60 protein-coding genes, 1 tRNA gene and 1 riboswitch (2 of these 62 running past the window's edge) are annotated in these 55,254 nt (G+C 69.1%); of the genes, 19 read left to right on the top strand and 42 right to left on the bottom strand.

Annotation, left to right across the window (positions count from 1 at the left end):
* Positions 1–807: the 5' portion of a branched-chain amino acid ABC transporter substrate-binding protein gene (locus ACFMRZ_RS35255; RefSeq protein WP_400182502.1), read on the bottom strand. The gene continues 432 nt to the left of window position 1, outside the view; the window shows 807 of its 1,239 coding nt (coding positions 1–807); it begins with the start codon at positions 805–807; its stop codon lies off the left edge, out of view.
* 231 nt (positions 808–1,038) lie between these two features.
* Positions 1,039–1,665 (bottom strand): ANTAR domain-containing response regulator, encoded by a 627-nt coding sequence (locus tag ACFMRZ_RS35250; protein WP_280276148.1) that lies wholly within the window; start codon positions 1,663–1,665, stop codon positions 1,039–1,041.
* A 205-nt stretch (positions 1,666–1,870) separates the two neighbouring features.
* Between ACFMRZ_RS35250 and ACFMRZ_RS35245 the strand changes: the two genes are divergently transcribed.
* Positions 1,871–1,957, top strand: a tRNA-Leu gene (locus tag ACFMRZ_RS35245).
* 501 nt (positions 1,958–2,458) lie between these two features.
* Here the strand turns inward: ACFMRZ_RS35245 and ACFMRZ_RS35240 are convergent.
* Positions 2,459–3,292 carry a hypothetical protein gene (locus ACFMRZ_RS35240; RefSeq protein WP_400182501.1) on the bottom strand — a complete coding sequence of 278 codons (834 nt, stop codon included), beginning with the start codon at positions 3,290–3,292 and terminating at the stop codon, positions 2,459–2,461.
* 419 nt (positions 3,293–3,711) lie between these two features.
* The gene (locus tag ACFMRZ_RS35235; protein WP_400182500.1) at positions 3,712–4,026 is read right to left on the bottom strand and encodes a hypothetical protein; all 315 of its coding nucleotides are present in this window, start codon (positions 4,024–4,026) and stop codon (positions 3,712–3,714) included.
* A gap of 242 nt (positions 4,027–4,268) precedes the next feature.
* Between ACFMRZ_RS35235 and ACFMRZ_RS35230 the strand changes: the two genes are divergently transcribed.
* The 5 genes from ACFMRZ_RS35230 (at position 4,269) to ACFMRZ_RS35210 (ending at position 7,883) form a co-directional block, all read left to right on the top strand.
* Positions 4,269–5,198 (top strand): hypothetical protein, encoded by a 930-nt coding sequence (locus ACFMRZ_RS35230; RefSeq protein ID WP_400182498.1) that lies wholly within the window; start codon positions 4,269–4,271, stop codon positions 5,196–5,198.
* 881 nt (positions 5,199–6,079) lie between these two features.
* Complete coding sequence (locus ACFMRZ_RS35225; protein ID WP_400182496.1) at positions 6,080–6,445, top strand: monooxygenase family protein; 366 nt, start codon at positions 6,080–6,082, stop codon at positions 6,443–6,445.
* Entirely contained in the window at positions 6,352–6,591 is a 240-nt protein-coding gene (locus tag ACFMRZ_RS35220) for a hypothetical protein (RefSeq protein ID WP_400183074.1), read from the top strand. The genes ACFMRZ_RS35225 and ACFMRZ_RS35220 overlap by 94 nt, the downstream gene beginning before the upstream one ends.
* A gap of 146 nt (positions 6,592–6,737) precedes the next feature.
* Positions 6,738–7,364, top strand: coding sequence for a low molecular weight phosphatase family protein (locus ACFMRZ_RS35215; protein WP_400182494.1), 627 nt, complete (start codon positions 6,738–6,740; stop codon positions 7,362–7,364).
* Between the two features lie 156 nt (positions 7,365–7,520).
* Positions 7,521–7,883, top strand: coding sequence for a hypothetical protein (locus ACFMRZ_RS35210; protein ID WP_280276142.1), 363 nt, complete (start codon positions 7,521–7,523; stop codon positions 7,881–7,883).
* Between the two features lie 9 nt (positions 7,884–7,892).
* Here the strand turns inward: ACFMRZ_RS35210 and ACFMRZ_RS35205 are convergent, their stop codons facing one another.
* From ACFMRZ_RS35205 to ACFMRZ_RS35155, 11 genes are all read right to left on the bottom strand, one after another.
* Positions 7,893–8,798: an acyl-CoA thioesterase gene (locus ACFMRZ_RS35205; RefSeq protein ID WP_400183049.1), complete on the bottom strand. Its 906-nt coding sequence runs from the start codon at positions 8,796–8,798 to the stop codon at positions 7,893–7,895.
* Positions 8,791–10,212: a pyruvate kinase gene (pyk, locus tag ACFMRZ_RS35200; RefSeq protein WP_280371767.1), complete on the bottom strand. Its 1,422-nt coding sequence runs from the start codon at positions 10,210–10,212 to the stop codon at positions 8,791–8,793. The genes ACFMRZ_RS35205 and pyk overlap by 8 nt, the downstream gene beginning before the upstream one ends.
* An 80-nt stretch (positions 10,213–10,292) precedes the next feature.
* Positions 10,293–10,961: an amino acid ABC transporter permease gene (locus ACFMRZ_RS35195; protein ID WP_400182492.1), complete on the bottom strand. Its 669-nt coding sequence runs from the start codon at positions 10,959–10,961 to the stop codon at positions 10,293–10,295.
* 3 nt (positions 10,962–10,964) lie between these two features.
* Entirely contained in the window at positions 10,965–11,720 is a 756-nt protein-coding gene (locus tag ACFMRZ_RS35190) for a transporter substrate-binding domain-containing protein (protein WP_400182491.1), read from the bottom strand.
* Between the two features lie 303 nt (positions 11,721–12,023).
* Positions 12,024–12,494 (bottom strand): TM2 domain-containing protein, encoded by a 471-nt coding sequence (locus tag ACFMRZ_RS35185; protein WP_280276137.1) that lies wholly within the window; start codon positions 12,492–12,494, stop codon positions 12,024–12,026.
* 79 nt (positions 12,495–12,573) lie between these two features.
* On the bottom strand, positions 12,574–14,070 hold the full coding sequence (lgt, locus tag ACFMRZ_RS35180; protein ID WP_400182490.1) for a prolipoprotein diacylglyceryl transferase: 1,497 nt from the start codon (positions 14,068–14,070) through the stop codon (positions 12,574–12,576).
* A 70-nt stretch (positions 14,071–14,140) separates the two neighbouring features.
* Positions 14,141–14,962, bottom strand: a complete 822-nt coding sequence (gene trpA / locus ACFMRZ_RS35175; RefSeq protein ID WP_400182489.1) for a tryptophan synthase subunit alpha — start codon at positions 14,960–14,962, stop codon at positions 14,141–14,143.
* On the bottom strand, positions 14,929–16,197 hold the full coding sequence (gene trpB / locus ACFMRZ_RS35170; RefSeq protein WP_400182488.1) for a tryptophan synthase subunit beta: 1,269 nt from the start codon (positions 16,195–16,197) through the stop codon (positions 14,929–14,931). The genes trpA and trpB overlap by 34 nt, the downstream gene beginning before the upstream one ends.
* A complete protein-coding gene (gene trpC, locus ACFMRZ_RS35165) occupies positions 16,194–17,018 on the bottom strand; it encodes an indole-3-glycerol phosphate synthase TrpC (RefSeq protein WP_400182487.1) in 825 nt (274 codons plus the stop codon). The genes trpB and trpC overlap by 4 nt, the downstream gene beginning before the upstream one ends.
* Before the next feature lie 150 nt (positions 17,019–17,168).
* A complete protein-coding gene (locus ACFMRZ_RS35160) occupies positions 17,169–17,885 on the bottom strand; it encodes a TIGR02234 family membrane protein (protein ID WP_280276132.1) in 717 nt (238 codons plus the stop codon).
* Positions 17,882–19,450, bottom strand: coding sequence for an anthranilate synthase component I (locus ACFMRZ_RS35155; protein ID WP_400182486.1), 1,569 nt, complete (start codon positions 19,448–19,450; stop codon positions 17,882–17,884). The genes ACFMRZ_RS35160 and ACFMRZ_RS35155 overlap by 4 nt, the downstream gene beginning before the upstream one ends.
* 223 nt (positions 19,451–19,673) lie before the next feature.
* Here ACFMRZ_RS35155 and ACFMRZ_RS35150 point away from each other — a divergent pair, with 223 nt between their 5' ends.
* The 4 genes from ACFMRZ_RS35150 (at position 19,674) to ACFMRZ_RS35135 (ending at position 21,792) form a co-directional block, all read left to right on the top strand.
* Complete coding sequence (locus tag ACFMRZ_RS35150) at positions 19,674–19,943, top strand: hypothetical protein (protein ID WP_280276130.1); 270 nt, start codon at positions 19,674–19,676, stop codon at positions 19,941–19,943.
* A gap of 54 nt (positions 19,944–19,997) precedes the next feature.
* Positions 19,998–20,459, top strand: a complete 462-nt coding sequence (locus tag ACFMRZ_RS35145; protein ID WP_280362714.1) for a peroxiredoxin — start codon at positions 19,998–20,000, stop codon at positions 20,457–20,459.
* A gap of 58 nt (positions 20,460–20,517) precedes the next feature.
* A complete protein-coding gene (locus ACFMRZ_RS35140; RefSeq protein ID WP_280276128.1) occupies positions 20,518–21,132 on the top strand; it encodes a permease in 615 nt (204 codons plus the stop codon).
* A 156-nt stretch (positions 21,133–21,288) separates the two neighbouring features.
* On the top strand, positions 21,289–21,792 hold the full coding sequence (locus tag ACFMRZ_RS35135; RefSeq protein WP_400182485.1) for a MarR family winged helix-turn-helix transcriptional regulator: 504 nt from the start codon (positions 21,289–21,291) through the stop codon (positions 21,790–21,792).
* Positions 21,793–21,799: 7 nt separating this feature from the next.
* Here the strand turns inward: ACFMRZ_RS35135 and hisI are convergent, their stop codons facing one another.
* The 4 genes from hisI to priA are packed head-to-tail and all read right to left on the bottom strand — an operon-like array spanning position 21,800 to position 24,546.
* Complete coding sequence (gene hisI, locus ACFMRZ_RS35130) at positions 21,800–22,147, bottom strand: phosphoribosyl-AMP cyclohydrolase (RefSeq protein ID WP_280276126.1); 348 nt, start codon at positions 22,145–22,147, stop codon at positions 21,800–21,802.
* 53 nt (positions 22,148–22,200) lie between these two features.
* Entirely contained in the window at positions 22,201–22,974 is a 774-nt protein-coding gene (gene hisF, locus ACFMRZ_RS35125) for an imidazole glycerol phosphate synthase subunit HisF (RefSeq protein ID WP_400182484.1), read from the bottom strand.
* Entirely contained in the window at positions 22,971–23,810 is an 840-nt protein-coding gene (locus ACFMRZ_RS35120) for an inositol monophosphatase family protein (RefSeq protein ID WP_280276124.1), read from the bottom strand. Before ACFMRZ_RS35120 ends, hisF begins: the two co-directional genes overlap by 4 nt.
* Positions 23,811–23,814: 4 nt before the next feature.
* Positions 23,815–24,546 (bottom strand): bifunctional 1-(5-phosphoribosyl)-5-((5-phosphoribosylamino)methylideneamino)imidazole-4-carboxamide isomerase/phosphoribosylanthranilate isomerase PriA, encoded by a 732-nt coding sequence (gene priA / locus ACFMRZ_RS35115; RefSeq protein ID WP_400182483.1) that lies wholly within the window; start codon positions 24,544–24,546, stop codon positions 23,815–23,817.
* 233 nt (positions 24,547–24,779) lie between these two features.
* Between priA and ACFMRZ_RS35110 the strand changes: the two genes are divergently transcribed.
* Complete coding sequence (locus ACFMRZ_RS35110; RefSeq protein WP_280276122.1) at positions 24,780–25,259, top strand: hypothetical protein; 480 nt, start codon at positions 24,780–24,782, stop codon at positions 25,257–25,259.
* Positions 25,260–25,478: 219 nt separating this feature from the next.
* On the opposite strand, the gene hisH is transcribed toward ACFMRZ_RS35110, so the two are convergent.
* From hisH to ACFMRZ_RS35055, 11 genes are all read right to left on the bottom strand, one after another.
* Positions 25,479–26,111, bottom strand: a complete 633-nt coding sequence (gene hisH / locus ACFMRZ_RS35105; RefSeq protein WP_400182481.1) for an imidazole glycerol phosphate synthase subunit HisH — start codon at positions 26,109–26,111, stop codon at positions 25,479–25,481.
* Positions 26,108–26,734 carry an imidazoleglycerol-phosphate dehydratase HisB gene (hisB, locus tag ACFMRZ_RS35100; protein ID WP_280276120.1) on the bottom strand — a complete coding sequence of 209 codons (627 nt, stop codon included), beginning with the start codon at positions 26,732–26,734 and terminating at the stop codon, positions 26,108–26,110. The genes hisH and hisB overlap by 4 nt, the downstream gene beginning before the upstream one ends.
* On the bottom strand, positions 26,731–27,870 hold the full coding sequence (locus ACFMRZ_RS35095; protein ID WP_400182480.1) for a histidinol-phosphate transaminase: 1,140 nt from the start codon (positions 27,868–27,870) through the stop codon (positions 26,731–26,733). The genes hisB and ACFMRZ_RS35095 overlap by 4 nt, the downstream gene beginning before the upstream one ends.
* 142 nt (positions 27,871–28,012) lie before the next feature.
* Positions 28,013–29,350 (bottom strand): histidinol dehydrogenase, encoded by a 1,338-nt coding sequence (gene hisD, locus ACFMRZ_RS35090; protein ID WP_400182479.1) that lies wholly within the window; start codon positions 29,348–29,350, stop codon positions 28,013–28,015.
* A 134-nt stretch (positions 29,351–29,484) separates the two neighbouring features.
* Positions 29,485–30,069 carry a maleylpyruvate isomerase family mycothiol-dependent enzyme gene (locus ACFMRZ_RS35085; RefSeq protein ID WP_400183048.1) on the bottom strand — a complete coding sequence of 195 codons (585 nt, stop codon included), beginning with the start codon at positions 30,067–30,069 and terminating at the stop codon, positions 29,485–29,487.
* A 59-nt stretch (positions 30,070–30,128) separates the two neighbouring features.
* Entirely contained in the window at positions 30,129–31,688 is a 1,560-nt protein-coding gene (locus ACFMRZ_RS35080; protein ID WP_400182477.1) for a serine/threonine-protein kinase, read from the bottom strand.
* Positions 31,689–31,930: 242 nt separating this feature from the next.
* The gene (locus ACFMRZ_RS35075; protein ID WP_400183047.1) at positions 31,931–33,691 is read right to left on the bottom strand and encodes a penicillin-binding transpeptidase domain-containing protein; all 1,761 of its coding nucleotides are present in this window, start codon (positions 33,689–33,691) and stop codon (positions 31,931–31,933) included.
* An 80-nt stretch (positions 33,692–33,771) separates the two neighbouring features.
* The gene (locus ACFMRZ_RS35070) at positions 33,772–34,638 is read right to left on the bottom strand and encodes an arylamine N-acetyltransferase (RefSeq protein WP_400182475.1); all 867 of its coding nucleotides are present in this window, start codon (positions 34,636–34,638) and stop codon (positions 33,772–33,774) included.
* 198 nt (positions 34,639–34,836) lie between these two features.
* A complete protein-coding gene (locus ACFMRZ_RS35065) occupies positions 34,837–35,838 on the bottom strand; it encodes an alpha/beta hydrolase family protein (RefSeq protein ID WP_400182473.1) in 1,002 nt (333 codons plus the stop codon).
* Positions 35,839–35,969: 131 nt separating this feature from the next.
* Positions 35,970–36,695 carry a VOC family protein gene (locus tag ACFMRZ_RS35060; protein WP_400182471.1) on the bottom strand — a complete coding sequence of 242 codons (726 nt, stop codon included), beginning with the start codon at positions 36,693–36,695 and terminating at the stop codon, positions 35,970–35,972.
* A 47-nt stretch (positions 36,696–36,742) separates the two neighbouring features.
* Positions 36,743–37,345, bottom strand: a complete 603-nt coding sequence (locus ACFMRZ_RS35055) for a PadR family transcriptional regulator (protein WP_400182469.1) — start codon at positions 37,343–37,345, stop codon at positions 36,743–36,745.
* Positions 37,346–37,559: 214 nt separating this feature from the next.
* On the opposite strand from ACFMRZ_RS35055, the gene ACFMRZ_RS35050 reads away from it, so the two are divergent.
* The gene (locus tag ACFMRZ_RS35050; RefSeq protein ID WP_400182467.1) at positions 37,560–38,642 is read left to right on the top strand and encodes a winged helix DNA-binding domain-containing protein; all 1,083 of its coding nucleotides are present in this window, start codon (positions 37,560–37,562) and stop codon (positions 38,640–38,642) included.
* A 108-nt stretch (positions 38,643–38,750) separates the two neighbouring features.
* Positions 38,751–39,170 carry a TerB family tellurite resistance protein gene (locus ACFMRZ_RS35045; protein WP_280276110.1) on the top strand — a complete coding sequence of 140 codons (420 nt, stop codon included), beginning with the start codon at positions 38,751–38,753 and terminating at the stop codon, positions 39,168–39,170.
* 6 nt (positions 39,171–39,176) lie between these two features.
* On the opposite strand, the gene nadC is transcribed toward ACFMRZ_RS35045, so the two are convergent.
* The 3 genes from nadC to nadA all read right to left on the bottom strand — a co-directional run bounded on the left by nadC (position 39,177) and on the right by nadA (position 42,990).
* The gene (nadC, locus tag ACFMRZ_RS35040; protein ID WP_400182465.1) at positions 39,177–40,037 is read right to left on the bottom strand and encodes a carboxylating nicotinate-nucleotide diphosphorylase; all 861 of its coding nucleotides are present in this window, start codon (positions 40,035–40,037) and stop codon (positions 39,177–39,179) included.
* A 227-nt stretch (positions 40,038–40,264) separates the two neighbouring features.
* Positions 40,265–41,968: an L-aspartate oxidase gene (locus tag ACFMRZ_RS35035; protein ID WP_400182463.1), complete on the bottom strand. Its 1,704-nt coding sequence runs from the start codon at positions 41,966–41,968 to the stop codon at positions 40,265–40,267.
* Positions 41,965–42,990, bottom strand: coding sequence for a quinolinate synthase NadA (gene nadA, locus ACFMRZ_RS35030; protein WP_280276107.1), 1,026 nt, complete (start codon positions 42,988–42,990; stop codon positions 41,965–41,967). Before nadA ends, ACFMRZ_RS35035 begins: the two co-directional genes overlap by 4 nt.
* A gap of 76 nt (positions 42,991–43,066) precedes the next feature.
* Between nadA and ACFMRZ_RS35025 the strand changes: the two genes are divergently transcribed.
* Positions 43,067–43,825, top strand: a complete 759-nt coding sequence (locus tag ACFMRZ_RS35025) for an NrtR DNA-binding winged helix domain-containing protein (RefSeq protein WP_400182461.1) — start codon at positions 43,067–43,069, stop codon at positions 43,823–43,825.
* A gap of 114 nt (positions 43,826–43,939) precedes the next feature.
* On the top strand, positions 43,940–44,692 hold the full coding sequence (locus ACFMRZ_RS35020; RefSeq protein WP_400182459.1) for a hypothetical protein: 753 nt from the start codon (positions 43,940–43,942) through the stop codon (positions 44,690–44,692).
* Between the two features lie 117 nt (positions 44,693–44,809).
* Here ACFMRZ_RS35020 and ACFMRZ_RS35015 read toward each other — a convergent pair whose 3' ends face one another.
* The 5 genes from ACFMRZ_RS35015 to bioB form a co-directional block, all read right to left on the bottom strand.
* The gene (locus ACFMRZ_RS35015; protein ID WP_400182458.1) at positions 44,810–44,980 is read right to left on the bottom strand and encodes a hypothetical protein; all 171 of its coding nucleotides are present in this window, start codon (positions 44,978–44,980) and stop codon (positions 44,810–44,812) included.
* A gap of 86 nt (positions 44,981–45,066) precedes the next feature.
* Positions 45,067–45,603: a DUF1353 domain-containing protein gene (locus tag ACFMRZ_RS35010; protein ID WP_400182457.1), complete on the bottom strand. Its 537-nt coding sequence runs from the start codon at positions 45,601–45,603 to the stop codon at positions 45,067–45,069.
* Between the two features lie 101 nt (positions 45,604–45,704).
* Positions 45,705–46,373: a DUF2567 domain-containing protein gene (locus ACFMRZ_RS35005; protein ID WP_400182456.1), complete on the bottom strand. Its 669-nt coding sequence runs from the start codon at positions 46,371–46,373 to the stop codon at positions 45,705–45,707.
* Entirely contained in the window at positions 46,373–46,582 is a 210-nt protein-coding gene (locus tag ACFMRZ_RS35000; protein ID WP_280276155.1) for a hypothetical protein, read from the bottom strand. The genes ACFMRZ_RS35005 and ACFMRZ_RS35000 overlap by 1 nt, the downstream gene beginning before the upstream one ends.
* A 108-nt stretch (positions 46,583–46,690) precedes the next feature.
* Positions 46,691–47,710 carry a biotin synthase BioB gene (gene bioB / locus ACFMRZ_RS34995; RefSeq protein ID WP_400182455.1) on the bottom strand — a complete coding sequence of 340 codons (1,020 nt, stop codon included), beginning with the start codon at positions 47,708–47,710 and terminating at the stop codon, positions 46,691–46,693.
* A gap of 106 nt (positions 47,711–47,816) precedes the next feature.
* On the opposite strand from bioB, the gene ACFMRZ_RS34990 reads away from it, so the two are divergent.
* From ACFMRZ_RS34990 to ACFMRZ_RS34975, 4 genes are all read left to right on the top strand, one after another.
* Positions 47,817–48,401, top strand: coding sequence for a TetR/AcrR family transcriptional regulator C-terminal domain-containing protein (locus tag ACFMRZ_RS34990; RefSeq protein ID WP_280276100.1), 585 nt, complete (start codon positions 47,817–47,819; stop codon positions 48,399–48,401).
* A 22-nt stretch (positions 48,402–48,423) separates the two neighbouring features.
* A riboswitch (adenosylcobalamin (AdoCbl) riboswitch) is annotated at positions 48,424–48,574 on the top strand.
* A gap of 4 nt (positions 48,575–48,578) precedes the next feature.
* Complete coding sequence (locus ACFMRZ_RS34985; protein ID WP_400182453.1) at positions 48,579–49,610, top strand: FecCD family ABC transporter permease; 1,032 nt, start codon at positions 48,579–48,581, stop codon at positions 49,608–49,610.
* A gap of 137 nt (positions 49,611–49,747) precedes the next feature.
* Positions 49,748–50,464, top strand: coding sequence for an ABC transporter ATP-binding protein (locus ACFMRZ_RS34980; protein WP_400182452.1), 717 nt, complete (start codon positions 49,748–49,750; stop codon positions 50,462–50,464).
* Positions 50,461–51,489: an ABC transporter substrate-binding protein gene (locus ACFMRZ_RS34975; protein WP_400182451.1), complete on the top strand. Its 1,029-nt coding sequence runs from the start codon at positions 50,461–50,463 to the stop codon at positions 51,487–51,489. Before ACFMRZ_RS34980 ends, ACFMRZ_RS34975 begins: the two co-directional genes overlap by 4 nt.
* Positions 51,490–51,496: 7 nt before the next feature.
* Here the strand turns inward: ACFMRZ_RS34975 and ACFMRZ_RS34970 are convergent, their stop codons facing one another.
* The 4 genes from ACFMRZ_RS34970 to ACFMRZ_RS34955 all read right to left on the bottom strand — a co-directional run.
* Entirely contained in the window at positions 51,497–52,639 is a 1,143-nt protein-coding gene (locus ACFMRZ_RS34970; RefSeq protein WP_400182450.1) for an alpha/beta fold hydrolase, read from the bottom strand.
* A 156-nt stretch (positions 52,640–52,795) separates the two neighbouring features.
* Positions 52,796–53,476, bottom strand: coding sequence for a dethiobiotin synthase (gene bioD, locus ACFMRZ_RS34965; RefSeq protein ID WP_400182448.1), 681 nt, complete (start codon positions 53,474–53,476; stop codon positions 52,796–52,798).
* Positions 53,477–53,494: 18 nt separating this feature from the next.
* A complete protein-coding gene (locus ACFMRZ_RS34960; protein ID WP_400182447.1) occupies positions 53,495–54,643 on the bottom strand; it encodes an 8-amino-7-oxononanoate synthase in 1,149 nt (382 codons plus the stop codon).
* Positions 54,644–54,669: 26 nt separating this feature from the next.
* A protein-coding gene (locus ACFMRZ_RS34955) for an adenosylmethionine--8-amino-7-oxononanoate transaminase (RefSeq protein ID WP_400182446.1) crosses the window boundary here: on the bottom strand, positions 54,670–55,254 show its end. It continues 690 nt past the right edge of the window; the window shows 585 of its 1,275 coding nt (coding positions 691–1,275); the start codon falls outside the window, past its right edge — the gene reads right to left on this strand; it ends in the stop codon at positions 54,670–54,672.

Below are 55,254 nucleotides of genomic sequence, written 5' to 3'. Positions count from 1 at the left end.
CAGCTTGGATACCGCGGCCGAGAAGTCCTTGTCGCCTTCCTTGACGTTGACCGCGCAGCTCGGATCGGCCACCGGGCCCAGCGTCTCGGTCAGCGATTTCGCCAGGCCGGTGCCGTAGTCGGTGTTGTCCTGCGCGACGCAGATCTTCTGGTACCGACCGGTGCCGATCAGATACTTGGCGACCGACGGCCCCTGAATTCCGTCGTTGCCCAGGCCGCGGAAGAAGGTCTTCCAGCCGTTCTTGGTCAGGTCGACATTGGTGGCCGACGGGGTCAGCGACAGCAGTCCGGTATCACTGATGCGCTGCCCGGTCGCCTTCGTCTCACCGGAGAACGTGGGGCCGATCAGGGCGACAATGGATTGGTCGCCGAGAATCTTGTCGATCACCTGGCTGGCCTTCTGCGGATTGCCCTCGGTGTCGAATTCCTTGAGTTTGACCTGGCAGTCCGCGTTGGCCTTGTTGTGCTTGTCCAGCGCCAGTTTCACGCCGCGGACGATATTGAGGCCGAGATTGGCGTTCGGCCCGGTGAGCGGGCCCGCCATGGCGATGGTCGTCTCCGGGGCGCATTTCGTCTTGCCGTCGCCTGCCGGATCGGCGGCCGCGGAGGTATCGGCCGCGGGGACCTCCTTGCCCTCACTGTTCACCTGCACGAGCGGGGTGATAGTCAGCCCGCCGCCGGTGCCGGTGCTGTCACCGGAGCTGTTGTCTGTCGATTTGCTGCTGCACCCGGCAACCGCGAGCACGGCCGCAGCTCCGATCACCAGCGCGCATCGCGTCACACGGCTACGTGTGGCCCTCCGCGTCATTGAACCAAGCACGGTACACCTCTATGTCCTGCTGAACCCTCGGGATCGCCGAGGAGGCCGACCACGTCGACCCGGCTCAGAACTTAGCGGCGTCACGTTAGCTCTGCATCACATTCGAGTCATTTGCATGACTTCGATTCCGAGTATTTACACAGATGTGTTGCACCGGCGTTAATTCTCCGCAATCCGGTGCGCGGGCGGTGAACCCGTCCGCGGCACCGGAGTTCGGTATCAGGACTTCGGCGCGAGGTTTTCCAGCACCACCTCGGCGACCGCCTTCATCGTCGTGCGGCGATCCATCGCGGTGCGCTGTATCCATTTGAACGCCTGCGGCTCGGACAGCCCCTGCGTCTGCATCAGCACGCCCTTGGCCCGCTCCACGAGTTTGCGCGTCTCCAGCCGATCGGAGAGGTTCGCGACCTCGTCCTCGAGCGCGGTGATCTCGTGGAAGCGGCTGGCCGCCAACTCGATCGCCGGCACCAGGTCCGACTTGGTGAACGGTTTCACCAGATAGGCCATCGCGCCCGCGTCACGCGCCCGCTCCACCAGGTCACGCTGGCTGAAGGCGGTCAGAATCACCACCGGCGCAACGCGTTTCGTGGCGATCTCGGCCGCCGCGTCGATCCCGTCGCGGCGCGGCATCTTGACGTCCATGATCACCAGATCAGGGCGCAACTCCTCGGCCAGGTCGACCGCCTGCTGGCCGTCACCCGCCTCGCCCACCACGTGATAACCCTCCTCGGAGAGCATCTCGACCAGGTCCATCCGGATGAGCGCTTCGTCCTCGGCGACCACCACCCGCTTGGCGGCGGTCGCCGCATCCTTCTTCGCGCCCGCGCCCCCTGCTGTCGTTCCCATAGATAGACCCCTCGTGATTCCGATGCCAAATACCCGAAGCGCGCGCCCGTCCGCCCCACCCTTAGCCGGACCGCCACACTCTCCCGAGTGCCCTAAAGCGTACCGTTCAACCTCGCACAGAACCCATCTACCCAGCGAGAGTTCGGCCACCCCGACACCGATTCGGTCAACCGGCCCCCCACCCGCTATCATTTTCCACCGGTGCGCCGAGTTGGCGGAACTGGCAGACGCGACGGTCTCAAAAACCGTTGTCCTCACGGACGTGTGGGTTCGAGTCCCACACTCGGCACCAGGTTGGGGGGCTATTTGGTCTCCGTTGGGCGGAATTCGGGGTGGTCGGTTCGCGGCGGGCCGCGGGCTTCTCTGTCGATCCCATCGGCCATCGAATCCCAGGATGACCGTAGAGATCGAGCGTCATGGTCCCCGGTCATGTGCCCGAGCATCTTTTGCACAACCTTGATATTCGCGCCGATCTGATTGCCGTCGACGCCGCTGTACGCCGGAACCAGTGGGGCACAAAACTTTTCATCTCAGACGCTTGCGCCGCCCAGTCGAACGCCCAGCTGAACTCGATCGATTCCAGGCGCCTTGGGGACCGGAGAGCATCAGCTCCTGGACCGCGCCCCGCAAGCGCACTAGTGCTTTCACCAGCCCGCCAGGAATCCAAATGGACCGATTTGCGTGGTTCGTCGTATCGCTGACCACCGTCCCCAGCCTCTTATCGGCATGGCGCTGCTACCACCGTCCGACGACGTGTAGTCGCCTCATGCTCTGGGCGTCGGGTCGTCCATCGTCAGCTCAGGGCCCAGAACTGCGCACGGTCTTCCAGGTTCCACCACGAGACGAATTGTGCGTCTTCATCTTTCAGATCCCACCGTGCGGCGAGCGCATCGAAGAACGCGTCATCACCGGTCTTCCCGCCTTTCGGCTCACCGATGTAGACCAGCCGCTCACCACCCGCGGCCTCGAACGCGGCAACCGCTTCCGACGCCATCGTGTCGCCCCAGCCGGGAGGCCAGCACAGAAACAGCACATCATCAGAGCTGAACGACCGTGACGCGAACTCGTCCAGATCACCGACCCCGTGCCACACATCCGACTGTCCCGCCGCCCGGCCGAACGAAGCATTCTCCGCTCTGTCCGGCGGTTCCGAGTCATATGCCTCGACCCGCAAACCTGCACCGGCCAGCTGAGCCGCCCAGTAACCCCGCCCAGCACCCAACTCCACCACCGTGCGACCTTCACAAACTCGCGCCAACCAGGCAATCGTCTCGGGCGACGGAATCGCATACGCATAGGCACCTTGCAACACAGTCTGCGCAAACCCAAGCCGCCCACTCCCAGTCGGCCGGCCACCATTCACCACCCGCCGCCCCTCACCCTCGACCACAGACGGTGCAACGACATCCCAGTACGGATTCGCACTAACCGACCGCCCACCGGTCATGTAATGCACCAACCGCAGATCAAACGCAGCATCCGCTTGCTCATCCCCTGTCCCCGGCAACATCGGCGCGGTATCCAGGTAATCAGCCACCGTCGGATACTTACTCCGCAAAAGTTGCTCATCCTCCAGCAGCACAGCCAGCTCTCCACGTCGCTCCGCCGTCAACACAAGCTCAGCCATACCCCCAATTCTCCCCTCCCGCAGCCTAGTTCGCGATCGCTTCCGCCAAGATCGCGCATCACGCGGGTACTCGGTCTTGGCTCGTCGACAGGAGGTGAACCGCCCTGCTGGCGTCAGTACGGAACGCCAGCAGCGCGGATGCCACGGAGTACTGCCGAATTCAGCCATACAGGATCAAGGGCGGGCGCTGGCGCACCCGCGCAAACCGCCGACCTACGCAAGCTCCGGCCGGCGGGCCCGTCGGACGCGTCGGCGCCGCTTTGGCGACGTGGCAAAACGCCAACCATTCCTGTCTGACCACCTTCTCAACAACCGAGCAGTGCTGGGCACGACGCCAGCCGTACCCGGCTTACCTCCCGCAGTCGAGCCCGAAACGGCCGGTCGACCAGCCCGGTCGACTGCCTGTCGTCACCTTCTGGTCAACGGCCTTCAGCAGCGCGGACAGCGAGCAGTCGCGCCTTCGCAGCTTCATATTCCGCCTTGGCCTCGGCCAACTCTGCGACCGCACGCAGCTGATCGGCGTGTGACGAAGCAAGGGCGTTGTGCTTCTCGACCAGGTTATCGATCACCGCACCGGCCTTCTCCAAGATGTCCAGACGTCCTAGCGCGCTCGCCGTGGCGATCGTCTTACGCGCCTCAGCGATAAGTCGCTCTGTCTCACCGCTGTTCAACATGGCCTCGCTGGTAGCGAGGATCTCTTCGTTGGTCGGATTACCTGCCGAATCATTCGTCATGCGCAGCCACGCTACTTTTGTGCAACCGATCTCAATAGGGACGAAGGACCCCCGTAGGACGTGAGCAACCCCCCACCTTCCTGATGGCCCAATGGTTTCGCTCCGGTCGAACGAGTCAAGGACCACCTCCGGTGTCCGCTACGCGGTGGCTTCGCCATCCTTGACACACCCATCCTCCACTGAGAGATGGCCATTATGAAAAAGGACGGCGAAAGAAGTCAAGGGCAACTACACTGCACGCCATGAGATCTGCATATCAGCCTCCAGAGCAGTCGCTGCACCGCGGGTTCTTCTATCTTAACGACGAACTTGTTACTAACTCCTTATCCTCACTTGAGGCTGGGAGGATTGATGACATAGTTTCCAAGGCCGTAACAGCGCGAGAAGGAGGTGGAGCTCTCGGCGGTGGCGTAACCGTTGGGCCAGTAACCGCTAAAGGCGACTATTCGAAAAAGGGCTCCACAACCATGGAGGAGTCACTAACTAAGACTCGAACCAGGTTTTCAATCTTCCAGATTTGGTACGACCTACTCAAAGAGAAGAATGCACTTGGCGCCTTCAGTGGATGGGGTCCTGAAGCGCTCAGGAGTGTCGAACCGGGCCATACCCTCGTGTTGCATGCAGTCATCGATGTGATACCCATTTACGCATTGATGCGTATGTTCCTCTGGTACTCCGAGGAGTTGGAGAAAGGAAACCCACTTTTCATCGAAGGCGCTGCACAGGCGGCCGAAGAAGCTGCACGAGCAACAGGGGAGGCTGTGCAGACCATATCGACGGAAGAGACTATGCACAGCGCTTCTTATGTGCGTTCTTTGTTGGGCGGTAATGAAAGAAGTACTTTTACTGTCCTTGCGGATCCTGTTGGCGAACCTGGCCCGGCGGTCGGAATGGAGTTGAATGATCGTTGGCTTGTAGGTAGTACAAGCTCTCTCGGGGGAAGTTATACGATAGTCGGGCAAGTTCACCGCGTCCTGACTCCTGACGAGTGGATGCAAACGTTGCGCCTAGTCAATGAGGGCCCCACAACTGAACTCGAAAGAACTGCGATGCAAGAGGCGATATCTCACTTTATTGAGCCAGCAGCGGGGTTTGGCATGACCGTCCGACCTGACGATGGAGAAATCCATGGCCCGGCGCTCTGGCTGGAGCCGATTGCAATCTTTCGATGATCTTATTCAGCCTGGGATCCGCTACTCAGGCTCCTGGCCCGCGCTAGACTGCTCACTCCTGGCAGTGTGGGAACCCCAACCGCCATGCCGTTCGGCCGAGCCTCGTGCCGCACACATGCCACATGCCCAGGTCAACAGCGGTAGATCTGGGCATCTACCGTGCACCCGCTGACCTGGGTAAGCCCTGGCTACGCGCTCATCCCCCTGATTTCCCAAGCTGATGTCACGGCCCAAGCGTCGACATGAGTAGCTGTTACTTTGGCCGTACAAACGTCCGCATACGAACCCGGATTGTGGCGAACGATGCCAGACCGTTGTTGCCGAAACCTACTGCCGCACAGCGTCCTGACGAATACTCCCGGACAACGACGTACGCAGAAATCAATCAGAAGGTTGGGAGTTCGAGTCCCCTTCGGGCACTGTAGAACAGACCGCCACGTCGCCAGTTGCCTCTGTGCCGCTGACCTGTGCCATACAAACCCGAGCAACAGCGGAATCAGGGCGCTCAGGCGCATCCGGTGTTCTGGGTAAGCCCTGGCTGCCAACCAACCCCCTGGTTCCCAAGCTGATGTTTCGCTCGCCATTGGTCCGCAGCTGGTCCGCAGCAGCGCACAGCACACCCAACGATCACCAACGAAATCAACGTACAAACTCGCAGGTCAACCGTGCATTGCGGACGACACCAACGAGACCCGATGGCCCCAAACGCCGAGAACGACAAGCTTGAAAACCGTTGTACCCACGGGACTGCGAGTTCGAGTCCCACACTCGTCACCACGGCGAGATCCTCTCCCAACCCCACCACCATCGAACCCCCACCCCCTCCCACCCGTACTCCCCACAGACGGGCACTACGTCCCGTCATCTAGTGGAGGGCGCGTATGCGGGTCAATCGGCTGACCGCGGACCTGTCGGAGTATCCGGATCTGGTGGTCATTTATCTCGGGATGCGGGTGCGTAGGCCTCGGGGTGTGTTGCGGCTGCTGGGGTTGGGGCCGAAACTGTATCGGTCGCATAAGGATCGGCCTGAGGGGCTGTTGTTGCACGAGGACATCATCTGGTCGTTGTTTCCGCCGCACTGGGGGGCGCGGCAGTACTGGCGGGATCTGGACAGTCTGGAGCGGTGGACTCGGTCGGATCCGCATCGGCAGTGGTGGCAGCAGTTTCTGCGGGATTCGGGGGGACCGGGTTCTGGCACGAGGCGTACTTCCTGCGCGGCGGTATCGACACCATGTACGACGACATGACCGTGCCGACCGGGCTGGGCAGGGTGGCGCCTACCGTTGCGATGCGCGGGCGTCTGTTCTCCGCGCGGGGCCGGGTGCAGCACGACGAGCCGAAGGTGGCGCCTGTCGTCCGGGAGAAGTCGTATTACCCCGATAATTCCGAATGAGAACAATTACCGATCTATACGGACAACATCGCCGCGGCGAACTGTCGCCGGCGACCCGCTACGCACGGGTGAACATCTGACGAAATAGGTCGGTTCCGGACTTTGCGTACTATTGGTTTTGTTTTCGGCGTTCTACCGTACCTGCCATGCACGTCCTGTTCGTCTGCAACGGCAATGTGTGCCGGTCGGTGATCGCCGAGCGGCTCACTCACGCTGTCGCGGCCGAATACGGCTTGCGGGGGCTGACCGCGGAGAGCGCGGGGACGCGCGCGCTCGTCGGTTTCGGCGTGGATCCTGTTGCCGCCGAGACGATCAGCGGGCTCGGTGGCAACCCGTCGAATTTCAAGGCCCGTAAACTGAAACCCGCCTTGGTGGAACGCGCCCATCTGGTGCTCGCGATGACCGAGCAGATCCGCGACGAGATCGTCGCGCTGGCGCCCACCGCGCGCGGGCGGACCTTCACGCTGCTCGAGGCACACCGCATCGCCAGGGTCAGCGGCGCCCGCACCGTCGCCGAAATCGACCGCGCCCGTGACGATCTCGCGCTGGTCGGCCGGGAGAACATTGCCGACCCGGTCGGGCTGTCGGCGCAGAAGTACTGCGAGGTCGGCGACCATATCGCCGAGGCGCTGGTGCCGCTGCTGCTGGCCCTGCACACCCAGCGGGACCGCGGCACCGACGACCGCGGCCGGCCGCGACTGGTGCTGTTACCGGGCGGGCGGCGCGAACCGCCCCGATATATCGTCGGCGACCGCATCGGACGGCACGCCTGAGGTCTCGGCGAAAACGCCGAACACGGATGCGTCCTCCCCATTTCGCGCATACAGGGACTACACTCCCCGCCGGGATACTCCACCACCGAAGGTCGACACAAGAACAGGAACTCAGACATGCCGAAACGCATTTCGGATGTTTCGCTCCATGTTTATGTGACACCCGAAACACTCGAACGAGTCGTGAAGACGGTGCGCCGCGTGGTCGACGACCATGTCGGCGACAGCGACGTCTTCGCTTGGCGCTTCACGCTTCCGGTCGAATCCGACCAGCCCGCACACACCCTGCTCGAAACCCAGTGGCTACTGGACCATCCCGGCGCCGACCCGAGCGACCGGCGCACCTACGAGATCGCGCTGAGCCTGGTCGGCGACCAGAGCCTACTCACCGAGGCGAACCTGAACACGCTCGAACAGCAACTGATGCAAGACATTTCGAACGAAGACGCGGTCCCCTACTCCATCCACGCGCTGCAGCGTGAAAGCTTCGACCTGGAAGAGAACCGCGAACTGATCTGACCCGGCGGGTCAGCGGCGCGGCGGGAAGTGGCGAATGATGCCTTCCTGCACCACCGTCGCCAGCAATTCGCCCGCGCGCGAATAGAAGTGACCGGTGGCCAGGCCGCGCGAGCCAGCCGCCACGGGCGACTGCGTCGCGTACAGCGCCCACTCGTCGAACCGGAACGGGCGGTGGAACCAGATCGAATGATTCACCGTCGCCGCGACGATGCGGTCGAAACCCCAGGACAGCCCGTGCGTGGTGATGATCGAGTCCAGCACCGTGGTGTCCGACGAATAACCCAGTGTCGCAACGTGAATCAGCGGATCGTCGGGCATCTCGCCGTCGGCGCGCATCCACACCCGGTTGTAGTCGAGGGTGCCGCCGGTGCCCTTGAGGATCCACGCCGGATCGTTGGTGTAGCGCATGTCGATCGGGTGCGGGGCCTGGACGAACATCTGCAGCCGGTCCTCGAGGCCCGCGAAGGACTCCTCGACGCGGGGCAAGCCGTCGGGATCGGGCACCTGCGGCTGCGGGGCGGCGTGCTCCAGGCCCTTTCCCCAGTCCTGGAAGGCCGCCAGCATGACGAACAACTCCTGATCGTCCTGCAGGGCGGTGACGGTCCGATTCGCGAACGAGCGGCCGTCACGGTGGCGTTCCACCCGGTACTCGATCGGCTTCTTCACGTCACCGCCACGCACGAAGTGGGCGTTGACCGCGTGCACCGGGCGCCCCGGTCCGACGGTCCGGCCGGCCGCGACGATGGCCTGCGCCACCAGCTGCCCGCCGAAGGTCCGGCTCCACACCTTCTCCGGGTGCTGCCCGACGAAGACGTCCTCGCCGGTCTGCTCCAGATCGAGCAGCCCGAGCAGCACTCCCAGGTCACCCGTTGCGGTGTCGGACGGTTCGCCCAGCGACGTACTCACCTCAGTGATCCTCCTCGCCGATTCGGTGCACATGGATGAGGTTGGTGGAACCGATTGTGCCAGGCGGGGATCCGGCCACGATCACCACCAGGTCACCCTTGGCGTACCGGTTCAGCGACAGCAGCTCCTTGTCGACCTGGCCGATCATCTCGTCGGTGGTGCCGACCGGCGGCACGATGAACGTCTCCACGCCCCACGTGAGCGCCAGCTGGCTGCGCACCTCCGGCAGCGGCGTGAACGCCAGCAGCGGCAGCGTGGTGTGCAGGCGGGCCAGGCGGCGCACAGTGTCGCCGGACTGGGTGAACGCCACCAGCGCCTTGGCATTGAGCCGCTCGCCGATGTCGCGGGCGGCGTAGGAGATGACGCCGCGCTTGGTCCGCGGGACGTGCGTCAGCGGCGGCACCTGCGCGGAGGATTCGGACTCCACGGCGTGCACGATGCGCGCCATCGTCCGGACCGTATCGATCGGGTACTCGCCGACCGAGGTCTCACCCGACAGCATCACCGCGTCGGCGCCGTCGAGCACCGCGTTGGCGACGTCGGAGGCCTCGGCACGAGTGGGCCGGGAATTGGTGATCATCGACTCCAGCATCTGGGTGGCGACGATGACGGGTTTCGCGTTCTCGCGGGCCATTTGGATCGCGCGCTTCTGCACCAGCGGCACCTGCTCGAGCGGCAGCTCCACGCCCAGATCGCCGCGGGCGACCATGATCGCGTCGAAGGCCAGCACGATCGCCTCGAGGTTGTCGATCGCCTCCGGCTTCTCCAGCTTGCCGATCACCGGCACGCGGCGGCCGACGCGGTCCATGATGTCGTGCACCAGTTCCACATCCGACGGGGAACGCACGAACGACAGCGCGATGAAATCGACGCCGAGCTTCAGGGCGAATTCCAGGTCGGCGATGTCCTTTTCGGACAGCGCGGGAACGGACACGTCCATGCCGGGCAGCGACACGCCCTTGTTGTTCGAGACCGGGCCGCCCTCGGTGACCCGGCAGACCACGTCGTGGCCGTCGACGCGGACCACGGTCAGGCCGACCTTGCCGTCGTCGACGAGCAGGCGGTCGCCGGGCTTGGCGTCCTCGGACAGCTGTGCGTAGGTGGTGGAGACGCGGTCGTGGGTGCCCTCCACGTCGTCGACGGTGATACGCACCTCCTCACCCGTCGCCCACATGGTCTTGCCTTCGATGAACCTGCCGAGCCGGATCTTCGGCCCCTGGAGATCCGCGAGAATGCCGACGGCACGGCCCAATCGGTCTGCGGCTTTCCTGACCTTCTGATAATTCTCGGCATGGTCGGAGTGCTCGCCGTGACTGAAGTTCAACCGGGCCACGTCCATGCCGCTTTCGACGAGTTCGCGGATCCGGTCCTCGGAGGCGGTAGCCGGGCCGAGGGTGCAAACAATTTTTGTTCGTCGCATCACGAGTCGAGCCTAGTCCTGCCGCGCGGCGGCCGCTGACTGGGCATACCCTCCGCTATCAATCCTCCGAAACATGACGCGCGTCACCGTGCGACATGCCGTGCCAAGCGGGTTTCCAGGCGTGTTTGGGCAAATCCGAGTATCAAGCAGATGATCCAGTAGTAGACCGCCGCGACCCCGTAGAGGGCGAAGAAATCGAACGTGGGCGCGGCGGCCAATTGAGCAGTCCGCAACAACTCGGTAACCAAGATCGTGGACGCCAGCGAGGTGTCCTTCACCAAGGAGATCAGCGTGTTGGACAACGGCGGCACGGCGATCCGCGAAGCCTGCGGCAGGATGATCGAACTCAGCGTCTGCGGGTAGGACAGGCCCAGCGCCTGCGACGCCTCCCACTGGCCCTCGGCGACGGAGAGAATGGCCGCGCGGATCACCTCCGCCGCGTAGCCGCCGACATTGAGACTGAACGCGATCACGGCGGCCGGGAACGGATCGATCACGATGTTCAGCTGCGGCAGCGCATAGAAGACGATGAACAACTGCACCAGCAGCGGCGTGCCGCGAATGATCGAGATGTAGAACCGGGCCGCCGCCGATACCGGCCACATCTTCGACATTCGCGCCAGCGCTACGAACAGCGCGAGCACCAGGCCGATGGCGAAGCTGATCGCGGTGAGCGGCAGCGTCTTGGTGACCGTCGCCTCCAGCATGGGCTGGAGATTGTGCCGGATCAGCTCCCAGGTGGCGGAGTCCATGCGTTATTTACTGACGTCGGTTCCGAAGTACTTGTCGGAGATCCTTGCCAGGGTGCCGTCGGCGCGCAGCGCGTCGAGGGCGCCGTTGACCTCGGAGGTCAGGGCGCCGGAGTCCTTGCGGGCGGCGAAGGCCTGGTGGCTGGTCTCGCCCGTCTTGCCGGAGACCTTGACGCTGGTGTCGCTGGTGGTCTTCGTGTATTCGCCGACGGCGAGGGTGTCGTTGACCGTCGCGTCGACGCGGCCGTTCTTCAGTAGCTGGATGGCCTGCACGAACCCCTCGACGGCCTCGACCTTGCAGCCCGCGCCGGACGCGACCTTGCTCCAGTTGCTGGTCGAGGACTGCGCGCAGACCTTGCCGTTCAGGTCGGGCAAGGTGGTGATGCCCGGTTTGTCGGCGCGGGTGACGATCACGCCGTCGGAGGTGGTGTAGGGCTGGGACAGCGAATACTTCTGCTCGCGATCGGGATTCACGGTGACCTGGTTGGCGACCAAGTCGAAGCGCTTGGACTCGAGGCCCGCGAAGATCGCGTCCCACGGGGTCTGCACGAATTCGACCCGCTTGCCGAGCTTGCCGGCGACGGCCTGCACCACCTCGACGTCGTAACCCGTGAGTTTCCCGTCGGGACCCTGGAAGCTGAAGGGCGCGTAGGTCCCCTCGGTCCCGACCTTCAGCACGTTCGGATCGTTGCTACCGCAGCCCGCGGCAAGCCCGCTGACGACGGCGACGGCGAACACGGCGGCGAACAGCTTGCGGCGCAATGATCTACCTCTCCAGCGGGCGCGGATGCCTCGCGCGCACGGCACACAACACCGCCACACACTACGACATGCGGGTATACCCACCCAGCATTACGCGCGCGGCGATCCGAACAGCCGCAACATGACCCCGGACTGCCGCTCCTGTCCTACCGGCTCGCCTTGCCGAACCGGCAGGCCACCGTCCAGGCAAACCGACTGGCCAACCCTCGCTGTACCGGCAGGCCGCCCTTCGGCCATCCCGCAGACCCACATTCCCGTCATCCCGGCACGCTTTTCGCCGGGATGACGGGGGGCGGAGCGGGGTCAGTTTTCCTGGAGTGGGCGGCCGTACTGGTCGCGGACCTTGCCCGTGAGGATCATGATGCCGTCGATGAGGGGCCAGATGCCGCCGATGCCGCAGGTGAGCCATGTGACCGCGATCTGTCCGACGGCCAGGCCGGGGTAGCCGAGGTAGAAGCGGCCGACGCCGAAACTGCCCAGGAAGATCTGCAGGAGTCCGGCCACCATCTTCGACTTGTCCGAGTACGGCTCGCCGTACATGTTGCGGCCGAAGGGGGCCTCGGGGTCCATGCCCGGCGCGCCGTACGGGGCGGGCGGGTAGCCGCCCGGCTGACCGTAGGGCTGGCCGTATTGTTGCGGCTGGCCATACGGGTTCGGCTGGCCGTATGCGTCCACGGGCGGTTGCTGGCCCATGGGCTGCCCCGTGCCCGGCCCGGTTCCGGGCGCGCCGTACTGCGGCCCGTACCCCGGCTGCTGCTGGTATGGGTCGGTCACTCGGTTCCTCCTAGTTCACTCGGGCCCGCCTGACCGGCCCGGTCTCCCCGCCCCGCCGCGTATGTGCCGCGGACCGGACTCAATTCTTGCCCGACTCCGTCGATTTCGTCGCATCGGACGTTGCGGAGTCTGCCGCATTCTCACTGTTATCGGTGAGGGATGCGGTTTCGTTGCCGGTATCGGCCACGGATTCACCCGCGGGCTTGCTGACCGCACCCTCCGTAGACGCGCCTTCCGCGCTCTCAGCGGACTTGCCCGCCGCACCCTCGGCAGGCTTGCCTGCCGCGTCCTCAGCGGACTTGCCTGCCGCGACGCCCGCGGGCTCGCTCGCCGCACCCTCCGCAGACTCGCTTGCCGCGTCCTCAGCGGACTTGCTCGCGGTACCGTCGGCGGGTTTGCTCGCCGTCGTCTCCGGGGACTCGCTCGCAGGCTCAGCAGCCGCATCCGTCGACGGCTCGCCCGCGGCGTCTGCGCTGGGCTCGGTCGATGTGTTCTTCGCTTCTGCCGCAGGGGTTTTCGTGGCGGTGGGCTTGTCGTCGGACTCGGATGCCGTTGGGGCGGCGTCGGATTCCTCGGACGGGTCGGTTTCCGTAACTGCGGTCGCGGCCGGGGTGGCGGATTCCGCGCCTGCCCGGCGCAGTGCGCCGAACTGCCAGGGCCATGGGCGGTGTCCGCCGGGCTGCAGTTGTTCGGCGGCCTCACGTCCCTTGGTGGCGAGCAGGAAATAGGCTATGGCGCAGAGGAATACGACCGCGGAGGTGAACGAGTTGATCCGGACGCCGGCGATGTGGGTGGCCTCGTCGTCGCGCAGCAACTCCACCCAGAACCGGCCGAAGCAGTAGAGCGCGACGTACAGCGCGAACAACCGGCCGTGGCCGATGCGGAAGCGCTTGTCCACCAGGACCAGCACCAGCACGCCGATCAGGTTCCACACCAGCTCGTAGAGGAAGGTGGGCTGCACCACCTTCTCCACCACGCCGGTGGACACGCCGTTCATCATGTCGAGCTGACCGTCGGAGTCGAAGCGCAGATAGATCTCCAGCCCCCACGGCAGATCGGTGGCGCGGCCGTAGAGCTCCTGGTTGAAGTAGTTGCCGAGGCGGCCGATCGCCTGCGCCAGCAGGATCGCCGGAGCGATCGCATCGCCCAACGCCGGCAACGGAATTCGATACACCCGGCAGCCGATCCACGCGCCCACGCCGCCGAGCAGCACCGCGCCCCAGATGCCGAGGCCGCCCTCCCAGATCTTCAGGGCGTTCATCGGATGGCCGCCGTCGCCGAAGTACTTCTGCCAATCCGTGGCGACGTGGTAGAGCCGCCCGCCTATCAGTCCGAACGGCACGGCGAACATCGCCACATCGAGCACCGCGCCGGCGGGCCCGCCGCGCTCACGCCAGCGCCGCTCCCCCCACCAGATCGCCGCGACGATACCGACGATGATGCACAGCGCATACGCCCGCAGCGGGAACCCCCCGATGTACCACACCCCGCGCGGCGGACTGGGAATCGAGGCCAGCACCGCCGCCTGTGCCCCACCGTGCGAAACAACACTGTCTGCCAGGACTGCAAAAGTCACGCGCCCACCGTAACGGAATACGGACGAACCGTAGTCGCCACCCACCACCGGGCGGGTTTCGCGACCAGGGTTACGAGGCGACCGGGGTGGAGCGGACGCCCTGGGCCAGTTCGGCGGTGAGGGCGCGAACCTGGTCGAGGCCTTCGGCGACGGCGGAGACCAGGGCCGAGCCGACGATCACGCCATCGGCGTAGGCGGCGATTTCGGCGGCCTGGGCGCCGCTGCGGACGCCGAGGCCGACGCCGATCGGGATGTCGGAGTGGGTGCGGATGCGGGCGCACAGGGCGGGGGCCGCCGAGGAGACGGCGGCGCGGGCGCCGGTGACGCCCATGGTGGAGGCGGCGTACACGAAACCGCTACTGGCCTCGATGGTCTTGGCGAGTCGCTCCTCGGTGGAGGACGGCGCCACCAGGAAGATGCGGTCGAGATCGTGCTCCTCGGCGGCGGCGATCCATTCCTCGGCCTCTTCCGGAATGAGGTTCGGGGTGATCAGGCCCAGCCCGCCGGCGGTGGCGAGATCCCGCGCGAAACGGTCGACGCCGTACTGCAGCACGGGATTCCAGTAGGTCATCACGACGGCCTTGCCGCCGGAATTGCTGATCGCCTCGACTACCGAGAAGACGTCGCGCACCCGCACGCCGCCGCGCAGCGCCTGTTCGGCGGCCGCCTGGATGGTGGGCCCGTCCATCACCGGATCGGAGTAGGCGATGCCGACTTCGATGATGTCGCAACCGGATTCGACCATGGCGGTGCAGGCGGCGATGGAACCGACGAGATCGGGGTAGCCCGCGGGCAGGTAGCCGACCAGTGCGGCGCGATGCTCGGCGCGGCAGTCGGCGAAGGTACTGCCCAGGCGACTCACTTGTCGTCCTCTCCGTACAGGCCGAACCACTTGGCGGCGGTATCCATGTCCTTGTCGCCGCGACCGGACAGGCTGACCAGGATGATCGCCCCCTCGCCCAGTTCACGGCCCAGTTGCAGCGAGCCCGCCACCGCGTGCGCCGACTCGATGGCCGGGATGATGCCCTCGGTGCGCGAGAGCAGCAGCAGCGCGTCCATCGCCTCGGTGTCGGTGATCGGCCGGTACTCGGCGCGGCCGATGTCCTTCAGGAACGCGTGCTCGGGGCCCACTCCCGGATAGTCCAAACCCGCTGAGATGGAATGGGATTCGATCGTCTGGCCATCCTCGTCCTGCAGCAGGTACGAGTACGCGCCCTGGAACGCGCCCGGCCGTCCACCGGTGAAAGTCGCGGCATGCCTGCCGGTTTCGACGCCGTCACCGGCCGCCTCGTAACCGATCAGCCGGACCTCGGGGTCGTCGATGAAGGCGTGGAAGATCCCGATGGCGTTGGAACCCCCACCGACACAAGCGGTTACGGCGTCGGGCAGGCGCCCGGTCCGGTCCAGCACCTGCGCCCGCGCCTCCAGCCCGATCACGCGCTGGAAGTCACGCACCAGCAGCGGGAACGGATGCGGCCCGGCGGCGGTGCCGAAGCAGTAGTAGGTGTCGTCGGCGTGGGTGACCCAGTCGCGCAGCGCCTCGTTGATGGCGTCCTTGAGCGTCTGCGAGCCGGTCGTCACCGACACCACCTCGGCGCCCAGCAGCCGCATCCGGGCCACGTTGAGCGCCTGCCGTGCGGTGTCGACGGCGCCCATGTAGACGATGCACTCCAGGCCGAGCAGCGCGCACGCGGTCGCGGTCGCGACGCCGTGCTGACCGGCGCCGGTCTCGGCGATGACGCGGGACTTCCCCATCCGCTTGGCCAGCAACGCCTGGCCCAACACATTGTTGATCTTGTGAGAACCGGTGTGGTTCAGATCTTCCCGCTTGAGCAGGATGCGCGCGCCACCGGCGTGCTCGGCCAGCCGGGTGCACTCGAACACCGGCGACGGGCGACCGGCGTAGTCGCGCTGCAACCGGTCCAGCTCGCCCAGGAAGTCCGGGTCGACGCGGCACTTGTCGTATTCGGCGGTGACCTCCTCGATCACCGCCATCAGCGCCTCCGGCACGTGCCGGCCGCCGTACGCGCCGAAGTGGCCGCCGAGATCCGGTTCGTGGCTGCGCTGGGTGACACCGACGCTCGCCTGCGGCAGCTCACCCGCGCCCGACTCCCGGGTCCGGGTCATCGTGCCGCACCCCGGCGCAGCGGCCGCGGGCAGGACGGGTGCGTCCCGGCGGTCGCCAGCTCGGAGACCGCGGCACGCGGGTCGCCGCTGGTCACCAGGCTCTCGCCGACCAGCACGGCGTCGGCGCCCGCACCGGCGTAGGCGAGCAGATCGGCGGTGCCGCTGATGCCGGACTCCGCGACGCGGATGACCTCGGTCGGCAGACCGGGCGCGATACGGGCGAACACGTCGGTGTCCACCTCGAGGGTCTTGAGGTTGCGGGCGTTGACCCCGATGACCGAGGCGCCGGCCTCCAGCGCGCGGTCGGCCTCCTCCTCGGTGTGCACCTCCACCAGCGCGGTCATGCCCAGCGATTCGGTGCGGTCGATGAGCGAGGACAGCACGTCCTGCTCCAGCGCCGCGACGATCAGCAGGATCACGTCGGCGCCGTGCGCGCGGGCCTCGTGGATCTGGTACGGGCCGACGACGAAATCCTTGCGCAGGATCGGCACGTCGACCACCGCGCGGACCGCGTCCAGGTCGTCCAGCGAGCCGTTGAAGCGGCGGCCCTCGGTCAGCACGCTGATGATGCGCGCGCCGCCGTCCTCGTAGGCCTTGGCCAGACTGGCCGGGTCGGTGATGTCGGCCAGCTCGCCCTTGGAGGGGCTGGCCCGCTTCACCTCGGCGATGACCCCGACACCGTCCTGATGGAGTGCGGCGTACGCGTTGCGCGGCGAGGGCGCCGCGGCGGCGGCCTGCTTGACCGCCTGGAAATCCAGGAGGGCTTCCCGAGCGGCCACATCCGCGCGGACCCCGTCGAGAATCGAGTCGAGTACCGTCATCTGGCTCGAATCCTTTCTGGGGAGACGGACTTGCTGCCTGAGAATCCCCCCAGGCGCTGTCTCACCGATGCTGATAAAGGGTAAATGGCTGTGCTCCAAGTTCTGACGCCGGGGTGTTCTGCGTCGCATCCGCCCGGAAGGGGATAATGCTCACCTTCCCGGCTCGTCGTCGGTGGGGTCGGTGCCGGCGTCGAGGGCATCCCACAGCACGCGCTCGGACAGTTGGTCGGGGGCCGTCGAGCCCGTGCCCGACGCCGCAGTGGTCGCGTCGCCCGCCGCGCGCTCCCGGGCCTGTTGCGCCGCAACCTGATCCGCCGCCGCGGCGCGTCGGAACACCGGGTTGTCGTACTTGCCGGACAGCCGCGCGGTGGTCTCGGGCATCCGCGCCAGCAGCACGCCCGCCACGAAGGCCGCCAGCGCGCCGATCAGGGTCAGCACGGCCGGGAACGTCGAGGTCGTCACCTGGTCCACGTGTGCGCGGGCCGGTAACTCGGCCAGCCGGGCGGCCCGCTCGGCCGTCGCGGTGTGGCCGGTCAGCAGCGCGAAGCCCGGCACGGCGGCCACCGCGGCCAGCACCGCCACCACCACGCCGAGCAGCCGGCGCAGCCAGCCCCGGCCGGCGAGGATCGCGGCGATCGCCGCCAGCAGCACCAGCGACAACGGCGTCAGCGCCCCGAACCAGACACCCCCGTTGAGATGCTGAGTGCGCGCCTCGGTGAGACCATCGGAGGACTCCAGCGTCACCCACGTCATCCGCGACGCGGCCCACAGCGCGGCCGCGCCCACGAGCAGCAGCAGCGCCGGGCCGACGGGGTACTTGCGCTTCTCCGTAACAGGTTGGGCGGGTTCGGATTCCGGAGAACTCATCGCGGTGCACCGTCGGGATGGTCGGGGGTGCAGGCACGGACGGTCTGGGCGGCGGCGATGGCCTTGAGGACCGCCATGGCCTTGTTGCGGGATTCGGCGTCCTCGTACTCGGGATCCGAGTCGGCGACGATGCCCGCACCGGCCTGCACGTAGGCGGTGCCGTCCTTGAGCAGCGCGGTGCGGATGGCGATCGCGGTGTCGGCGTCGCCCGCGAAGTCCAGATAGCCGACCACCCCGGCGTAGGCGCCGCGGCGGGTCGGTTCCAGCTCCTCGATCAGCTCCATCGCCCGGACCTTCGGCGCGCCGGACAGGGTGCCCGCGGGGAAACACGCCCGCACCGCGTCGAGCGCGATCTTGCCCGCCGCCAACCGGCCCGACACGGTCGACACCAGGTGCATGACGTGGCTGTAGCGCTCCACGTGCCGATACTCGGTGACCCGCACCGACCCCGGTTCACACACCCGGCCGATATCGTTGCGGCCCAGGTCGACGAGCATCAGATGCTCCGCGTTCTCCTTCTCGTCGGCCAGCAGGCCCTTCTCCAGCAGCAAGTCGTCCTCCTCGTCGGCGCCGCGGGGGCGGGTGCCGGCGATCGGGTGCGTGGTGGCCACCCCGTCCTTCACCGTCACCAGCGACTCCGGGCTGGAACCCACGATCGAGAAGGCGGTGCCGCCGCTGCCGTCCGGGATGTGCATCAGATACATGTACGGACTCGGGTTCGACGCGCGCAGCATGCGGTAGAGGTCCAGCGGGCTGCCGTCATAGTCCATCTCGAACCGCTGCGAGAGCACCACCTGGAACGCCTCGCCGGCCTCGATCTCCTTGACCAGCCGGCGGACGCCCGCGCCGAACTCCTGGGCGGTGCGCTGGCGGCGGTATTCCGGTTCGGGCCGGTCGAACACCGATACCGTCGACTCGGCGGGGGCGGCCAGCGCCGCGGTCATCCGGTCGAGGCGGGCCACCGCGTCGTCGTAGGCCTCGTCCACGCGTTCGTCGGTGCCGTTCCAGTTGACCGCGTTGGCGATCAGCGTGATCGCGCCCTCGTGGTGGTCGAAGGCGGCGAGATCGGTGGCCAGCAGCAGCACCATCTCGGGCAGCCGCAGATCGTCGACGGTCAGCTCGGGCAGTCGCTCCATGCGCCGCACGGCGTCGTAGCCGAGGTAGCCGACCAGGCCGCCGGTCAGCGGCGGCAGGCCGGGCAGCCGCTCGGTGCGCAGCAACTCCAGGGTGTCGCGCAGCGCGGCCAGCGGGTCGCCGCCGGAGGGCGCGTCGGCGGGGGTGGCGCCCAGCCAGACGGCCTCGCCGTCGACCACGCTCAGCGCGCTGGGACTACCGGCGCCGATGAACGACCAGCGCGACCACGATCGCCCGTTCTCCGCCGACTCCAGCAGGAACGTGCCGGCTCGTTCGGCACCCAGCTTGCGATAGGCCGACAGCGGAGTCTCCGAGTCCGCCAAGACCTTTCGGATCACCGGTACCACCCGGTGCTCGGCCGCGAGCGCGCGGAACTGCTCGCGGGTGGTGGTGTCGGTGGTCCCCGGACGGTCGGTCGCTGCGCCGTGCATCCGTCCATCATTCCAGGTTGGAAAGGACACGATATGGACACCCCGGCCAGCCCGGTCGCGGGTCGCCCCGAATAACTTCGGCGAAGAGCAACCGTGGACCCGGCACCCGGGTACCCTCCGGGCTCGAGTCGCACGCGGTATTCCCCATTTCGAGAGGAGTTCGACACAGATGTACCCCTCGCAGCCGGTCGCACCGGAGGGTTCACGCCACGGAGGTCACCCGATGATGCACGGTTCCGCGCCCGGCCAGCCGCCTCGGCCCGGGAATGCCGGCCAGTACTCCAGCGGGCAGAATCCGAGCAAGTACAACGCCCTGGCCTCCTTCGTCACCTATGTGAAGGCGATCGAGAACCTGGACCGCCACCGTTTCCCCGACGAGTACGCCGAGCACTCCGATCGCATCAAGGAACTGCGTCCGTTCCTGAAGGCACACGGCATTCTCGACGTCATGGCGGTCAAGAATCCCGAAGTCGCCGCGCTCCTCGGCGTCTGAGCGCACGCCTCGCGCGGTACCGGGCGCCCACTGTGCCCGGTACTGTCGCATCCTATGAAGGAAGGCCAGCGCGCTCCCCAGTTCGATCTACCCGACCAGTCCGGAATCTCGCGGTCCCTCGACACCCTGCTCGCCGACGGACCGCTGGTGCTGTTCTTCTTCCCCGCCGCCAACACCCCGGTCTGCACCGCGGAGGCCTGCCACTTCCGTGATCTGTCAGGCGAATTCGCCGCCCTGGGCGCGTCCTGCGCGGGCATCAGCACCGATTCGGTGGACACCCAGGCCGGCTTCGACGACAAGCAGCGGCTGGGCTACCCCCTGCTGTCGGACAGCGACGGCGCGGTCGCCGAGCGGTTCGGCGTCAAGCGCGGCCTGCTCGGCAAGCTCATGCCGGTGAAGCGGCAGACCTTCGTCATCGACACCGATCGCACGGTCCTGAAGGTGATTACCGGCGAACTCCGGGCGAACGTGCACGCCGATACCGCCCTGGCCTTCCTGCGTTCACGAAACAGCTGATCCGAAACGCCGGGGCGAGTCGTTCCCCGGCACCCGGCCCTGCACATACGCTGTTGCTATGACTTCGCGGAGTGTGGAGCAAACGGCCGGCCACAAGCCCGCCTCGACCACCTGGCGCAATCGGATCCTGGCACTGCTGGCCGTGGCCGTGGTGCTCGTCGTCGCCTATTTCATCCTCGCGGCGTTCATTCCACGCTGGTGGGCGCAGCGCGTCGCGAGCATGTCCGGCCACGGCAGTTTCGCCCAGGGCATCTGGTCCGGGCTGGCCCTGGGCTTCCTGTGCACCCTGATCCCGCTGCTTCTTCTGTTGTTCGCCGTGCTGTCCTGGCGGCGGCGCGCGGGACGGTTCCTCGCCGGAGCGGCCGCGGTGCTCGCGCTCGTCGCGGCACTGCCGAATCTCATGACGCTCACCATCGTGCTCGGCGGCAGCAGCGCCGCGCACGCGGGTGAGCGTGTGCTGGACGTGGACGCGCCCGGCTTCCGCGGCGCGTCGCTGACCGCCGCGATCGTCGCCGCGGTCCTGTTCGCGCTCGTGGTGTTCATGGTCCTGCGCCGCAAGTACCGCACCCACCGCGCGGCCAAGCGGTCCGGGCTCGCGCAGCCGGTCGACACCACACCGGCATCGCCGCGACCGGGCCCGCCCGGCCCGCGCGAGGACCCTCCCCTGCACTGAAGCCACGTGATAGCTGTCACGTCATAAACCTGAGCCGTGACCATCGAGCGAAATCATGGCAAACTTGGTGCTCTGCCGGTGACCGATTTGAAGTTTCAATGATCGCTAGCTCAGCTAACGAAGGTTTGTCACGCGGCTGCAGTGAGAGGGCGCGATGTGACGAAGTGGCTGAATCCCACCGAACAGCGAGCTTGGCGGACTCTTGTCGCGCTGACGACTCGGCTACCAGCGGCGATGGATACCCAGCTGCAACGCGAGTCCGGCGTAACGCATTTCGAGTACTTCGTCATGGAACTGCTGACCCAAGAACCCGGCCATCGCCTGCAGTTGAGCGAACTTGCCTCTAAGGCAAATGCATCGCTATCTCGACTGTCGCACGTGGTCACCAAATTGGAACGGCTCGGCTGGGCGAAACGCGAGTCCATGCGCGGTCGGCGCGGCGCTCACGCGGTGCTGACCGAAGCGGGCTACCGGAAGGTCGAGGAGGCCCGTCCCGGCTATCTCGAGGCGGTGCGCGGCCTGGTGTTCGACGGGCTCGACGACACGCGGACCGAGGAATTGGTGGAACTCGGCGAGTTGCTGGTGGCGCAGCTCGACGCCGGACTGGCCCGGGGCATCGGACGATCCGGCCGGACGAGTCCGGACGACGGCGAGGAGTAGGCGCGGGTCAGGTCTGGTCGGTCAGCAGCACATCGCCGTCCCAGCAGGTGTGCGTGCCCGTGTGGCAGGCCGCGCCCTCCTGGTCGACGAGCAGCAGCACGGTGTCGCCGTCGCAGTCCAGGCGCACCTCGTGCACGTACTGGGTGTGCCCGGACGTCTCGCCCTTGACCCACAGTTGCTGCCGCGAACGGGAGAAGTAGGTCGCCTTGCGGGTAGCGAGGGTCCGCGCCAGCGCCTCGTCGTCCATCCACGCCATCATCAGCACGTCCCCGGAGCCGCGCTCCTGCGCGATCGCGGCGACCAGCCCGGCCTCGTTGCGCTTGAGGCGGGCGGCGATGGCGGGATCCAGACTCATGCAGACCTTTATATCAATGCGGCCGGGTATATCGACGCGGCCCTGCCCGCCCGTCAGCGGACGACGATGCCCTCGGCCCGCATCGCGTCCTTGACCTGCGGGATGGTCAGATCGCCGAAGTGGAAGACGCTGGCCGCCAGCACCGCGTCGGCGCCGGTGCGCACGGCCGGGGCGAAGTGCTCGACGCGCCCCGCGCCGCCGCTGGCGATGATCGGCACCGACACCGTCTTGCGGACCGCCTCGATCATCGGCAGGTCGAAACCGCCCTTGGTGCCGTCGGCGTCCATCGAGTTCAGCAGGATCTCGCCCACGCCCAGTTCGGCGCCGCGCAGTGCCCACTCGATCGCGTCGAGGCCGGTGCCGCGCTTGCCGCCGTGCGTGGTGACCTCCCAGCCGGACGGCGTCGGCGCGGTGCCGTCGGGGACCCGGCGCGCGTCGACAGACAGCACGATGCACTGCGACCCGAACCGCTGCGACATCTCGCGGAGGATCTCCGGGTTGGCGATGGCCGCGGTGTTGACCGACACCTTGTCCGCGCCGGCGCGCAGCAGCCGGTCGACATCCTCGACGGTGCGCACGCCGCCGCCGACGGTGAGCGGGATGAAGATCTGCTCCGCCGTGCGGGTCACCACGTCGATCATGGTGCCGCGGTCGCCCGAGGAGGCGGTGACGTCCAGGAAGGTCAGTTCGTCGGCGCCCTGCGCGTCGTAGGCCGCGGCCAGTTCCACCGGATCGCCCGCGTCGCGCAGGTTCTCGAAGTTCACGCCCTTCACGACGCGGCCGGCGTCGACGTCCAGGCACGGAATCACGCGTACGGCCAGTGTCATTGCGCCCTCTCCGAAGGTCCGGCAGTGCCGCCGCCCCGACGGGTGGCGACCGCGCTGTCGATCAGTTCCAGCAGTTCCCCGTGCACCCCGGGCGCCGCCGCGAGCACCGACTTCGAGGTGATCGTCCACGGCTCGCCGCGCAGGTCGGTGACCACTCCCCCGGCGGCGCGCACCAGCGCCACGCCCGCCGCGTTGTCCCACGGGTGATGACCGAACACGACCGCCCCGCCGAGCACGCCGGAAGCGGTGAACGCCAGGTCGATTCCCGTGGAGCCGTGCATGCGCAGCCGCCCCGACAGCCGGCTCAGCGCGCCGAGCAGATCGAACCGGAAGCGGCCCGGGATGCGGCCGTGGCTGTCGATGTTGAACGCGCCGAAGCCGATCATCGCCTCGGACAACCGGCCGGACTCCAAGGGCGGCAACGGTTTTCCGTCCAGCAGCACCGGACCGCCGACGGCGGCGGCATAGCGGCGGCCCAGCAGCGGCAGCCAGGTCAGGCCCAGCACCGGCTCGCCGCCGTCCACGAGCGCCAGCAGCATGCCCGAGAGTGGGTGTCCCGCAGAGTAATTGAAGGTGCCGTCGATCGGATCGAGCACCCAGGCGGTGCCCGAGGTGAGTTCGGGACCACCGAATTCCTCGCCGTGCACCGGGATTCCGGTCTGCTCCCGCAGCTGCGCCGAGAGAGTGCGTTCCAGTTCGAGATCCAGTTCGGTGGCGAAGTCGCCGCGCCCCTTGCTGACCGCGCTGGGCGCGCCGACGCCCTCGACGAAACGCGGGGTGACGGAATCCAGTATGTCGCCGGCGACGGCGAGCAGCCCGGCCCGATCGATACTCATCGCCTCAGCGCACCGCGTCCAGCGCCTCGGGCAGCGTGAAACGCCCGGCGTACAAGGCCTTTCCGACGATCGCGCCCTCCACGCCCTCGCCCACCAGACCCGCGATGGCACGCAGATCGTCGAGGGTGGACACGCCGCCGGAGGCGACCACCGGGGCCTCGGTCGCGTTGGTGACCTCGCCCAGCAGCTCGAGATTGGGGCCGGTGAGAGTGCCGTCCTTGGTGACGTCGGTGACGACGTAGCGGGCGCAGCCGTCGCGCTCCAGCCGCTCCAGCACCTCCCACAGGTCGCCGCCGTCGCTGACCCAGCCGCGGCCGCGCAGCCGGTACTCGCCATCGATGAGACGCACGTCCAGCCCGACGGCGATGCGGTCGCCGTACTCGGCGATGGCCCGGGCGCACCACTGCGGGTCCTCCAGCGCGGCGGTGCCGAGATTGACCCGGGCGCAGCCGGTGGCCAGTGCCGCCTTCAGCGAATCGTCGTCGCGGATGCCGCCGGACAGCTCGACGCGCACATCCAGCTCGCCGACGACCTCGGCGAGCAACTCCCGGTTGGAGCCGCGCCCGAACGCGGCGTCCAGATCGACCAGATGGACCCATTCGGCGCCGGCCCGCTGCCAGGCCAGCGCCGCCTCGCGCGGCGAACCGTAGCCGGTTTCGCTGCCGGCCTCCCCCTGAACCAGGCGCACGGCCTCACCATTGGCGACATCGACGGCGGGTAGCAAGACAAGACTCACGCTCGCAGCCTACTGGGCTGCGCCCGAGGTCCCGGCGCCGGGATGGCGCAAATAGGACGCCGGTCGCGGCCGCGTGGCGACAACCGCGAGGTTTGCCCCGCCCGTCGCCGGGCTATACGAAGATGACTGTGCCGACCCCGCGAACGAGAGGCCGATCACACGCCGTGCGTGCGTAGGCTGGGTCGCGGGCACGCCCAGTTCCCGTTCACCGTCGACGAGCAAGGATTCCCGTCATGTTCCGGATCACGCTGCGCCACTTCGCGATTACGCTGCCACCGGCGGCGGTCGCGGTGTCCGCGCTGGTCGTGACCCCGCCGGTGGCCGCGGCACCCACGGATCCGGTTCAGCTGGCCGCCTGCGACTTCGGCCGCCAGCTGACCACTTTCGACTTCAACCGCTACGACGAGTACGACCAGCGGGTGCTGGACCGCTCCACGGGGCCGTTCCGCGAGCAGTTCGAGAGTTCCGCCGCCGACCGCCGCGCGCGGGCCACCGGCTCGCACACCATCGCCGAGGCGAAGACGGTCGAATGCCGCACCGAGGCCTCCGACCCCGAGCACGCGGAGATCCTGGTGACCGTCGACCAATCCACCCGCAGCGACGTCACACTGGGCCTGCCGCAGCCGACCCGCTCCAGCATGCGCGTCTTCCTGGACAATGTGGACGGCCGCTGGCTGGCCGGGCGAGTGGATCAGATCCAGCCGGCGAGCTGAGCGCTCAGGATCCGGCCGAGCCGCTGTCGGCCCAGCCGGCCGACCAGTACCGCAGCCAGGTCGGGAGATCGAACGCGGTCGCCAGCAATGCCGGAATGTCGCCCATCGCAGTCCCTTTCCACCGTGCCGAGATTCACGTCGTTACGACGATAAGCGGTGGTTGCCCGATATCCGCCCACGCTGTGGTATCCGGCGTGCCGGGCACGGAACTGCCGGGACCTACAGGGACCCGATCCAGTTGCGCAGCAGTTGCGCGCCCGCGTCTCCCGACTTCTCCGGGTGGAACTGGGTCGCGCACAGCGGGCCGTTCTCCACGGCGGCGAGGAACGGGCCACCGTGCTCGGCCCAGGTGAGTTTCGCCGGGGCGAGCGTGCCGTTGTCGGGAAGTCCCCAGGTGCGTGCGGCGTAGGAGTGCACGAAATAGAAGCGGGTGTCGGCGTCCATTCCCGCGAACAGCACGGTGTCGGCCGGCGCTCGCACGGTGTTCCAGCCCATGTGCGGCAGCACCTCGGCGGGCAGGCGGTCGACGGTTCCGGGCCATTCCGCGCAGCCCTCGCTCTCGACGCCGAATTCCACGCCGCGTTCGAACAGGATCTGCATGCCGACGCAGATGCCGAGTACGGGGCGGCCGCCCGCGAGTCGCTTGCCGATGATGCGTTCCCCGCGCACCGAGCGCAGGCCCGCCATGCACGCCGCGAACGCGCCGACGCCCGGCACCACCAGGCCGTCGGCGGCCAAGGCGATCTCCGGATCGGCGGTCACCGTGACGTCGGCACCGGCCCGGATCAGAGCGCGGTTGGCCGAGTGCAGATTGCCGGACCCGTAGTCCAGCAGCGCGACCGAAACCGTCACAGCGTTCCCTTCGTCGAAGGCACCCCGGTCACCCGGGGATCGATTTCCACGGCGGCGCGCAGCGCCCGCGCCACCGCCTTGAACTCGGCCTCGGTGACGTGGTGCTGGTCGCGGCCGTAGAGCACCCGCACGTGCAGCGCGATGCGGGCGTTCAGCGCGATCGACTCGAAGACGTGACGGTTCAGCACCGTGGAGTACGGGGCGCCGGGGCCGTTGGTCGGAATCACGGTGTGCAGCAGGTGATCCGGTTCGCCGGTGTGCACGCAGTAGGGCCGCCCGGAGACGTCGACCGCGGCGTGGGCGAGGGTCTCGTCCATCGGGATGTAGGCGTCGCCGAATCGGCGGATGCCGTGTTTGTCGCCGAGCGCCCGGCCCAGCGCCTGGCCGAACACGATCGCGGTGTCCTCGACGGTGTGGTGCGCCTCGATCTCGATGTCGCCCTCGGCGCGCACCGACAGGTCGAATCCGGCATGGGCGCCGAGCGCGGTGAGCATGTGGTCGTAGAAGGGCACGCCCGTGGCGATGTCGGTCCGGCCGGTGCCGTCGAGATTCAGCTCGACGACGATACTGGACTCTTTGGTGGTGCGCTCCACCCGCGCGGTGCGGTTCATGGTCGTCGTCATTCTCCGATCAACTCCGTCGCGGCGAGTTTCTCGCTCACCCGCAGGAATTCGTCGTTCTCGGCGGCCAGGCCGATCGTGACCCGCAGGTGCGCCGGGATGCCGACGTCGCGGATCAGTACGCCCTGGTCCAGGTATTTCCGCCAGGCGGCCGGGGCGTCGGCGAAGCGGCCGAACAGCAGGAAGTTCGCGTCGCTCGGGGACACGGTGAAGCCGAGTTCGCGCAGCGCCGCCGCCACCCGATCGCGCTGGGCCGCCAGTTCCGCGACGCTCGCGAGGGTTTCGTCGGCGTGCCGCAGCGCCGCCCGCGCGGCCGCCTGGGTGACGACCGACAGATGGTAGGGCAGCCGCACCAGCAGCAGCGCGTCGATCACCGCGGGCGCGGCGGCCAGGTAGCCGAGGCGGCCGCCCGCGAACGCGAACGCCTTCGACATGGTCCGGCTGACCACGAGTTTCGCGGGGAACCGGTCGATCAGCTCGATGGCGCTGGGGGCGGCGGAGAATTCGGCATACGCCTCGTCGACCACCACCAGGCCGGGCGCGGCGTCCAGGATCCGGACCAGGTCCGCCTGCGGGATGCCGTGCCCGGTCGGGTTGTTCGGACTGGTCACGAAGACCACGTCGGGGCGGCGCTCGGCGATGGCGGCCAGCGCGTAGTCGACATCGAGGGAGAAGTCGGCATCGCGCTTGGCTTCCAGCCACTCGGTGTCGATGCCCTCGGAGATGATCGGGTGCATCGAATACGAGGGCACGAAACCGAGCGCGCTGCGGCCGGGCCCGCCGAACGCCTGCAACAGCTGCTGCAGGATCTCGTTGGAGCCGTTGGCCGCCCACACGTTGGTCACGTCCAGCCGCACGCCGGTCTGGCGGGTCAGGTACGCGGCCAGGTCGGTGCGCAGTGCGACGGCGTCGCGGTCGGGGTAGCGATGCAGATCGGCGGCGGCGGCGCGGACCGACTCGGCCACGTCGTCGACCAGCGCGCGGCTCGGCGGATGCGGGTTCTCGTTGGTGTTGAGTTGTACCGGCACCGTCAGCTGCGGCGCGCCGTAGGGGCTCTTGCCGCGCAGGTTGTCGCGCAGCGGCAGGTCCGCCAGGGTGATCCGGGACCCGGGCGCGCCGGCCGCGTCGATTTGTGTCATGGGGGTGTGAAATCCTTCGGTTTCGACCGCATCGATCCAGCTACCAGCCTATCGGTCCACCGCCGGCGGATTTGCGGCGCGGCCCCGACTGCGGGTGGTGGGCAGCCGGAGCTGAGAGCGAGGGACCGGGAAACGCGGAGTCTCAGCCGAGCTGCTCGAATCGGGCCCGCACGGCCTGGCCGTGGGCAGGGAGATCCTCCGCGTTCGCCAGGGCCACCACATGCCCCGACACATCCTTCAGCGCCGATTCGCCGTATTCCACGACGTGAATGCCGCGCAGGAAGGTCTGCACGCTCAGGCCCGACGAATGCCGGGCGCAACCCGCGGTCGGCAGTACGTGGTTGGATCCGGCGCAGTAGTCGCCGAGGCTCACCGGCGACCAGGCGCCGACGAAGACCGCTCCGGCGCTGCGGACGCGGGCGGCGACCGCGGGCGCGTCGGCGGTCTGGATCTCCAGATGCTCGGCGGCGTAGGCGTTCACGACACGCAGGCCCTGATCGATGCCGTCGACGAGCACGGTGCCGGATTGCTTGCCGGACAACGCTTCCGCGACGCGCTCGTGGTGTTTGACGACGGCCAGCTGGGCGTTGATCGCGGTGTCGACCGCGTCGGCCAGCTCGGCGCTGTCGGTGACCAGGACGCTGGCGGCGAGCACGTCGTGCTCGGCCTGGCTGATCAGGTCGGCGGCCACGTGCACCGGGTCGGCGGTGGCGTCGGCGAGGATCGCGATCTCGGTGGGTCCGGCCTCGGCGTCGATGCCGACCAGGCCGCGGCACAACCGCTTCGCCGCGGTGACGTAGATATTGCCCGGGCCGGTGATCATGTCGACCGGGGCCAGCGGGGCGCCGTCGGTGTCGGTGCCGCCGTAGGACAGCAGCGCGACCGCCTGCGCGCCGCCCACCGCCCAGACCTCGTCGACGCCGAGCAGACTCGCGGCGGCCAGGACGGTCGGGTGCGGCAGGCCGTCGAACTGCGCTTGCGGCGGCGAGGCCACCACCAGCGATTCCACCCCGGCGGCCTGCGCCGGGACGACATTCATCACGACGCTGGACGGGTAGACGGCATTGCCGCCGGGCACGTACAGGCCGACCCGCTCGACCGGCACCCAGCGCTCGGTGACGGTGCCGCCGGGCACCACCTCGGTGGTGGTGTCGGTGCGGCGCTGGTCGGCGTGCACGCGGCGGGTGCGCTCGATGGCGACCTCCAGCGCGGCGCGTACCCGCGGATCGAGTTGTGCCAGCGCCCGATCCAGTTCGGCCGCCGGGACCCGGATCGCGGCGGGGGTCACGCCGTCGAACTTCGCGCTGAACTCCAGGGCCGCCGAGACGCCGCGGTCGCGGATCGCCTCGACCACCGGGCGCACCTGATGCAGCACCGAGTCGACGTCGACTCCCCCGCGCGGCAGCGCGGTGCGCAGCTCGGCAGCGGAGGGAGTACGACCGCGCAGATCGACGCGGGCGAGCTCGATGCGGGAGGTCATAGCGGCGCGGAGTCCTTGTCTGTGGTCGGGTTGTGCCGGTGGTCGTCCGGCCGGTTACCAGACTATCGGGTCGCGGCCAGCGATTTTCCGGCCGCCCGCCGCGGGCACCGGGGGAACTCGTTGTCCGGGTGTGTTCAGCCGAGACGTTCGCGGAGGACCGGGACGCCGTCGCCCTCCAGGTCGGCGAGGGCGGCGGGCCGGCCGACCATAACGAGGGCCAGCGCCTCACCCGGCCCGCGAATCTCCGGGCCGTCGCCGCGCGACCATTCCAGGTCGGTGGCGACGAACCGCAGCCCGCGGGTGTAGCGGCGCGGGAAGGCGAACGGATCGGGGTGCGACAGCACCGCCGCGAGCCGCTCGGCCGGCACCTCGCGCGGTCGCCCGAGCGGACGTCGAATGTCCTGCTGGTGCACGAACATATCGGCCAGGGCGAGCGTGGGGGCCACGCGCGAGAACCACCCGCCCGGTCCGTCGAGCCGGTCCACCAGTTCCTCGGTAGGCCGCGCTCCGAACTCACGCACCAGCAGCCCGTTGATCCCATCCACCGACCGCCCCCGCACCGTGAACCCGAGATAGGTCACCAGCGACACGGTATCGGTCTGCAGATGCGCCACCACATCCCGAACCCGCCACCCCGCACACAGCGACGCCGTCTCCCACTCCCCCTCCGACAACTCACGCAACAGCGAAACCAGTTCGCCCCGCTCCGCCCTGAGCATCTCCCGTGTATTCACGCCGAAAGCCTATTCGGCACAACACCTTCGCGGTACCCCGTGCGTCAGGCGCGAGTGTCGCTGTCGATCAGCAGCTTTCCGTTGCTCGACTTGACCAAGCGCAGGGTCACGGAGTTGTTCTGCCCGCTCTTGTAGGTCACGCTGGCGACTCCGATATCGACCGAGCCGTCGGCGTTGGCGCTACCGCTGCCCTGCACGTCGATGGTGTTGAAGCCGATCACCCGGTTCTGCTGCCAGTAGGTCCGGAACTCCTGTTGGCTTCCGTACACCTGCTGCGCGGCGGGGGTCAGCTGGTTCCAGGCACTGCTCGGATCCGACGTCGTCAGGGTCTCGTAGAAATCCTGAGTCGCATCGATGGCCTGGGTCGAGTTCACCGCACCCGCGCTCTTGGTCTGGCCGAGGGCGCCGGTATTCGGCTCGCTGGTGCGGGCCGGGGCGGAGGTGGAGACCGAACCGGCCTCGGAGGAAGGAGGATTCGTGCCGCCGGGGGAGAACAGGAAGTACATGGCGGCGGCGACGATGGCTACGCCGGCGGCGACGCCGCCCCAGACCAGGGCCTTGCGGCCGCCGGACGACGCGGGGGGCTCGGCGGAGCGGACGGGATGGGAGCGGGTGTCCGGATGGGAGCCGTTGGGAATCGGGCGGACGCGCGGCAGATCGGGCTCGGAAACCGCTGCGGCCGTTGCCATCATCTCCGCGGTGGAGATGTCGGCCTGGGCGGAGCGGCGGTCCAGGGTGCGGGTGGCGCGACGGGCGGCGGGCCGGTGCGTGGCGAGCATGCGGGTGCTCTCGGCGCCGTCGCCGAATTCGGCGAAATCGGCCAGCTGGTCGCGGACGTCGGTCATGCTGGGCCGATCCTCGGGATCGAAGCTCAGCAGCGACAGCAGCAGATCGGTCAGCGGCCCGGCGTTGCGCGGCTCGCCCAACTGCCCGTTGGCGGCCGCGTACAGCAGCGCCAGCGGGTTCGGGTTGGTGCCGTAGGGCGGCTCACCCTCGAGCGAGTGGAAAAGCGTTGCGCCGAGGGCGAATACGTCGGCGGCCGGGGTCGGCTCGGCGCCGCGCGCCACCTCGGGCGCCAGGTACGCCGCGGTGCCGGAGATCAGTCCCGTCGCGGTCAGGGTGACGTCACCCTTGGCCTTGGAGATGCCGAAGTCGGTGATCTTCACCGTGCCGTTCTCGCCGAGCAGCACGTTGCCGGGCTTGACATCGCGGTGCACGATGCCCGCCCGGTGCGCGGCCACCAGCGCCGACGCCACCTGCTCGCCGATGCGGGCCACCTGCGGTAACGGCAGCGTGCCCTGCGAGGACAGCACCACCGCGAGGCTCTGCGACGGTAGGTATTCCATGATCAGGCACGGGTCGCCCGCATGGTCGGTGATGTCGAAGACGACGATCGCGTTCGGGTGCTGGAAGCGGGCGGCGTTGCGGGCCTCGCGGGAGGCACGCTGCCGCACTATGTCCTTCTCGCCCGCCGGCAGGCTGGGCTGAGTGAGGATCTGCTTGATAGCAACCGAGCGCTCCAGTCGCTCGTCGACGGCACGCCAGACGACGCCTGTGCCGCCGCTACCAATCCGCTCGACCAGGCGGTAATGCCCTGCGATCACTTGGCCGGTTTCGATGGCACTACTCCGAGTTTCTGCGCGATCCGTGACTTACCGAGCGCGGTTGCCCGCGCGTTCCTCGGGCAAGTGTAGCGGGCCGGACGGGCGGGTCTGCCGCCGGAGCGAGATACGTGTGAAATATGTACGAATGCCCTGAGATGCGGGTGAGATCACGGTGCAATCCGCCTGAGACACACTGTGTCCGAGATCACTTTCCGGTCACCGTCGCTCTGGTGTCCGCACCGTCACGGCCGGGCCCGCAGGAACCGTCCCGCGGCCTCGACGGCCGGGCCCGAACTGCCCGCGTCGCTGACGAATACGGCCAGCGCCAGATCGCCGCGGATGCCGACGAACCAGCCGTGCGCGTGCTTGTCATCGATGTACTCGGCGGTGCCGGTCTTGCCCAGCAGGTCCGGGATATCGCGCAGTTGCGTGGCGGTGCCGTCGGTCACCGTCTCGCGCATCATCGTCTTCACCTGATCGGCGACGGCGGCCGGGAGCGGCTGCGGGGTGTGGTCCGGGGTGCCCGGTTTCCCGGCGACGATGGTCGGGGCGGGCACCGAGCCGTGCGCAAGCGACGCGGCGACCAACGCCATCCCGAACGGCGTCGCGGTCACCTTGCCCTGTCCGATGCCCTCCTCGACGCGCAGTGCGGGGGTGTCGGCGGTGGGCACCTTGCCGGTGACGGTGGTCATGCCCGGCGCGGTGAAGTCGATGCCGAGGCCCAGTTGCGCGGCCGCCGCGGTCAGCCCGTCGGGTGGCAGACCCGCCGCGAGCCGGCCCATCGTGGTGTTGCAGGACCGTGCGAACGCGGTGTGCAGCGGCACGGTGCCGAGGTCGAAGTTGTTGTCGTTGGGAATCTGGCGGCCCTCGATGTTCTCGGTGCCGGGGCAGGCGACCGGGCTGTCGGGGGTCACCTGACCGGCTTGCAGGGCCGCGGACACGGTCACCGTCTTGAAGGTGGAGCCGGGCGGGTACAAGCCGGTCAGCGCGATGGGACCCTGCGCGTCGGCCGCCGGGTTCTGTGCCATCGCGAGCACGTTTCCGGTGGACGGCTGCATGACGACCATGGCCGCCGGGGTCGGGATCGGCTCCAGCGCCGCGTCGGCGTCGCGCAGCATGCCGATGTCGAGGGTCGCGGGGATGTCGGTCAGCGGACGCGGGTCCTGGCCGCCGACGCGCTGGGGGCCGCCGGGCGTCTGGGCGCGCACCACCCATCCGGACGCGGCGTCGGTCTCGGTCTGCCACAGCTCCGACAGTCCGGACAGGGTCGGCGAGGTGAGCGCCTTGTCGGAGGTGAGCAGCCGGGTCTGCGGTGCCAGAGTGACATTCGGCAGCGCCGCCAAGCGGTCCTGGATCGGGTCCAGGTCGGCCTGGCGCAGGGCGATGGCGGTGACCGATTTGCCTTGCGCCCCAGCCAGTTCGGTGTCGAGCGAGCCCGCGGTGAGGCTGGGTTCGATCGGGTTCAGCAGGGCCGCGAGGGCCGCGGTGTCGGCGCCGGGCGCCACGTTGACGAGGGTGACGACCTGCTGGGTCAGCAGGTCGGCGCCCGTGCGGTCGAGCACGCGGGCGGCCGGGTCCGGCGCCACGCTGCCGTAGCCGAGCGGGCCGGTCTCCAGTCCCGGCGCGACGGTCGCCGGATTCCAGCGAATCTTCCAGGTGTCGCCGGATTCGGTGGCGTTGCCGGTGGTCTGGTACGCCCACTGGTTCTTGCCGCCCGGGCCGAGCTTCCAGGTGGCGAGGAGGGTGAAAGTGGCGCTGTCGTCGGTCTTGTCGACCATGTCGACCTCGAAGTGCACGTCCTTGCCGAGCGAGTCGTACAGCGGGCCGAGGACGCCGGACGCCTGCGCCGGGTCGCTGGTGACGGCGGCCGCGGCGGGGATGTCGTCGCGGTTGAGCGCGTCGGCGAAGGTGTGCACCGTACTGTTCAGCCGGTCGGTGGACTTGTTGCCCGAGCAGGCGGCCAGAGCCAGGACCGGGGTGGCGAACAGGGCGAACAGTCTCATACCGGTACGCACCCGCCCGACCCTACCGGCTGGGAGCATTCGTCCGCGGAAATGCCGGAGGTCCTGCGCGCCGTGCCGGTTCAGTGATACAGCCACGGCGTGGCCGCGAGCGTGGCGAGGTCGGCGGGGTCGAGTTCGATGTCGAAGACGTCGGCCAGGGTCTTGGGCAGTTCGGACGGCTCCAGTTCGCGCGAATGCGCAGTGCCGTCGGGGTATTCGGTCAGCCAGGCGGTGCCGTCGAGGACGTGGTGCACCTCCGGACGGAACCGCTGCACGTATGGGCGCGTGACGAACGGTGATCGCGGTGAGGTGGAGACGAAGTGGTTACCGACGGCGTAGTCGATCCGATACTGCGGGTTCATGGTCACGGTGTGGCGCAGGGTCCAGCCGTCGCGCGCGAAGTGGTACGTCGTCCACAGTTCGCTGCCGAGTTCGCCTTCGGAGCGTTCGAGGCGGAAGCGCCAGTCACCGGCGCGCACCTCGCCCGCGTCGGGGTTCAGCTCCAGCGGGGCGGACGGGCCGCCACCGAAACCGATGTCGCACAGCCACACCCGGTCGTCGTCGGACGCGGTGACCCGCAGCATCGCGTGTGACGCGGGGCGCAGGCCGCCGGGCGCGCCCATCACGACGCGGCCGTGCAATCCGGTGACGCCGAAGCCGAGACGTTCCAGCGCCGCCGCGAACAGGCCCACGTGCTCGTAGCAGTATCCGCCGCGGCGCCGCCGGACCATCTTGTCCTGCACCGTCTGCAGGTCCAGCGGGACCGAGCGCCCGAGGATGATCTCGAGGTTCTCGAACGGGATGGTCGTCGTATGCGCGTGCTGCAGCCCTCGCAGCGTCGCCAGCGTCGGGACGCGCTCACCGCGGTACCCGATGCGCGCGAGGTACGCGTCCAGATCCAGCGCATCGCCGTCCCAGTGATATGCCGGATCCGCGGGCTTGCCCATCACGCCTCCTCGTCACGTCGGCGGCAGCGCCGCCCTCCGCGTGCATCAACCACATCGGTCCCGAACCTGTTCCACGATCGCGAAACATTTCGGACCGCTGTCGTGCGGCCCGCGACGCGCCGTCCGGCGCGCGGCGCGAAATCCGTACGGCGGCAAGGCAGGATCCGTGCGAGTTCGCCGACGGTGCAGGTGGATTGGTCAAGCGGCGCACTTCGCGCCGGGCGGGGCGGGTGGTGCGATCGCGATACCTCGCGCGACGTCGACGACGTAGTCACTGACGGGTCCGTCTATCGGCTCCGTGTCGGCGAGCAGACGCTCCACGACGCAGCCGCCTTCGAAGTAGGCCGGGCCGATGGAGTGGTCGCCGGGGACCACGGCGCCTTCGAGGTTGCGGCCGGTGGCGATGGTGTACATGGAGAACGGCTTGCCCGCCGCGGTCAGCGCGGCGCGCATCTCCACGCTCGTGGGGAAGGGGACGACGCGGTCGGCGACACCGTGGATCAGGAAGCTGCGGCGCACGGTGATGCCGGACGCCAGCAGCGCGGGCGACCGCCGTGCGTAGGCCTGCGGGCAGACCACCGGCGAGCAGCCGCCGGCGTCCCGCTCGATCTGACCGCGCAGTTCCGGACCGGCCAGGTCGGCGCCCAGCCATGCGGTGAAATCGTCCGCGGGACCGAAGTTGTCGACCCAGTAGTCGTACAGTCCGGGCGGTGCGGCCGCCGCGACCAGCCCGCTGGTGATGCCGCCTTGGCTCCAGCCCCACAGCACGGTGCGCGTGACCGCCGGGTGCTCCGCGCGGTACCAGTGGGTCGCGGCCAGCACGTCGTCGCGTCCGGCACGCAGGTTCCACGCGCCGGTGACCCAGTCGCTGTCGGCGGCGCGCATGTCCATGACCAGCACCGGGGTGGCGGTCCGGCGCGCGATGGCGGTGAGGTAGCCGCCGAGATCCGCGGAACTGCTGTTGTGACCGTGCACCCCGACGATCAGCGCGCGCGGTTCCAGATCGCCCGGCGCGCACCGATAGGGGTCGTATACGAGTCCCGTCGCGGCCTCGCCCTCGACGGTCAGCGTCACCGGCCGCACCGCGACCCGCACCGGACACCCCGGCTCCCCCGAAGCCGGTTGCGCCGCAAAGATTGTCGACGCACCCAGACCGAGTAGTCCGAGACCCAGCCCCCACCAGCGGTTTCGACGCCTCATGGCCGCATCATCGCACGCCGAAACCGGTGATCGTCGCAGCTTCGAGCCACCGTTGCCGATTCTCCTCCGACCTGTGGTGATCGAGCGGGTTGAGCAGTGGTTCGTCATACGGGCGTGACCGCCGCACGGCGCTAGGGCGCGAGTCCGACGATGGCTTCCAGGTCTTCGAGGCCGGCCAGGTGCGCGCCGAGTTCGTGGCGTTCGGCTTCGGTGAGGGGGACCACGCGGGCGCGGGTGAGGGCATCGACCGCGGCGGGGGTATCGTCGGCGCGGAGGGCGAGTTCGGCGCGGTAGGCCAACGCCTCGACCAGTTCGGTGGCCGGTGCGCGATCCTGCTCCCGGGCCAGCGTGGCGTCCAGGATCTTCGCCGCCTGCCGAGTGTCGCCCTTGGAGTCGCCGAGCACGACGGCGGTCTCCAGCGCCCTGGCCAGCTTGCCGACCGCGGGCGCACCGGCGCCACCGGTACCAGGGGACGCGAAGAAACGGATCCAGTTCCCGCCGGGATCGATGACCGTGAACCCGGAGTAGTTGTCGGCGTTCTTGCGTTTCCGCGGGCGGGTCATCCGCGGGATCCCGGAGACCAGCAGCTTGCCGTGGACCGCGCGCATGCCCGCGGCGAACGCCTCGAACAACTGCTGGGTATCGGGCACGAGGACAACACAACTGCCGTAGGAGTCCTCGGGTCTGAAGTCCGGCAAACCGAAGAACTGCAACTGGAGGTCTTCTCGCCGCAGGCCCACGCACGGGTACGGGCGCAGCTGGTAGTAGGTCCGGGTGAAGCCGAGCATGGTGTAGAACTCGACGATCTCGTCGATGGATCCGCACGGCAGCAGCGGGACGGTTATCTCGTGGGCCATGGCATTGCTCCGTCTCGAAGGGAAGTTTCCGCCGCCGCTCGCCGCCGCTACTCGGCCGGTGGTGCGGGGCGGCGAGTGGGGGAACCGGGCTCGCCGGCCATACTGAACGCGCCCTCTTCCAGGCGGTGGATCAGCCGCCGGGTCCACTCCGCGCCCGTATCCGCGGTCGCCAGCCACAGCGAGATGACCTCGCCCACCGGACCCCACGCGTCCAGCTCCGTATCCGCGGGCACGTACGCGGTGATGCCGGCGCGCCAGTCGCGCATCGCGTCGGCCCGGGTGCGCAGGACCTGCAGGGCCTGCTCCCGGGGCAGATCCTCGATCAGGCCCACCGCGGCGCACAGGACATCCAGTCTCGGCTCGCGGTCGGCCAAGGCCCGGCGCAGGAGGCCGAGGTACTCCTGCTCACCGGTGTCCGTCAGCTCGTACTCGATCCGCGGCGGGCCCCCGGCGGCCGAGGGATCCGCATCCGACGTCGCCGCCAGCAGACCCTGTCCGGCCATGCTCTTGAGCGCGTGATACACCGAACCCGATGTGGCGGTGGACCATTCGTGTGCGCCCCAGGATTCCAGATCCGCGCGGATCTGATAGCCGTGTGCGCGACCGCGCCTGCGCAACGCTCCCAGGACCAGAAGTCGTACCGGCTTCATCGAACCCCTCCCGCCTGGATAGCCAAATTTGGCTACTGCGGGAAACATACGCCTCTCCGGGCCATTAGCCAAATTTGGCTACTGCGGAGGAATGCACTTCCCTTCGAGGCGGATAGGATTCGTTCATGCGTTCGATAGATGCGGCGGAGCGGCGGGCTCGGCTGGGTGTTCGGCATCGGTTGGCTCCGGCGGTGCGGGGGAAGAGGTCGCCGGGGTGGTCGAGGCGATGGTGGCGTTGCATGCCACCGATCCGGCGACGGTGTTCCTGTCCGTCGCGGCGCGCAGTCGCGGGCTGGAGCCGGCGGACGTGGAGCGGGCGCTGTACGAGGACCGGACGTTGCTGCGGCTGCTGGCCATGCGGCGCACCATGTTCGTGGCGCCGGTGGATCTGCTCCCGGCGTTGCAATCGGCGGTGGGCGACGCGCTGGCCGCCAAGCAGCGCCGGACCTACAGCCGCTACCTGCAAGAGGTCGTGGACGGCGACGTCGCGGCGTGGTGGGCGGAGGTGGAGCAGGAGACCCACCGCGAACTGCTGGCGCGCGGCAGCGCGACCGGCGCGCAACTCGGCGCCGCGGTGCCCCGCCTGCGCACGCAGGTCGACACCGCCCCGGGCAAGCCCTATTCCAAGCCCACCAACATCACCACGTGGGTCCTGGTCACACTCGGATGCGCCGGGCACATCGTGCGGGGGCGGCCCAACGGCAGCTGGGCCAGCAGCCAGTACCTCTGGGCGCCGATCGAAAAATGGCTGCCCGGCGGGATTTCCGCACTGCCGATCGACACCGCCCGCGACGAACTGGTACGCCGCTGGCTGCGCACCTTCGGCCCGGCCCCGGTCACCGATCTGAAATGGTGGACCGGCTGGACCGTCGCCGAGGTGCGGAAGACGTTGGCGCGGTTGGATATCGAAGAGGTCGATCTCGACGGCATCACAGGCGTCGCACTCGCCGGAGACCTTGAGCCGGTGCCCACCCCCGAGCCGTGGGCGGCGCTGCTCCCGGCGTTGGATCCCACGCCGATGGGCTGGCAGTCGCGGGATTGGTTCCTCGGCCCGCATCGCCCGGCACTGTTCGACAGCAACGGCAATGTCGGGCCCACCGTCTGGTGGGACGGCCGCATCGTCGGCGGATGGGCGCAGCGCACCGACGGCGAGATCGCCTGGCGGCTCTTGGAAGACGTCGGTTCGGAGGCGCGCGAGCTGATCGCGGCGGAGGCGGAGCGGATGCGAACGTGGTTCGGCGATGTTCGCGCGATACCCCGGTTCCGCACCCCGCTGGAGCGTGAACTCAGCGCTTGAGCGCGCCGGACATCCCCACAAGATCGGGGGCTGTCGCGGCCGCCGATCTCTGTTAGCGTCGGCCTGTTGTAGTTCGGGTCCGACCGGACGGGGCCAGGGGGTTCACCGATGTCACTTGCCGACGACCGGCACCATATGCCGGACACGTTGCGCGACAGCGTGTTTCGTGATGCCGCGGTGGGCGTGTGCGCACTGGTGAGCGCCGGCGGCGCGGCCGACCCGTCCGAGCGCACGCGCGTCGCCGACCGCATCGGCGCGAGCGGTGTGATGTATCACTTCCCGCCACACGAACTGCGAAACCTGTTCGAGGACAACTGGCATCGGCTCACCCTCGACCCCGCCTTCGGCCGCGCCTACGTGCTCCAGCAGGTTGCACGGGCCACCGACCGTCCCGCACAGGCCCGCGCCGCCGTGCGGGTCGGTCTCGAAATCGCCGGAGCCGACGGCGGATTCGACCTCCGCGAGGCCGCGGCCCTGCGCGAATGCTGCCGGGTGCTGCGGTTGCCGCCCGCCGAGTTCGGGCTCTAGTCCGGCCTACATGTCCAGACCGAGATCCAGGACCCGGACCGAGTGGGTGAGCGCGCCGACCGCGAAATAGTCGACACCGGTGCGGGCGTAGTCGGCGGCAGCGTCCAGGGTCAGCCCGCCCGAGGATTCGAGCTTCGTCCGCGGCGAGCGAGCGTCGCGGCGCTGCACCGCGGCCTGGGTGGCCCACAGCGGAAAGTTGTCCAGCAGCACGAGTTCCACGTCTTCGGCCAGCACGGCGTCCAGCTGGTCGAGGCTGTCCACCTCGACCTCGCAGGCGATGTCCGGCGCCAGCTCGCGCACCGCGCGCAGCGCCGCGACCACCGAACCGGCGGCGACCACGTGGTTGTCCTTGATGAGCGCCGCGTCACCCAGCCCCATGCGGTGGTTGACGCCGCCGCCGACCCGCACCGCGTACTTCTGCAGCGCCCGCAGGCCGGGCAGGGTCTTGCGGCTGTCCCGGATGCGGCAGCGGGTACCGGCCACCGCGTCGACCCACGCGGACGTGGCGGTCGCGATGCCCGACAGGTGGCACACCAGGTTCAACATGGTGCGCTCGGCGGTCAGCAGCGCGCGCGTCGGCGCGACCAGACGCAGCACCGCGTCACCGGCCGCCACCCTGGTCCCGTCGGCGACGCGCTCGGTCACCTCGTAGTCGCCCGCGCCGATCACCTCGTCCAGGACCAGCAGGCCCACATCGAGTCCGGCCACGGTCCCCGGCTGCCGCGAGACCATCGCGGCCTTCACCGTCGCATCGGCGGGAACCGTTGCGGCCGTGGTGATGTCGGGACCGTACCGCAGATCCTCGTCCAGTGCGGTGCGGATCAGCCGCACGACTTCCGCGCGGTCGAGTCCGGCAGCCAATGCCATGATGTACTCCTGTTCCGGGTCTCTCTCGCGGACGGGCGGTCCGTCCGCGAGCCGGGTCGATAACGTTCCGGCCGTTCGCATTCCGCGACAATCCGCGCCCGCCGTCCCGCTGTCCGCCCGACGCCGTGCTGCGGTTGCTCGGCGGACCGCATGCGGGATGCGGGCCGTGCTCCCGTGCGGTGCCGGTGTCGGACTGATCGGTAGCGCGGTTCTCATGACACCGGCGCTCATGACACCGGCGCCACGGCGAATGGCACCGGCGCGTCGGGCGACTCGGTGACCAACTGCGGACGGCCATCGGCACCCAGCCGGACAGGAAGGCTGCGACGCAGGTCGTCGCGGGTTTCGGGATGATCGGAGCGGGTGTGGCAGCCGCGGCTCTCGGTCCGCGCGGTCGCGGCGACCAGGAAGGCGCGGGCGGTGAGGGTCAGCGCCGCGTCCTCCAGCACCGCGACGCACGGCGCGGCGTCCCCGGCGGGCTCCCCCGCCACCTCGGCGACCCCCTCCCGTTCCGCCGCGGGAACGGGCGACCCCGCCGCGCCGTCCGCACGCCCGATCGGATCGGACAGCAGTTGCAGCAGCCGCAGCACCGCCGACCGCAGTCCCTCCCCGTCGCGAACCACCGCCGCGTGGTCGGACATGATCTCCTGCAACGCCTTCCGGTCCGCGCGCGGGAACGTCACGGCGCCCAGCTCGGACACCCGCGCACGCTCCCCGAGTCGTTCGGCCGCCGCCGCCCCTGCCCGCTCGCCGACCACCAGGCCCTCGAGCAGACTGTTGGAGGCGAGCCGGTTCCCTCCGTGCAGCCCCGTGCGGGCGACCTCACCCGCCGCGTACAACCCCGGCACGGCGGTGCGGCCGTACGGGTCGGTGACGACGCCCCCGCACTGGTAGTGCGCGGCCGGCGCCACCGGGATGAGATCCGCTCGCGGGTCCAGCCCGGCGGCCACGCAGGACGCGGTGATGGTCGGGAAGCGCCGGGCGAAACCCTCGAGGGCCCGCGCGTCGAGATACACGTGGTCGGTGCCGAGCGCGCGCATCCGGGCGGCGATGGCACGCGACACCACGTCACGGGGCGCGAGGTCACCGCGCGGGTGCACCCCCGCGGTCACCGACCGGCCCTCCGCGTCGACGAGGATCGCGCCCTCGCCCCGCACCGCCTCGCTGACCAGTGGCCGCCTGCCGAGGCCGCCGGGCGTGAACAGCACCGTTGGATGAAACTGCACGAATTCCAGGTCGGCCACCAGCGCCCCGGCCCGCAGTGCCAGCGCGATCCCGTCCGCCGTGGCGCCCGGCGGATTGGTGCTGCACGCGTACAGCTGCCCGAGACCACCGGTCGCCAGCAGCACGGCCGGTGCGTGCACGACACCGAATCCCTTGTCCGACACCGCGATCACGCCCTGCACACCAGCGGGCCCGGTGACGACGTCGACCGCCGCGGCGCCGAACAGCACCGGCAGCCCGGCGGTGTTCAGCGCGCGCTGCACCTCCGCGCCGGTCGCGTCACCACCGGCGTGGATGATGCGGCGCGTGCTGTGCCCGCCCTCCCGAGTCCGGGAGACCTCGCCGTCGCGGCCGAGATCGAACACCGCCCCGAGGTCGGTCAGCGCCGCGACCGCGTCCCGGCCGCCCTCGACGATCGAGCGCACCGCGGCCGGATCGCACAGACCCGCCCCGGCCTCCAGCGTGTCCTGCACGTGCGCGTCCACCGAATCACCGTCCGGCGCGACCACGGCGATACCGCCCTGGGCGTACTGCGTGGAGGTGTCGGTGGGGCCGCCCTTGCTCAGGGTGAGCACCCGCAGCCCGCGCAGCGACGCGGTCCGCGCGGCCGTGAGACCGGCGACGCCGCCACCGATCACCACGAGATCGGCGTCGGCTTCCCACGCGACCGTCGGCGTGCTGGAGACCGCGGTGCGCGGTCCGGTCATTCGCCCCCGCCCGAATTACCGATGGCGATCATGCGCTGTACCGAATTGCGGGCCAGCGCGGCGGTTTCCGCGTCGACGTGCACCTCGTCGAGGTTGTCGGTCAGGCAGCGCAACAGCGCCGCGGGCGTGATCATCTTCATGTACTTGCAGGACGCGCGGTCGTTGACGGCCTGGAAGTCGATGCCCGGCGCGGCCCGGCGCAGCTGATGCAGCATGCCGATCTCGGTGGCGACCAGGACCTGGTTCGACTTGGCCGCCTTGGCGGCGTCGATCATGCCGCCGGTGGACAGGATGTGCACCCGGTCCGCCGGGAAGGCGCCCTCCCCGGCGAGGTACAGCGCCGAAGTGGCGCAACCGCATTCGGGGTGCACGAACAGTTCGGCGTCGGGGTGGGTGCGGGCCTGCTCGGTCAGCTCGTCACCGTTGATGCCGGCGTGCACGTGGCATTCGCCGGCCCAGATGTGCATGTTCTCGCGCCCGGTCACGCGCTTGACGTGCGCGCCCAGGAACTGGTCCGGCAGGAACAGCACCTCACGGTCCGGGTCGACGGAGGCCACCACGTCGACGGCGTTGGACGAGGTGCAGCAGATGTCGGTCAGCGCCTTCACCGCGGCGGTGGTGTTCACGTACGAAACCACCACGGCGCCGGGGTGTTCGGCCTTCCACGCGCGCAGGTCGTCGGCGGTGATGGAATCCGCCAGCGAGCAGCCCGCCCGCTGGTCGGGGATCAGCACCGTCTTGTCGGGGCTGAGGATCTTGGCGGTCTCCGCCATGAAGTGCACGCCGCAGAACACGATGGTGTCCTCCGGGGCCTCGGCCGCGATGCGCGAGAGCGCCAGCGAATCCCCGACATGGTGGGCCACGTCCTGGATCTCCGGCAGCTGATAGTTGTGCGCCAGGATGGTCGCGTTGCGCTCACGCGCGAGGCGCTGGATCTCCTGCGCCCATTCCGGGGTGGCCGCTACGCCCGTGTACCCCGTCGGACCGTCCGTGACGTGCCCGGCAAACGTCATGGTCGCCATGGCATGACTCCTTCCTCATGCGCTCGGCAACTTCGCCGATTCGCATCAACCCGGTTTTCGACTTACAATCGAAAACGTGGCCCATAGTAGCACCATTCACGAATCGCTCACCGCGGTGTTCCAGGTTCGCCGCTTCCCGGACACCATCTCCGCAGGTCAGATCGTTAGTCACCCGGTTGATCCGCAATTGCCGCGGTGCGCACCGGGTTGGCACACCGAACTGGCGGTGTTGCTGTGGGAGCGCGCGATGGAGCCACAGACCGGCACCTGGTCGCTACCGGGCGGGCGCCTGCGCGACGACGAGGATCTCGACATCTCGGCGCGCCGGCAACTCGCGGAGAAGGTGGACGTGCGCGAGCTGTGGCACATCGAGCAGCTGTCGGTGTTCAGCGATCCGCACCGGGTCCCCGGCCCGCGCCGCATCGCCTCGGCGTATCTCGGACTGGTGCCGCTGACCGCGGATCCGCACCTGCCGCCGGACACCCGCTGGCATCCGCTCTCGTCGCTGCCGGACATGTCCTTCGACCACGGCACGGTCGTCGACCATGCCCGGACCCGGCTGGCCGCGAAGCTATCCTACACGAATATCGCCTTCGCCCTGGCCCCTTCGCGATTCACAATGTCGACACTGCGCGAAATCTATTGCGCCGCCTTGGGGTACGAGGTGGACACCACCAACCTGCAGCGAGTCCTCAGCCGCCGCAAGGTGATCACCCCGACGGGCGATACCGCGACACCCGGCAAGACCGGTGGCCGTCCCGCCGCCGTCTACCGATTCACCGACGACGAGATCCGGGTTACCGACGAGTTCGCGGCCCTGCGTCCCCGTGGCTGAACAGCACCGAGTTCGATCCTGAAAACCGTTTCAGCTATCTTCAGGTTGCATTCAGTAGGATGCTGCGAGAGTGCTGGACCATCGAGAAAACAACTCCCACAGGAGATTCGACCGTTGCTGCCGCTTCCCCAACCCCCGCGAACGCCCTTTCTGCGCAGGATCGCCACCGCATCGACGCTGGCGATAGCCGTCACCGGACTCACCGCCGGAACCGTCGGCGCCGCACCGCAACCCGACAGCAGTCCGGCCGTCGGCTACACCGCCACCACCGCCGATGACCGGGCGATCATCGAGATCGACTCCGGCGCCATGGAAGTCGAGCACGGCGTGTTCGAGATCGAAGCCGCCGACGGCACCGTGCTGGCGGGCACCCCGCTGGAGTTCCGGGTCGACGATTTCGTCTTCCCCATCGCCGCCGACATCCAGGGCCGGACCGCCACGCTGACACCGCAATTCGACCTCGCGCACGCCGCCTATCGGCCGGTGGCGCTGCCGTTCGAGGACCAGGCGCAGTGGGCGACACCCTACGACCGCGAGGTCGCCGCCTTCACCCGGTTGAAGGACACCATCGCCACGGGCGCCGCGATCGGCACCACGGTCGGCGGCATCGGCGGCGGCATCGTCGGCTGCGTCCTCGGCGGAATCGCCGGTGCCACCGTCGCTTCCGCCACCATTATCGGCCTGTTCGGCCCGATCATCCCCGCCGCCGCGGTGGGCTGCCTGGGCGGCATCATCGCGGTCGGGGCACTCGGCACGCTCGCGGGGCAACTCCTCGTGACGGCGCCGATCGCCATCGCGGCCGTCGCGCAGTACTTCACGACGATCAATCAGCCGTTCGTCCCGCGCCCCCCGCAGCAGGCCAGATAACCACGCGCACAACGCGACAGGTTGTCGATCGGAAGCCGCCCGCGCAACCGCGGGCGGCTTCGGCGTATTCAGGCGCTTCTCGGACAGCCGCGGGCGCACCGCGGAAACCGGGACGGTTCAGTATTCGCGCTGCCGGTGCTTCGGCGTGCGCTCGTAACGGCGCTTGCTCGGGACCGGTTGCGCGGCATTGGATCTGCGCAACTCGTGGCGGCGACGCCAGGCGGCGAGATCGGCTCGCTCGGCCGTCTTCTCGTCCCGTGCATCCGCCGCTCGGGATGTGCTGTCCATCGCCGCCCTCCTTCCGCTTCGATCACCTCACGGTAGCGGCGGAGCCGGTGGACCGGCCAGCGAATTTCCGCCCGGCCCTGCGGCACTCAGGTGGTCATCTTCACCTGTGGTTTCGGGGCCGGTCCGGTGGGCCGGCCGACGACCCGGCTGGAGGTCCAGAACACGGCCTCCACGACCCAGAACAGCAGCAGCCACAGCTGCACGATCACCACCGGGACCGCCAGGAAGACCACCGCCGGGACGGCGACGAGCAGGAACTTCGCGATATCGCCCACGGTGGCGCCGCGCAATCCGGAACCCAGCCGCACCGCGGCCCACATCATCCACCGCTGCGGCACCGAGACGCCCTGTTCGTGCAGCACGCGGCGGAACAGGCCGTCGGCGTCGGCGCGGCTCACCTCGGTGCCGCGGGACAGATAGTCGTGCAGGATGGCGGCCTTGGTGAAGGCGCCGTAGCGCGGGATCAACCAGACCAGCGCGCGGGGCACCGAGGCGAAATCGGTCCGGAATCCGGCCGGGACCACGAAAGACTCACGGTCGCCGCGATATTCGATGGGCTCGCGCACGCACCAGGACTCGGCGTCGAGCTCCTCGACGACGAGTGCGCCACCAGTGAATCCCAACCCGCCGCCTCCTCTGCGAACCCGGCGCGTTCAGGGCCGGAAGGACTTCAGCTTACGGCGGGCGGGGAAATCTTCGGCAACGCTTCGGCTTCGGCCCGGCGTCAACGTGGCGAACCGGAATCGGCGCCCTCGAACGGGCCCGGCTGCGCGGTCGGTGTTCCGTAGGGGCCGTAGCTGATTTCCGAGGCGTACGCGCGGGCGCCGTGGGACTCGGCCTTGCCGACGACGGGCCCGGCGCCCAGGTCCTCGGAGGTGCTCAACGCCGACAGCACGAGCACCACGAGCGCGGCCACCAGCGGCTGCACCACCAGCTGCGTCCATCCGGTGAACTCCGACGGTGAAATCAGCGGGGGCAGTTCGATGATCGTCCGCACCGGCGGATTCGACACATGCGGATACCGCCACTCGGCGACCCGCTCCCCCACCCAGGCCATCAGCCAGGCGCCGGCCAGCGAACCGAACAACAGCCCGCCCTGCAGCAGCGGACCCCGGATCCGGCGCACCCGCCACGCGGCGGCGGCCGTGAGCAACCCGGCGATGACACCGACGCACACGAAGATCGCCACCGCGTCGAACCGGTGCGCGCTCTCGCCGGTCAGTGCCGCGCCCCGGCCCGGCTCCACGACGATCACCTTCTCCGGGGGCGCCAGCAACGCCCAGACCACCCCGCCGAGCGCGCTGACCACCAGCACGGCGGCCACCACGCACAGCACGGCGCGCACCTCGCCGCGGCCCGCGCCGGACGGCACGGCGGCGCTCTGGTGGGCCATCAACGATGGTCCAGGCTCTTGGAATCGATCACCCCGTGGCGCGAGCATTTCGCCCACCAGCCGTCGGGGCTCACCTGAACGATCATGCGCCGCCCGCACTGCTCGCAGAAACGCGGCGGCTCCAGGCCCAAGACGGCCGCGGCCGGGACCGCGTCGGCCAGGTTCGGTACCACCCGCTTACCCGTGAAGGGGTTGTAGCGCTCTTCCATGATGTCCACGACCACCTCGAAAAGTGCAGCTCCTGGGCTGCCGACAATACCCGACCGGGTCCCGCCCGCCGGGTAGCGGTGCCGTCCCGGCGGGTGGACGGTTGCCGCTCAGAGGGTTTCGTTGAGTGCCTTGATGGGCATCTTCAGCTCGCCCAGCAGATCCAGGTCCTGCTCGGCCGGGCGGCCCAGCGTGGTCAGGTAGTTGCCGACGATGACGGCGTTGATGCCACCGAGGATGCCCTGCTTCGCGCCGAGGTCGCCGAGGGTGATCTCGCGGCCGCCGGCGAAGCGCAGCATGGTGCGGGGCAGCGCGAGCCGGAACGCGGCGACGGACTTCAGGGCCTCGGCCGCGGGCAGCACCTCGAGATCGCCGAAGGGGGTGCCCGGGCGCGGGTTGAGGAAGTTCAGCGGCACCTCGTCGGGCTCCAATTCGGCCAGCTGCGAAGCGAATTCGGCGCGCTGCTCGATGGTCTCGCCCATGCCGAGGATGCCGCCGCTGCACACCTCCATGCCCGCCTCGCGGACCATGCGCAGGGTGTCCCAGCGCTCCTCCCAGCTGTGCGTGGTGACCACGTTCGGGAAGTGCGACCGGGCGGTCTCGAGGTTGTGGTTGTAGCGGTGCACGCCCATGGCGGCGAGCTGGTCGACCTGGTCCTGGGTGAGCATGCCCAGCGAGCAGGCGACCTGGATGTCGACCTCGTTGCGGATGGCCTCCACACCGGCGGCGACCTGCGCCATCAGCCGCTCGTCCGGGCCGCGCACGGCCGCGACGATGCAGAATTCGGTGGCTCCGGTCTTGGCGGTCTGCTTGGCGGCCTCCACCAGTGAGGGGATGTCCAGCCAGGCGGCGCGGACCGGGGACTGGAACAGCCCGGACTGCGAACAGAAGTGGCAGTCCTCGGGGCAGCCGCCGGTCTTGAGCGAGATGATGCCCTCGACCTCCACCTCCGGGCCGCACCACTTCATGCGGACCTCGTGCGCCAGCTCCAGCAGTTCCTCCAGCCGGTCGTCGGCGAGGCGCAGCACCTCGGCGGTCTGCTGCTGGTCGAGGCCGACGCCGCGGTCGAGCACCTGCTCGCGGGCGATCGCCAGAATGTCGGTGTCGGTCCTGACGGGTGCCTGGGTCATGCGCACGAATCCCTTCGTCCGGCCGGGCTGCGGCCGTGCAACTTGAACGGTGTTCAGGCTAGGGTAGCGTGGGGATCGAGTCAAAGCACGAAAGGGTTGTCGCCAAGTGCAACTGCACCGCACGGACGTCGTCGACGGGGCCATCGCCATCCTCGATCAATTCGGCCTGGCCGATCTCACGATGCGCCGGCTGGCGACCTCGCTGCACGTCCAGCCCGGCGCGCTGTATTGGCACTTCCCCAACAAGCAGGCGCTGCTCGGCGCGGTCGCCGACCGCATTCTGGCGCCGCTGGACGAGCCGGTCGCCGCCGACGAGTGGTCCGCGCAGGTGGGCGAGCTGGCGCACCGGATGCGCTCGTGCCTGCTCGCCTACCGCGACGGCGCGGAGCTGGTGTCGGCCACCTACGCCTCGCGCCTGACCACCAGCAAGGGCCGGGAACGGGTGGCGGGCGCGCTGATCCGCGGCGGCATGGGCCGCGAGGAGGCCGACCTGGCCGCCTACACGCTGTTGTACTACGTACTCGGCGAGACCGTCGACGAGCAGTCGCGGATGCAGATGGATTCGGCGGGCGCGCTGCCGGAGGAGTCCTCGCCGCTCTACGAGAACACCAGCGCGACCGACCGTTTCGACTTCGGGTTGCAGCTGTTCGTGGGCGGGGTGCGGCATCTGCTGGGCGACCGGGTGCGCTGACCGGACAAACCGGACGGTAGAGTCCTCTTCGTCATTCCCGGCGGGTGCGGGAATCCGGTGGAAATCCGGAACGGTCGCGCCACTGTGACCGCGGCGGGCTCGGGCCCGTCACGGAAGTCAGACCTCCCTCGCCGGGGTACAGCTCTGAGGTCGCGAGGTGCCCATGGAGTATCGGCGATGAGCCGCGCGCGGACAGCGGTGGTCATCCCCGTCGTCGCGGTGGCGCTGGGGTGCGCCATGGTGGCGGCGACCGGATGCGGGGCCGAAACCGTGCCGCCCGCAACCGTTTTCGAGGTGCTGCGGGCGCGGGTGACCGGGGCCGCGTTCGCGGATCCCGGCCTCGACACGATCATCTGGCAGTTACGGGTGCCGCGTACCCTGCTGGCGGCCGTGGTCGGCGCGGGCCTGGCGCTGGCGGGGGCGGCCATGCAGACGCTCGTGCGCAATCCGCTGGCCGACCCCTATCTGCTCGGCGTGTCCTCCGGGGCGGGAGTGGGCGCGGCGGCGGTGATCACCTCCGGGTTCTTCGCCGGGGCCGGGGTGTGGGCGCTGTCGGGCGGCGCGCTGCTCGGCGCGTTCGCCGCGGCGGCCATGGTCTTTCTGATCGCGGTCGCGCAGGGCGGGCTCACGCCGCTGCGGCTGGTGCTGACCGGGACCGTGCTGGGGTCGGCGTTCGCGGCGCTGAGCAGCTATCTGATCTTCCGCAGCGCCGACCCGGCGGCCGCCCAGGCCGTGCTGTTCTGGCTGCTCGGGAGTCTCGCGGGGGCGGATTGGACGCGAATCGCGTTGCCCGCCTGCGTGGTCGGAGTCGCGGCAGTGACACTGGCGGCGGCCGCGGGCTGGCTCGACGCGCTGAACGTGGGCGCCGACACCGCCGCGTCGGTCGGAGTACCGGTGCGTGCCTTGCGGATCGCGTTGTTCGCCGGGCTGGCCGTGCTGGTGGGTGTCCTGGTGGCGGTCTCGGGCGGGATCGGTTTCGTCGGACTGGTGGTGCCGCACGCGGCCCGACTGCTGGTCGGCTCGCCGCATCGCGCGCTGCTGCCGGTGAGTGCGCTGTGCGGCGCGCTGTTCCTCGTGGTCGCGGATGCCGCCGCCCGGATTCTGGTGCGGCCCACGGAAATCCCGGTCGGCGTCCTCACCGGCTTGATCGGCGCACCGGTCTTTCTCCTCTTGATGGGCCGCCGCCGCTACCGATTCGGTGCGTCGTGAAGCGGCTGCGGCATAGGAACGGTGCGTCCTTGTCGACTCCGGCAGAAGAACAGACAGCACCCTGCCCGGCCTGCGGTTCTGTGCTGGAGGTTCGGGGACTGACGTGTGGGCCTGGGCGGCGGACCGTACTCGCTGAGGTGTCGTTCGCGGTGGAGGCCGGGGAGATCATCGGGGTCGTCGGGCCGAACGGTAGCGGGAAGACCACGCTGTTGCGCACGCTGGCCGGGTTGCTTCGGCCGCAGCAGGGGCAGGTGTTCGTGGAACGCCTTGATCTGCAAGGTCTTTCGGCGCGACGGCGGGCACGGGCGATCGCGCTGGTCGCGCAGGACGAGCAGCCGCCCGACGATCTGCGCGCGGGTGAGGTGGTGGCGCTGGGACTCACCCCGTATCTGCCACCTTGGGGGCCGGGCGGCCCACGGGAGCGCGCGGCCGTCGAGAGTGCCTTGCGCGCAGTAGATCTCGAAGGGTTCGCCGATCGGCCCGTACATCGGATGTCCGGCGGTGAACGGCAGCGGGTGCTGCTGGCCCGGGCTCTCGCGCAGGACACTCCCCTGCTACTGCTCGACGAACCGACGAACCACCTCGACGTCACCCACCGGCTGGCGCTGCTGACACTGGCTCGCGCACTGGACCGGACCGTGGTGCTCACCCTGCACGATCTGGATCTCGCCGACCGCTTCTGCGACCGCGTCCTGGTGCTGGACAAGGGTCGCGCGGGTGCGCTGACACCACCCGAGACCGCGCTCACCCCGGACGTTCTCGCCACGGTGTTCGGGGTGCGCGCCGCGCGCGTCCGCCATCCGGACACCGGGGAATCCCACCTGCTGCTCGACACGATCGAAGGACGACGATGAGACGCTCGGCTTCCATATTCGCCACTCTGGCAACGGCTCTCACCGCGGTCGCGTGCGGCGCCGCACCCGCCGTCGACGGCAATCTCACGCTGCGCAACTGCGAGCGGGACGTGTCTTTCCCCGCACCCGCCGAGCGGATGTTCGTCAACGACAGCAACATGATCTCGATGGCGCTGGCCCTCGGCGCACAGGACGCCGTGACCGCGGTGTCCAGCCTGCAAGCCGACGACACCGCGACCCTGCGCCGCCACTACGGCGACGCGGTCGATCGCCTGCGCGTGGTGTCCCCCGAGTCGCCGTCCCGCGAGACCGTGCTCGCGCAGCGCCCCGACGTGATGGTCGCCGGATGGAACTACGGCTACACCGAGGCCAAGGACCTCACACCGGATTCTTTGCGCAAGAACGGAATCGCCGCCTACGTACTCACCGAGAGCTGCCGGCAGCGCGACGGCGAGCAGACGCGCGGCATCGTCGACCCGTGGACCGCGCTGCGCACCGACCTCGACAACCTCGGCGCGATCACCGGCCGCACCGAACAGGCCACCCGCCTGATCGCCGACCTGGACGCCCGCCTCGACGCCCTGCGCCGGGCGCCGCAGGCCGGTCGGCGACCGCAGGTCTTCGTCTTCGACAGCGCGAGCGACACCGTCTTCTCCAGCGGCAGATTCGGTGGGCCGCAAGCGATCCTGGATGCCGCGGGCGCCCACAATGTCCTCGAGGACGTGGGCGACTCGTGGACCCGGGTGTCGTGGGAGCGACTGGCCGCCGCGGATCCCGACGCCCTGGTGTTCGTCGACTATCCGCCGCAGACGTTCGCCCAGAAGGTGGAGCTGCTACGGGCCAAGCCCGGCATCAACCGGCTGCGCGCGGTGACCGAGCAGCGGTTCTTCAACCTGCCGTACGCCATGTGGACCAGCGGACCACTCAATATCGACGCCGCCGAGCAGGTCCGGGCTCAGCTGGAGGCGTGGAAGCTGTTGCCGCCCTCCGGGATCCGGCCGCGCAGCGATGACGCGGTGCGCTGAACCTCGATCACCGCGCCATGACCAGCTCTTGATTGCGCACCAGCCGCACGAACGGCACCACCTGCTGCGCGATGACCTTGTTGTATTCCCCCGGCTGCTGCACGGGATTCGCGTGCCCCGTGCCGTGCGCGAGCACCGTCAGCAGCGTCCCGTTCACGCCGCCGACCTGCTGGATCAGCACCCGATGGGTGTATTCGACATCGACGATCGGATCCCGCTCCGGATTGTTCGGGCGCAGAAAGACCACCGCCGGGCGCGACTTGCCGTTCACCGGTTTGACCAGGGCACGCAGATCGTCGACCGCACCGCCCGCCACGATCGCGCGGAATTGGGATTCGATCAGCCCGTTGCTGGCCGCGTCGCGGTTGCCGATCTTCTGGCGCAGCACCTCCCCCACCGTCGACCACAGCCGGTCACCGCGGATGCCCGGCGGGGTCGTGTCGCGGTCGAGGAAACGGTCACGGCGCGCGTAGGTTTCGGCGAACAGGCGCAGGCTGCGGCTCTCCCGGATTCCCGGCAGCCAGCCGGTCCAGCGCAGCAGATCCTCGCCCTGATTGCGGCTCTCCGGCCGCACCGCGTTGAGGTCCATCGGCGTGCAGTCCAAGACCACGGCGGCCAGATTCTTGGTGGAGCCGGTGTGGATGTGCTTGCCGATCTCGAGCGCGATCACGCCGCCCATGCTGTGACCGACCAGCACCACATTGTCGATCCGCGCGGCCTCGGTGACCCGGATGATCAGATCGCTGATCACCTTGGTGTCGATACCGGTGTTGTCGTAGCGCACGGCCCACACCGAGCCCATCCGGTTCAGCGACGGCAGCGCGCGAGCCGTGGGGGTGGCGTCCAGCGCGCCGAGACCGACCAGGTCGAACACCGCGGTGTTGCGGGCATCGGGGGCGGGGGCGGCGACCGGCAGCACCGCGGGCTCGGTGCGCGCCAGCCGGGCCCGCTCCGGCGCGATGTCGACGGCGAGGTACTGAGCGAACACCACCAGCAGCAAGATCGGCGCCAAGGCCAGCCGCAGGAGCGCCTTGCGAGTGCGCCGCAACCGCACCCAGCCGTGCCCCACACCGGTTTCGGCCAGCCGGGCGCGCCGCCGCGCATCGTCGTAGTCCGCGACGGTGGTCGGGTGCCGGTCCTCCAGAAGCATCTCCATCCACTGTAGGACGGTCCCGGCCGCATGATCATCGGCAGCGGCCGGGGCGGTGGCCCGTTCCACACTCTCCGCCCGGCGGCTATCGTGTCCCGTCCGGGTCAGGCATCGAACGCGCGGCCGCTTCGTCTTCGGATGCGGAGAGGTCCGGGGTCAGTACAGATAGCGTGCGCGCCACTCCGCCTGGAACCAGGTCGGTGCGGCGGCGGCGAAACGCTGTGCGGGCCAGCGCCCGGCGCCCTCGGGGATAGCGCCGACCAGGCGCTGGCCGGTTACCTCCGGGAGGTCCGTGCGATTGCAGTCGGCGGCGAGATCCGGTGTGCCGGGCCAGGATCCGATCACCAGGCCCGCGCAGGGGACGCCCGCCGCGGCCAGCGCGCGGGTGGTCAGTTCGCTGTGGTTGAGGGTTCCCAGCCCGGCCGCGGCCACCACCAGCACGGGCGCCGCGAGCTTCTGGGCGAGGTCGAGGAGGGTGAATTCGCCGAGCCGGACGAGCACGCCGCCCGCACCCTCCACCAGCGTCAGGTCCGCGTCCGACAGCGAGTCGACAGCGGCGACGGTGTCCTCGAGCGTCAGCAACGGCTGTCCCGCGCGCCGGGCGGCGGTGTCGGGGGCCAGCGGGTCGGGGTAGCGAGCCAGCTCGAGCGTGCGATCGACCCCGGCCAGCCGCTCGATGTCGGACAGGTCGCCGAACTCGCCCGGCCGCACGCCAGTCTGCGCCGGTTTGCACACGGCGACCGACCGTCCGGCGGCCCGCGCGGCGGCGGCCGATGCCGCGGTCACCACCGTCTTGCCGACCTCCGTGGAGGTCCCGGTCACGATCAACACACCCACAGCCGTCTTACCTCCCGCTCATACCGGCAACGGTCCCCGCGCGTCGGCCAGCACGGCGGCGAGAGTCGTTGCGATGAAATCCATTTCGGCGTCGTCCAGATCGGCGCGGGCGGTGAGCCGCAGCCGCGAGGTGCCCGCCGGGACCGACGGCGGCCGGAAGCAACCCACGCTCAGACCGCGAGCCCGGCACGCCTGTGCGGCGTCGTAGGCGAGCTGCGCCTCGCCGAGCACCACCGACACCACCGCCGAATCCGGCTGCGGCGCACCGGACATGCGCGCGATGGCGGTGGCGCGTTCCAGCACCCGGCCCGCCATCGCCGGGTCGCGGCGCAGCACGCGCAGCGCCGCCCGGGCCGCCCCGACCGCCGCGGGAGCGAGCCCGGTATCGAAGATGAAGGTGCGGGCCGCATTGATCAGGTGCGCGCGGACCCGTTCGGCGGCCAGCACCACACCGCCTTGGGCGGCAAGGGCTTTCGACAGGGTCGCGGTGACGATCAGGTCCGGCTGCCCCGCCAGGCCGACCTCGTGCACCAGCCCGCGGCCGCCGTCGCCGCGCACGCCGATCCCGTGCGCCTCGTCGACGATCAGCACCGCGCCGTTCGCGCGGACCACGCGGTGCAGCTCACGCAGCGGCGCCAGATCCCCGTCGGCGCTGAACACCGAGTCGGTCAGCACCACCGCCCGCTCCTCGGTGCGCGCGGACAGCAGCCGATCCACGGCGAGCACGTCGCGGTGCGGCGCGATTTCCACCCGGGCCCGCGAGAGCCGGCAGGCATCGACCAGCGAGGCGTGACTCCCCGCGTCCGACACCACCAGTGCGCCGCGGCCGGCCAGCGCCGTCACCACCCCGAGATTGGCGGCGTATCCGGAGGCGAACACCAGCCCCGACTCCGCCCCGGTGAATTCGGCCAACTCGTCCTCGAGCTGCTCGTGCGCCACGGTCGTGCCCGTGACCAGCCGCGATCCGGTGGACCCAGTCCCCCAGGTCCGCACCGCCTCGACCGCGCCCTCGATCACCTCGGGATGCCGCGACAACCCGAGATAGTCGTTCGACGCCAGATCGATCAGCCCGGTCCGTGGCGCCCGAGCCCGCAGCTCCCGCCGCAGCCCGGCCCGCACCCGCTCCCCGGCCCGCACATCAATCCAGCCCAACGGATCCACACTCACAGCCCAGCAGCATACTTGAACACCGTTCAGGAGCAAGAGGCGGCCGCGGCTACCACGGCGGCCGCGATCGCGGCCACGTCGTCGGGCGTGCTGATGAACGGCGGCATGGTGTAGATGAGGTTTCGGAAGGGGCGGAGCCAGACCCCGGATTCGACGGCGGCGTGGGTGGCCTTGCGCATGTCGACGGGGTGGTCGAGCTCCACGACGCCGATGGCGCCCAGGACGCGCGTCTCCACGATGCCCGGGACTTGTTGTGCCGCAGCAAGTCCCGCCTCGAGGCCCGCTTCGATTCCGGCCACCTCGCCCTGCCAGTCCCGGGAGAGCAGCAGTTCGATCGAGGCGACCGCGACCGCGCAGGCGAGCGGATTGGCCATGAAGGTCGGGCCGTGCATCAGCCCGCCGTGCGCAGCGCTGACGGTCTCCGCGATCTCGGTGGTGCACAGCGCCGCGGCCAGCGTGAGATAGCCGCCGGTGATGGCCTTGCCGACACACAGCACGTCGGGCCGCACGTCCGCCCGGTCGGCGGCGAAAAGTGTTCCGGTGCGGCCGAATCCGGTGGCGATCTCGTCGAAGACGAGTAGCACGCCGTACTCGTCGCACAGCCGCCGCAG

The organism is Nocardia sp. N2S4-5, from assembly GCF_044628355.1.
GTDB classification, from domain to species: domain Bacteria; phylum Actinomycetota; class Actinomycetes; order Mycobacteriales; family Mycobacteriaceae; genus Nocardia; species Nocardia wallacei_B.
Note: the sequence above shows the minus strand (reverse complement) of the source record. Positions and strands in the feature narration are given on the sequence as shown.

Bases quoted from the DNA above. Each gene is read 5' to 3' on its own strand.
- ACFMRZ_RS35250 (WP_280276148.1), bottom strand. From the start codon at position 1,665: ATGGGAACGACAGCAGGGGGCGCGGGCGCGAAGAAGGATGCGGCGACC.
- ACFMRZ_RS35240 (WP_400182501.1), bottom strand. From the start codon at position 3,292: ATGGCTGAGCTTGTGTTGACGGCGGAGCGACGTGGAGAGCTGGCTGTG.
- ACFMRZ_RS35235 (WP_400182500.1), bottom strand. From the start codon at position 4,026: ATGACGAATGATTCGGCAGGTAATCCGACCAACGAAGAGATCCTCGCT.
- ACFMRZ_RS35230 (WP_400182498.1), top strand. From the start codon at position 4,269: ATGAGATCTGCATATCAGCCTCCAGAGCAGTCGCTGCACCGCGGGTTC.
- ACFMRZ_RS35225 (WP_400182496.1), top strand. From the start codon at position 6,080: ATGCGGGTCAATCGGCTGACCGCGGACCTGTCGGAGTATCCGGATCTG.
- ACFMRZ_RS35215 (WP_400182494.1), top strand. From the start codon at position 6,738: ATGCACGTCCTGTTCGTCTGCAACGGCAATGTGTGCCGGTCGGTGATC.
- ACFMRZ_RS35195 (WP_400182492.1), bottom strand. From the start codon at position 10,961: ATGGACTCCGCCACCTGGGAGCTGATCCGGCACAATCTCCAGCCCATG.
- trpB (WP_400182488.1), bottom strand. From the start codon at position 16,197: ATGACCCGGACCCGGGAGTCGGGCGCGGGTGAGCTGCCGCAGGCGAGC.
- trpC (WP_400182487.1), bottom strand. From the start codon at position 17,018: ATGACGGTACTCGACTCGATTCTCGACGGGGTCCGCGCGGATGTGGCC.
- ACFMRZ_RS35160 (WP_280276132.1), bottom strand. From the start codon at position 17,885: ATGAGTTCTCCGGAATCCGAACCCGCCCAACCTGTTACGGAGAAGCGC.
- ACFMRZ_RS35155 (WP_400182486.1), bottom strand. From the start codon at position 19,450: ATGCACGGCGCAGCGACCGACCGTCCGGGGACCACCGACACCACCACC.
- ACFMRZ_RS35150 (WP_280276130.1), top strand. From the start codon at position 19,674: ATGATGCACGGTTCCGCGCCCGGCCAGCCGCCTCGGCCCGGGAATGCC.
- ACFMRZ_RS35145 (WP_280362714.1), top strand. From the start codon at position 19,998: ATGAAGGAAGGCCAGCGCGCTCCCCAGTTCGATCTACCCGACCAGTCC.
- ACFMRZ_RS35140 (WP_280276128.1), top strand. From the start codon at position 20,518: ATGACTTCGCGGAGTGTGGAGCAAACGGCCGGCCACAAGCCCGCCTCG.
- hisI (WP_280276126.1), bottom strand. From the start codon at position 22,147: ATGAGTCTGGATCCCGCCATCGCCGCCCGCCTCAAGCGCAACGAGGCC.
- hisF (WP_400182484.1), bottom strand. From the start codon at position 22,974: ATGACACTGGCCGTACGCGTGATTCCGTGCCTGGACGTCGACGCCGGC.
- ACFMRZ_RS35120 (WP_280276124.1), bottom strand. From the start codon at position 23,810: ATGAGTATCGATCGGGCCGGGCTGCTCGCCGTCGCCGGCGACATACTG.
- ACFMRZ_RS35110 (WP_280276122.1), top strand. From the start codon at position 24,780: ATGTTCCGGATCACGCTGCGCCACTTCGCGATTACGCTGCCACCGGCG.
- hisB (WP_280276120.1), bottom strand. From the start codon at position 26,734: ATGACGACGACCATGAACCGCACCGCGCGGGTGGAGCGCACCACCAAA.
- ACFMRZ_RS35095 (WP_400182480.1), bottom strand. From the start codon at position 27,870: ATGACACAAATCGACGCGGCCGGCGCGCCCGGGTCCCGGATCACCCTG.
- hisD (WP_400182479.1), bottom strand. From the start codon at position 29,350: ATGACCTCCCGCATCGAGCTCGCCCGCGTCGATCTGCGCGGTCGTACT.
- ACFMRZ_RS35085 (WP_400183048.1), bottom strand. From the start codon at position 30,069: ATGCTCAGGGCGGAGCGGGGCGAACTGGTTTCGCTGTTGCGTGAGTTG.
- ACFMRZ_RS35075 (WP_400183047.1), bottom strand. From the start codon at position 33,691: ATGAGACTGTTCGCCCTGTTCGCCACCCCGGTCCTGGCTCTGGCCGCC.
- ACFMRZ_RS35070 (WP_400182475.1), bottom strand. From the start codon at position 34,638: ATGGGCAAGCCCGCGGATCCGGCATATCACTGGGACGGCGATGCGCTG.
- ACFMRZ_RS35065 (WP_400182473.1), bottom strand. From the start codon at position 35,838: ATGAGGCGTCGAAACCGCTGGTGGGGGCTGGGTCTCGGACTACTCGGT.
- ACFMRZ_RS35060 (WP_400182471.1), bottom strand. From the start codon at position 36,695: ATGGCCCACGAGATAACCGTCCCGCTGCTGCCGTGCGGATCCATCGAC.
- ACFMRZ_RS35055 (WP_400182469.1), bottom strand. From the start codon at position 37,345: ATGAAGCCGGTACGACTTCTGGTCCTGGGAGCGTTGCGCAGGCGCGGT.
- ACFMRZ_RS35045 (WP_280276110.1), top strand. From the start codon at position 38,751: ATGTCACTTGCCGACGACCGGCACCATATGCCGGACACGTTGCGCGAC.
- nadC (WP_400182465.1), bottom strand. From the start codon at position 40,037: ATGGCATTGGCTGCCGGACTCGACCGCGCGGAAGTCGTGCGGCTGATC.
- ACFMRZ_RS35035 (WP_400182463.1), bottom strand. From the start codon at position 41,968: ATGACCGGACCGCGCACCGCGGTCTCCAGCACGCCGACGGTCGCGTGG.
- nadA (WP_280276107.1), bottom strand. From the start codon at position 42,990: ATGGCGACCATGACGTTTGCCGGGCACGTCACGGACGGTCCGACGGGG.
- ACFMRZ_RS35015 (WP_400182458.1), bottom strand. From the start codon at position 44,980: ATGGACAGCACATCCCGAGCGGCGGATGCACGGGACGAGAAGACGGCC.
- ACFMRZ_RS35005 (WP_400182456.1), bottom strand. From the start codon at position 46,373: ATGGCCCACCAGAGCGCCGCCGTGCCGTCCGGCGCGGGCCGCGGCGAG.
- ACFMRZ_RS35000 (WP_280276155.1), bottom strand. From the start codon at position 46,582: ATGGAAGAGCGCTACAACCCCTTCACGGGTAAGCGGGTGGTACCGAAC.
- bioB (WP_400182455.1), bottom strand. From the start codon at position 47,710: ATGACCCAGGCACCCGTCAGGACCGACACCGACATTCTGGCGATCGCC.
- ACFMRZ_RS34985 (WP_400182453.1), top strand. From the start codon at position 48,579: ATGAGCCGCGCGCGGACAGCGGTGGTCATCCCCGTCGTCGCGGTGGCG.
- ACFMRZ_RS34975 (WP_400182451.1), top strand. From the start codon at position 50,461: ATGAGACGCTCGGCTTCCATATTCGCCACTCTGGCAACGGCTCTCACC.
- ACFMRZ_RS34970 (WP_400182450.1), bottom strand. From the start codon at position 52,639: ATGCTTCTGGAGGACCGGCACCCGACCACCGTCGCGGACTACGACGAT.